At 30.7% G+C, this 57,671-nt stretch carries 61 protein-coding genes and 1 other RNA gene (1 of these 62 running past the window's edge); 20 read left to right on the top strand and 42 right to left on the bottom strand.

What is annotated here, in order from left to right:
* On the bottom strand, positions 1-621 hold the 5' portion of the coding sequence (locus tag CRN98_RS09115) for an ATP-binding protein (protein ID WP_097027118.1). 210 nt of this gene lie to the left of the window's left edge; the window shows 621 of its 831 coding nt (coding positions 1-621); the start codon lies at positions 619-621; its stop codon lies off the left edge, out of view.
* Positions 596-1,645 (bottom strand): DnaD domain-containing protein, encoded by a 1,050-nt coding sequence (locus CRN98_RS09110; protein ID WP_097027117.1) that lies wholly within the window; start codon positions 1,643-1,645, stop codon positions 596-598. Before CRN98_RS09110 ends, CRN98_RS09115 begins: the two co-directional genes overlap by 26 nt.
* A 218-nt stretch (positions 1,646-1,863) precedes the next feature.
* On the opposite strand from CRN98_RS09110, the gene CRN98_RS09105 reads away from it, so the two are divergent.
* From CRN98_RS09105 to CRN98_RS09090, 4 genes are all read left to right on the top strand, one after another.
* Positions 1,864-2,547 (top strand): hypothetical protein, encoded by a 684-nt coding sequence (locus CRN98_RS09105; protein ID WP_097027116.1) that lies wholly within the window; start codon positions 1,864-1,866, stop codon positions 2,545-2,547.
* A gap of 27 nt (positions 2,548-2,574) precedes the next feature.
* On the top strand, positions 2,575-3,132 hold the full coding sequence (locus tag CRN98_RS09100; RefSeq protein WP_179632063.1) for a sigma-70 family RNA polymerase sigma factor: 558 nt from the start codon (positions 2,575-2,577) through the stop codon (positions 3,130-3,132).
* 61 nt (positions 3,133-3,193) lie between these two features.
* Complete coding sequence (locus tag CRN98_RS09095) at positions 3,194-3,421, top strand: DUF1659 domain-containing protein (RefSeq protein ID WP_097027114.1); 228 nt, start codon at positions 3,194-3,196, stop codon at positions 3,419-3,421.
* A 34-nt stretch (positions 3,422-3,455) separates the two neighbouring features.
* Positions 3,456-3,671 (top strand): DUF2922 domain-containing protein, encoded by a 216-nt coding sequence (locus tag CRN98_RS09090; protein ID WP_097027113.1) that lies wholly within the window; start codon positions 3,456-3,458, stop codon positions 3,669-3,671.
* 2,708 nt (positions 3,672-6,379) lie between these two features.
* Here CRN98_RS09090 and cas2 read toward each other — a convergent pair.
* The 10 genes from cas2 to CRN98_RS09035 all read right to left on the bottom strand — a co-directional run bounded on the left by cas2 (position 6,380) and on the right by CRN98_RS09035 (position 16,765).
* The gene (gene cas2, locus CRN98_RS09085; protein ID WP_097027112.1) at positions 6,380-6,643 is read right to left on the bottom strand and encodes a CRISPR-associated endonuclease Cas2; all 264 of its coding nucleotides are present in this window, start codon (positions 6,641-6,643) and stop codon (positions 6,380-6,382) included.
* 27 nt (positions 6,644-6,670) lie between these two features.
* Positions 6,671-7,654 (bottom strand): type I-B CRISPR-associated endonuclease Cas1b, encoded by a 984-nt coding sequence (cas1b, locus tag CRN98_RS09080; RefSeq protein WP_097027111.1) that lies wholly within the window; start codon positions 7,652-7,654, stop codon positions 6,671-6,673.
* On the bottom strand, positions 7,655-8,173 hold the full coding sequence (cas4, locus tag CRN98_RS09075; protein ID WP_097027110.1) for a CRISPR-associated protein Cas4: 519 nt from the start codon (positions 8,171-8,173) through the stop codon (positions 7,655-7,657).
* A 9-nt stretch (positions 8,174-8,182) separates the two neighbouring features.
* A complete protein-coding gene (locus tag CRN98_RS09070) occupies positions 8,183-10,462 on the bottom strand; it encodes a CRISPR-associated helicase/endonuclease Cas3 (RefSeq protein ID WP_097027109.1) in 2,280 nt (759 codons plus the stop codon).
* A gap of 49 nt (positions 10,463-10,511) precedes the next feature.
* Positions 10,512-11,411, bottom strand: a complete 900-nt coding sequence (cas5, locus tag CRN98_RS17935; protein ID WP_242960883.1) for a CRISPR-associated protein Cas5 — start codon at positions 11,409-11,411, stop codon at positions 10,512-10,514.
* 12 nt (positions 11,412-11,423) lie between these two features.
* Positions 11,424-12,320 carry a type I-B CRISPR-associated protein Cas7/Cst2/DevR gene (cas7i, locus tag CRN98_RS09055; RefSeq protein ID WP_097027108.1) on the bottom strand — a complete coding sequence of 299 codons (897 nt, stop codon included), beginning with the start codon at positions 12,318-12,320 and terminating at the stop codon, positions 11,424-11,426.
* Positions 12,320-14,011, bottom strand: coding sequence for a type I-B CRISPR-associated protein Cas8b1/Cst1 (gene cas8a1, locus CRN98_RS09050; RefSeq protein WP_097027107.1), 1,692 nt, complete (start codon positions 14,009-14,011; stop codon positions 12,320-12,322). The genes cas7i and cas8a1 overlap by 1 nt, the downstream gene beginning before the upstream one ends.
* A gap of 3 nt (positions 14,012-14,014) precedes the next feature.
* On the bottom strand, positions 14,015-14,761 hold the full coding sequence (gene cas6 / locus CRN98_RS09045; protein WP_242960881.1) for a CRISPR-associated endoribonuclease Cas6: 747 nt from the start codon (positions 14,759-14,761) through the stop codon (positions 14,015-14,017).
* A gap of 53 nt (positions 14,762-14,814) precedes the next feature.
* Positions 14,815-15,765: a helix-turn-helix transcriptional regulator gene (locus CRN98_RS09040; RefSeq protein WP_097027106.1), complete on the bottom strand. Its 951-nt coding sequence runs from the start codon at positions 15,763-15,765 to the stop codon at positions 14,815-14,817.
* A gap of 187 nt (positions 15,766-15,952) precedes the next feature.
* Positions 15,953-16,765: an alpha/beta fold hydrolase gene (locus CRN98_RS09035; protein WP_097027105.1), complete on the bottom strand. Its 813-nt coding sequence runs from the start codon at positions 16,763-16,765 to the stop codon at positions 15,953-15,955.
* A gap of 22 nt (positions 16,766-16,787) precedes the next feature.
* Here CRN98_RS09035 and CRN98_RS17485 point away from each other — a divergent pair, with 22 nt between their 5' ends.
* Positions 16,788-16,919, top strand: a complete 132-nt coding sequence (locus CRN98_RS17485) for a hypothetical protein (protein WP_423237096.1) — start codon at positions 16,788-16,790, stop codon at positions 16,917-16,919.
* Positions 16,920-17,064: 145 nt separating this feature from the next.
* Here CRN98_RS17485 and CRN98_RS09030 read toward each other — a convergent pair whose 3' ends face one another.
* From CRN98_RS09030 to CRN98_RS09020, 3 genes are all read right to left on the bottom strand, one after another.
* A complete protein-coding gene (locus CRN98_RS09030) occupies positions 17,065-18,708 on the bottom strand; it encodes a sigma-54 interaction domain-containing protein (protein ID WP_097027104.1) in 1,644 nt (547 codons plus the stop codon).
* A 240-nt stretch (positions 18,709-18,948) separates the two neighbouring features.
* Entirely contained in the window at positions 18,949-20,520 is a 1,572-nt protein-coding gene (locus CRN98_RS09025) for an HAL/PAL/TAL family ammonia-lyase (protein WP_097027103.1), read from the bottom strand.
* 270 nt (positions 20,521-20,790) lie between these two features.
* Positions 20,791-22,230 carry a spore germination protein gene (locus tag CRN98_RS09020; protein WP_242960880.1) on the bottom strand — a complete coding sequence of 480 codons (1,440 nt, stop codon included), beginning with the start codon at positions 22,228-22,230 and terminating at the stop codon, positions 20,791-20,793.
* Positions 22,231-22,534: 304 nt separating this feature from the next.
* Between CRN98_RS09020 and CRN98_RS09015 the strand changes: the two genes are divergently transcribed.
* Complete coding sequence (locus CRN98_RS09015; RefSeq protein WP_143331290.1) at positions 22,535-22,801, top strand: hypothetical protein; 267 nt, start codon at positions 22,535-22,537, stop codon at positions 22,799-22,801.
* A gap of 107 nt (positions 22,802-22,908) precedes the next feature.
* Here CRN98_RS09015 and CRN98_RS09010 read toward each other — a convergent pair whose 3' ends face one another.
* The 5 genes from CRN98_RS09010 to CRN98_RS08990 form a co-directional block, all read right to left on the bottom strand.
* Complete coding sequence (locus tag CRN98_RS09010; protein WP_097027101.1) at positions 22,909-24,096, bottom strand: ABC transporter permease; 1,188 nt, start codon at positions 24,094-24,096, stop codon at positions 22,909-22,911.
* Entirely contained in the window at positions 24,089-24,817 is a 729-nt protein-coding gene (locus CRN98_RS09005; protein WP_097027100.1) for an ABC transporter ATP-binding protein, read from the bottom strand. The genes CRN98_RS09010 and CRN98_RS09005 overlap by 8 nt, the downstream gene beginning before the upstream one ends.
* Positions 24,818-24,991: 174 nt before the next feature.
* Positions 24,992-26,356, bottom strand: coding sequence for a SpoVR family protein (locus CRN98_RS09000; RefSeq protein WP_097027099.1), 1,365 nt, complete (start codon positions 26,354-26,356; stop codon positions 24,992-24,994).
* A 13-nt stretch (positions 26,357-26,369) separates the two neighbouring features.
* Positions 26,370-27,548 carry a sporulation protein YhbH gene (gene yhbH / locus CRN98_RS08995; RefSeq protein ID WP_097027098.1) on the bottom strand — a complete coding sequence of 393 codons (1,179 nt, stop codon included), beginning with the start codon at positions 27,546-27,548 and terminating at the stop codon, positions 26,370-26,372.
* Between the two features lie 4 nt (positions 27,549-27,552).
* Entirely contained in the window at positions 27,553-29,475 is a 1,923-nt protein-coding gene (locus tag CRN98_RS08990; protein WP_097027097.1) for a PrkA family serine protein kinase, read from the bottom strand.
* A gap of 184 nt (positions 29,476-29,659) precedes the next feature.
* Between CRN98_RS08990 and ltaE the strand changes: the two genes are divergently transcribed.
* The 3 genes from ltaE to CRN98_RS08975 all read left to right on the top strand — a co-directional run bounded on the left by ltaE (position 29,660) and on the right by CRN98_RS08975 (position 32,927).
* Complete coding sequence (gene ltaE, locus CRN98_RS08985; protein WP_097027096.1) at positions 29,660-30,691, top strand: low-specificity L-threonine aldolase; 1,032 nt, start codon at positions 29,660-29,662, stop codon at positions 30,689-30,691.
* Between the two features lie 119 nt (positions 30,692-30,810).
* Complete coding sequence (locus tag CRN98_RS08980) at positions 30,811-31,890, top strand: GerMN domain-containing protein (protein WP_242960878.1); 1,080 nt, start codon at positions 30,811-30,813, stop codon at positions 31,888-31,890.
* 431 nt (positions 31,891-32,321) lie between these two features.
* A complete protein-coding gene (locus CRN98_RS08975; protein ID WP_097027095.1) occupies positions 32,322-32,927 on the top strand; it encodes a helix-turn-helix domain-containing protein in 606 nt (201 codons plus the stop codon).
* Positions 32,928-33,050: 123 nt separating this feature from the next.
* Here CRN98_RS08975 and CRN98_RS08970 read toward each other — a convergent pair whose 3' ends face one another.
* From CRN98_RS08970 to CRN98_RS08950, 5 genes are all read right to left on the bottom strand, one after another.
* Complete coding sequence (locus CRN98_RS08970; RefSeq protein WP_097027094.1) at positions 33,051-33,419, bottom strand: hypothetical protein; 369 nt, start codon at positions 33,417-33,419, stop codon at positions 33,051-33,053.
* A 376-nt stretch (positions 33,420-33,795) separates the two neighbouring features.
* On the bottom strand, positions 33,796-34,434 hold the full coding sequence (gene ppaX / locus CRN98_RS08965) for a pyrophosphatase PpaX (RefSeq protein ID WP_097027093.1): 639 nt from the start codon (positions 34,432-34,434) through the stop codon (positions 33,796-33,798).
* Positions 34,435-34,450: 16 nt separating this feature from the next.
* Entirely contained in the window at positions 34,451-34,954 is a 504-nt protein-coding gene (locus CRN98_RS08960; RefSeq protein ID WP_341455804.1) for an NUDIX hydrolase, read from the bottom strand.
* Positions 34,955-35,039: 85 nt separating this feature from the next.
* Positions 35,040-35,723: a hypothetical protein gene (locus tag CRN98_RS08955; protein ID WP_097027091.1), complete on the bottom strand. Its 684-nt coding sequence runs from the start codon at positions 35,721-35,723 to the stop codon at positions 35,040-35,042.
* A gap of 4 nt (positions 35,724-35,727) precedes the next feature.
* A complete protein-coding gene (locus CRN98_RS08950) occupies positions 35,728-36,387 on the bottom strand; it encodes a tetratricopeptide repeat protein (protein WP_097027090.1) in 660 nt (219 codons plus the stop codon).
* A gap of 190 nt (positions 36,388-36,577) precedes the next feature.
* Here CRN98_RS08950 and CRN98_RS08945 point away from each other — a divergent pair, with 190 nt between their 5' ends.
* From CRN98_RS08945 to CRN98_RS08935, 3 genes are read left to right on the top strand one after another with little or no spacing between them, the layout of a single operon-like run.
* Positions 36,578-37,612: an FAD:protein FMN transferase gene (locus CRN98_RS08945; protein ID WP_097027089.1), complete on the top strand. Its 1,035-nt coding sequence runs from the start codon at positions 36,578-36,580 to the stop codon at positions 37,610-37,612.
* Positions 37,599-37,997, top strand: coding sequence for a NusG domain II-containing protein (locus CRN98_RS08940; RefSeq protein WP_097027088.1), 399 nt, complete (start codon positions 37,599-37,601; stop codon positions 37,995-37,997). The genes CRN98_RS08945 and CRN98_RS08940 overlap by 14 nt, the downstream gene beginning before the upstream one ends.
* A gap of 18 nt (positions 37,998-38,015) precedes the next feature.
* Positions 38,016-38,528, top strand: a complete 513-nt coding sequence (locus CRN98_RS08935; protein WP_097027087.1) for a Gx transporter family protein — start codon at positions 38,016-38,018, stop codon at positions 38,526-38,528.
* 83 nt (positions 38,529-38,611) lie between these two features.
* Here CRN98_RS08935 and rnfB read toward each other — a convergent pair whose 3' ends face one another.
* The 7 genes from rnfB to CRN98_RS08900 form a co-directional block, all read right to left on the bottom strand.
* Positions 38,612-39,436 carry an RnfABCDGE type electron transport complex subunit B gene (gene rnfB / locus CRN98_RS08930; protein WP_097027194.1) on the bottom strand — a complete coding sequence of 275 codons (825 nt, stop codon included), beginning with the start codon at positions 39,434-39,436 and terminating at the stop codon, positions 38,612-38,614.
* 21 nt (positions 39,437-39,457) lie between these two features.
* Positions 39,458-40,033 (bottom strand): electron transport complex subunit RsxA, encoded by a 576-nt coding sequence (gene rsxA / locus CRN98_RS08925; RefSeq protein WP_097027086.1) that lies wholly within the window; start codon positions 40,031-40,033, stop codon positions 39,458-39,460.
* A 53-nt stretch (positions 40,034-40,086) separates the two neighbouring features.
* Positions 40,087-40,692: an electron transport complex subunit RsxE gene (gene rsxE, locus CRN98_RS08920; RefSeq protein WP_179632061.1), complete on the bottom strand. Its 606-nt coding sequence runs from the start codon at positions 40,690-40,692 to the stop codon at positions 40,087-40,089.
* Between the two features lie 2 nt (positions 40,693-40,694).
* Positions 40,695-41,264, bottom strand: a complete 570-nt coding sequence (locus CRN98_RS08915) for an RnfABCDGE type electron transport complex subunit G (protein ID WP_097027084.1) — start codon at positions 41,262-41,264, stop codon at positions 40,695-40,697.
* 1 nt (position 41,265) lies between these two features.
* Positions 41,266-42,195 carry an RnfABCDGE type electron transport complex subunit D gene (locus CRN98_RS08910; protein WP_097027083.1) on the bottom strand — a complete coding sequence of 310 codons (930 nt, stop codon included), beginning with the start codon at positions 42,193-42,195 and terminating at the stop codon, positions 41,266-41,268.
* A 30-nt stretch (positions 42,196-42,225) separates the two neighbouring features.
* On the bottom strand, positions 42,226-43,545 hold the full coding sequence (rsxC, locus tag CRN98_RS08905; RefSeq protein ID WP_097027082.1) for an electron transport complex subunit RsxC: 1,320 nt from the start codon (positions 43,543-43,545) through the stop codon (positions 42,226-42,228).
* Positions 43,546-43,838: 293 nt separating this feature from the next.
* Positions 43,839-44,681: a PhzF family phenazine biosynthesis protein gene (locus CRN98_RS08900; protein WP_097027081.1), complete on the bottom strand. Its 843-nt coding sequence runs from the start codon at positions 44,679-44,681 to the stop codon at positions 43,839-43,841.
* Positions 44,682-44,830: 149 nt separating this feature from the next.
* Here CRN98_RS08900 and CRN98_RS08895 point away from each other — a divergent pair, with 149 nt between their 5' ends.
* Positions 44,831-45,604: a threonine/serine exporter family protein gene (locus CRN98_RS08895; protein ID WP_097027080.1), complete on the top strand. Its 774-nt coding sequence runs from the start codon at positions 44,831-44,833 to the stop codon at positions 45,602-45,604.
* A gap of 1 nt (position 45,605) precedes the next feature.
* A complete protein-coding gene (locus tag CRN98_RS08890) occupies positions 45,606-46,058 on the top strand; it encodes a threonine/serine exporter family protein (RefSeq protein WP_097027079.1) in 453 nt (150 codons plus the stop codon).
* 10 nt (positions 46,059-46,068) lie between these two features.
* Here the strand turns inward: CRN98_RS08890 and CRN98_RS08885 are convergent, their stop codons facing one another.
* The gene (locus CRN98_RS08885; protein WP_097027078.1) at positions 46,069-46,338 is read right to left on the bottom strand and encodes a metal-sensitive transcriptional regulator; all 270 of its coding nucleotides are present in this window, start codon (positions 46,336-46,338) and stop codon (positions 46,069-46,071) included.
* Between the two features lie 148 nt (positions 46,339-46,486).
* Between CRN98_RS08885 and CRN98_RS08880 the strand changes: the two genes are divergently transcribed.
* A complete protein-coding gene (locus CRN98_RS08880) occupies positions 46,487-46,960 on the top strand; it encodes a DUF4883 family protein (RefSeq protein ID WP_097027077.1) in 474 nt (157 codons plus the stop codon).
* A gap of 190 nt (positions 46,961-47,150) precedes the next feature.
* On the opposite strand, the gene CRN98_RS08875 is transcribed toward CRN98_RS08880, so the two are convergent.
* The 9 genes from CRN98_RS08875 to CRN98_RS08835 form a co-directional block, all read right to left on the bottom strand.
* Positions 47,151-48,566, bottom strand: a complete 1,416-nt coding sequence (locus CRN98_RS08875) for an aminopeptidase (RefSeq protein WP_341455803.1) — start codon at positions 48,564-48,566, stop codon at positions 47,151-47,153.
* A gap of 94 nt (positions 48,567-48,660) precedes the next feature.
* Entirely contained in the window at positions 48,661-49,602 is a 942-nt protein-coding gene (locus tag CRN98_RS08870) for a magnesium transporter CorA family protein (protein WP_097027076.1), read from the bottom strand.
* A 5-nt stretch (positions 49,603-49,607) separates the two neighbouring features.
* Complete coding sequence (locus CRN98_RS08865; protein WP_097027075.1) at positions 49,608-50,159, bottom strand: 5-formyltetrahydrofolate cyclo-ligase; 552 nt, start codon at positions 50,157-50,159, stop codon at positions 49,608-49,610.
* Complete coding sequence (gene hprK / locus CRN98_RS08860) at positions 50,149-51,078, bottom strand: HPr(Ser) kinase/phosphatase (protein WP_097027074.1); 930 nt, start codon at positions 51,076-51,078, stop codon at positions 50,149-50,151. The genes CRN98_RS08865 and hprK overlap by 11 nt, the downstream gene beginning before the upstream one ends.
* A gap of 141 nt (positions 51,079-51,219) precedes the next feature.
* On the bottom strand, positions 51,220-52,191 hold the full coding sequence (gene glpX / locus CRN98_RS08855; protein WP_097027073.1) for a class II fructose-bisphosphatase: 972 nt from the start codon (positions 52,189-52,191) through the stop codon (positions 51,220-51,222).
* A gap of 255 nt (positions 52,192-52,446) precedes the next feature.
* Positions 52,447-52,644, bottom strand: a non-coding RNA gene (gene ssrS, locus CRN98_RS08850) — 6S RNA.
* A 56-nt stretch (positions 52,645-52,700) separates the two neighbouring features.
* Complete coding sequence (locus CRN98_RS08845; RefSeq protein ID WP_097027072.1) at positions 52,701-53,258, bottom strand: flavodoxin family protein; 558 nt, start codon at positions 53,256-53,258, stop codon at positions 52,701-52,703.
* Between the two features lie 25 nt (positions 53,259-53,283).
* The gene (locus CRN98_RS08840; RefSeq protein WP_097027071.1) at positions 53,284-53,691 is read right to left on the bottom strand and encodes a hypothetical protein; all 408 of its coding nucleotides are present in this window, start codon (positions 53,689-53,691) and stop codon (positions 53,284-53,286) included.
* Between the two features lie 47 nt (positions 53,692-53,738).
* On the bottom strand, positions 53,739-54,911 hold the full coding sequence (locus CRN98_RS08835) for an FprA family A-type flavoprotein (RefSeq protein ID WP_097027070.1): 1,173 nt from the start codon (positions 54,909-54,911) through the stop codon (positions 53,739-53,741).
* A gap of 306 nt (positions 54,912-55,217) precedes the next feature.
* Between CRN98_RS08835 and CRN98_RS08830 the strand changes: the two genes are divergently transcribed.
* From CRN98_RS08830 to CRN98_RS08810, 5 genes are all read left to right on the top strand, one after another.
* Positions 55,218-56,348, top strand: a complete 1,131-nt coding sequence (locus CRN98_RS08830) for an aldo/keto reductase (RefSeq protein WP_097027069.1) — start codon at positions 55,218-55,220, stop codon at positions 56,346-56,348.
* Positions 56,349-56,457: 109 nt separating this feature from the next.
* Positions 56,458-56,751: an ABC transporter gene (locus CRN98_RS08825; RefSeq protein ID WP_097027068.1), complete on the top strand. Its 294-nt coding sequence runs from the start codon at positions 56,458-56,460 to the stop codon at positions 56,749-56,751.
* A gap of 171 nt (positions 56,752-56,922) precedes the next feature.
* Positions 56,923-57,153 (top strand): hypothetical protein, encoded by a 231-nt coding sequence (locus CRN98_RS08820; protein ID WP_097027067.1) that lies wholly within the window; start codon positions 56,923-56,925, stop codon positions 57,151-57,153.
* Positions 57,134-57,445, top strand: coding sequence for a YbjQ family protein (locus CRN98_RS08815; protein WP_097027066.1), 312 nt, complete (start codon positions 57,134-57,136; stop codon positions 57,443-57,445). The genes CRN98_RS08820 and CRN98_RS08815 overlap by 20 nt, the downstream gene beginning before the upstream one ends.
* Before the next feature lie 35 nt (positions 57,446-57,480).
* The coding region (locus CRN98_RS08810; protein WP_143331289.1) for a hypothetical protein at positions 57,481-57,671 on the top strand (191 nt) is incomplete at its 3' end.

Below are 57,671 nucleotides of genomic sequence, written 5' to 3'. Positions count from 1 at the left end.
TCCTTTAAATAAATCATCTATTATCAAAAGTTCTGAAGTCTTATACTTGCCCATACTTTTTTTATAAGCTTCGTCATCAAGCATATTTTGCTTTATCTTGGTGATTACATCCCTATAGGGCATATAGTAAGCCCTTACACCTAATTCCATTAAGTTCATGGCTATAGCAATGGATAGGTGTGTTTTACCGCTGCCTACTTGTCCTAAAAAGGCTATGCTGTTTTGTCTCCTATTTCTTATTTCCTTGAAGCTTTTTACATAAGCTAAAGCCTTATTTCTACAATATCTTGTAAGCTGATTAAAAACCTTATAGTTTTTAAAATTTAACTTTGAATTGTCAACATTTAAACCAGCTCTTTTCCACTTTGATTTAACATTATCCTTCAGGCTGCAGCTGCATGGAGTTATGATGTCCTGATATTTTTCATCTCTTTTTACTATAAATCCAACTCCTCGGCATTTAGGACAAACCTTTTCTTCATTGTATAAACCATCATAACTGGCTCCATATAAACTATTATTTTTATTATCATATAAATTACTATTAGCATCATGTAAGTTTTCATATTCCTTATCAGATTGCTCATTATCATCACTATATAAAGTCTTCCAGTTCTTCATCGGTGAAGTCTGGCACTTCTGTGCATTCTGGCTTAAAGCCTGCATATTTTCCATGCTCTTTGCTCTGAGCCTTTTTATAATTTCCTGAATGTTGTCCACTTCCCCATTTTGAATATTTGTTTTCTCCATGATTTCCATTCCCTTCTTTTGAAGCATTTACAGCACTATATCCTTTTCCACCATCATTATTTTTGTTAATGTAGTCCTCTACCTCCTGTAAAGTATGTAATTTAAGATCCACCCAGTTATATAAAACCACCTCAATGTACCTAAAGCTTCTAGCTCTATTTTCCACGGCAAGCTCCATGGCTTTTAATATTAAATCTGGATTTTTTATCTCCTCATGCAAAAGCTTTAACTTTTCACACTCATGAGGAGTTGTTAAGTGAATGTTTGAATTGAAAAAGCTTAAGATGTCATTGAAATCTTTAGGGTTGTCTTCTTCACTGTTTCCAATGATTTGACTGCTGCTATCCTCATTTTGCTCTATTTTGACTGCTTCTGCAGTTTTACCATTTTCACCCAGGGGTCTGGCCCCTATCTCTTCTTCCTCTTCTGTAGTAATCTCTGGTATTGGTTTGTTTAAATCAGTAGCATCCACTGCTAAATTTGAGCAGTTCGATTCATCAATATTTTCATCCATATGATCATTATTGCTAGAGCTGTTTTCTCCTATATCTTTCATGTTGAATTTTTCTTGAAGCTTATCTAAAGTATCATAGTTTATGCTGTACCACTTAGTCTTGTCCATTTTTGATTTATTAAAATTTCCAGATAAAACAACTTCCATACTTTCAAGCTTCTTTATAATTCTTCTTATGGTGCTTTCACAAAAGAAAGGAAGCTGCTCCTGCCAGCTGGAGTATGTATTATATATCCACCTTTTCCCCTCAATTATGTGTTTTGATTTTTCAATCCAATAGTTCATTTGCTGAAGTACAATGCTTTCGGATAATCCTAGTACCACTGCAAGTTTTGTATTAATAACCACAGGTTTGTCATTTATAAGTAGATTGCTTTGCATTTTCTTTACCCCCTATCTTTATAAAAATCTCTTTATATATATAAGAGGGGTAAAAAACTTTTTATGGACGTTTTTTATTGAAAACTTTAAAAAAATTTTATTTTTAGTATAAATTTTTAATATTTTTTCAAAAACCGTCCAAAAATGGAATTTCAACCCCTCTTATATAATATATGGGGTAAAATTTTAAGGGGCAGCGATAAAGGGGATGTATTATTATGGAGAAATATGAAGTTATAGAATTATTGAAAGAAGAGATACACTTTAGTGAAGAGCTATTAGAAAAATATATGTATTATTTCAAACATCATATTTATAATAAATGCAAAACTTTATGTGTTAATGAGCAAATATTTATAGATAGTGATGAATTAGAAGATTTAGTTTTTGATACAGAACTAGAGCTATATAAAGCCTTAAAAAAATTTAAAGGTAAGACTTTTTCAGAACTTCTTTCCTTTTCACATATTACCACTGATAGATATATAAGTGAGATATTAAAGCCCATAAAGAAAAAACTACGTATTGTATCTGTTTTTTACCATAAAGATATAGAAAATTCAGATTCAACAAAATGCATAGATAATCTTTCCTGCAAACCATATGAAATACTTGAAGATTCTATAGAAAAGCATATTATTTATGATCCTATTCCAAAGGAGGTTAAGGAAACTTTGAAACCTGAACACAAAGAAATACTAGATATAATATTGCACTTTCGTGAATTTCCATTAAAGTACTACGCACAGTTAAAACATATTAGCAAAGATGCTGCTAGAAAAAGAAAGGAGAGATTTTCTAAATCTTTAGCTAAGAAAATGATACAGTGGAAGACTCTACATCCTGAAGAAGCAAACCTTATACCTGAAGTATTTTACTATTGCAAGCAAAAAATAGGTTAAACTTATTGAAATATGGGAGGATGTGTATTGATAAATTTAGAGGAATTGGTTTTAAAAGCTCAATGCTCAGATAAAAGATCCTTAGAAACCTTAACTAATTACTTTAAACCTTATATTATAAAACAAGCCCATCTTACCTATGTAAATGGCTATGAGATGGAGGATTTAATTCAAATTGGCTATGTGAGCCTTTTAAAGGCTATAAAGATGTACAAGCCTATAAATAAGAACTTTAATTACTATGCCCTAGCTTCAATTAAAAGAAACTTTTACTATCTCATAAGGCAGCAAGCTCGACATAATGGAGAGTACAGCATGGAATTTGAAACTGGTGAAGGATTAACTCTTGGAGATAGCATAGAAGATAAATTTAACTTAGAAGAGGATTATTTAAAAGAGGAAACTCACCAAAAACTTAAAGAAAGCTTGAAGCTATTAAATAAGGAGGAAAAAGAACTAATAAGCTGGATTTACCTCCAGAATAAAAGTCTTAAAGAATACGCAGAGATAAAAGGAATTACTTATAATCAAGGAAGGTATAAGCTGCAACGAGTATTAAAAAAACTTAGAAAAGAATTTAAATAGCACTAAAATTTTTCCCACTTTCTCCTTTTCTGCATATTAAATAGTGAAAGGAGTTGATAGTATGGCTGTTACAGCTGATATGGTTAAAAAGTCTTTAATTATTGAATATGTGGTAGGAACTGATGACGAGGGCAAGGACGTTCTTGGAAGTCAAAGATTCTCCAAAATCAAGACTGCTGCAACTGATGATGCCTTAAATGCTGTTGCTAAGGCAATATCTCCAGTACTTAAAAATCCAGTTTTGTATGCTAAGAAACAAGAAGACAGCGTGTTTAACTCAACAATTTAATATTGATTTATTCATAAAAAAGGAGGAATGATTTATGGCTAAGAGTTTAGTTTTATCCTTTGTGAACGTTGGAGGAAAGAAGACCAGCATCACAGTAAACAATATAAAAGATGCAGTAACTGCAGCAGAAGCAAATACCCTTATGGACACTATAATTGCCCAAAATGTCTTTGAGACAAAAGATGGTGATTTAGCTAGCAAAAGCGGTGCTTATGTAGTAGACAGAGAAAAAACTGAAATAAAATTGTAATCACCACCCATGAAGTGAAATAGTAACCCCTTTTAACCTATGCAAGGCAGTAAGCTGTCCCCCTAAGGCTTGCTGCCATTATATAAATAATTGTTTCTAAACTGTATTTAAATTTGTAATCATACCTAAATAAAAGAAGCAGTAGATTTCTATTGCTTCTTTAATAGTATTTAAAGTTAATGAAGCCGAATTTATATATCACATAGTTAATATAAAAGCCGTCCCAAGTATCTATTAATGTGAATTTTATTGCTAATTTACATATCACATAGTTAATATAAAAGAAACACCTAACATTGTCGCCATTATACCAAGTCCTACATTTACATATCACACAGTTAATATAAAAGCTGTTACTTTAGCAACTTTTTCACCTTCAATGTACACATTTACATATCACGTAGTTAATATAAAAGCCTGTTCTTTAGTTGCTACTGTTCCCTTAACTTTAACATTTACATATCGCATAGTTAATATAAAAGTAATTTTCTACTGCTATTAATTCCATCAGCTGAACCCATTTACATATCACTTATTTAATATAAAACTTAATTAATGAGCCACGCACACCTGTGACTTTAGTCAATTTACATATCACACAGCTAATATAAAAGCAGAACAATTCGTAACTGAAACTAGATTATTTAAACAATTTACATATCACATGGTTAATATAAAAGAGGACAACAAAGCTTCCAGACCTTAAGACTTTAGGGCAATTTACATATCACTTAGTTAATATAAAACAATGGGAAAGGTTAAAGGTCTTGTTGGTACTTACTTATTTACATATTACGTAGTTAATATAAAACTAAACCTTGCACCCCGTATCTTGCAGCATCTAAACAAATTTACATATCACATAGTTAATATAAAAGACCTGCAACCCCTACACCACTATCGTTTTGTGTTGGATTTACATATCACATAGTTAATATAAAAGAACTCCTGTGGGAGACGTTTTTGTAATGCTACCTAAATTTACATATCACATAGTTAATATAAAAGTAATTTTCTACTGCTATTAATTCCATCAGCTGAACCCATTTACATATCACTTAGTTAATATAAAACAATGGGAAAGGTTAAAGGTCTTGTTGGTACTTACTTATTTACATATTACGTAGTTAATATAAAACTTGAAAACGGAAATTATATAGCCACTAATCCACCATTATTTACATATCACATAGTTAATATAAAAGATTTTGTGCTGTTGCCTTTTTATAGTCTATAATTATAATTTACACATCACATAGTTAATATAAAAGAAGATATTGACGATTACACTTTAGATGTATTTAGAAATTTACATATCACGTAGTTAATATAAAAGGCAATTTGCAGTTGAAAATAATATACCTACAGCTCCATTTACATATCATGTAGTTAATATAAAAGCTATAACATATACACCAGACTATCTTATATATCATTATTTACATATCACGTAGTTAATATAAAAGGTTTTTAACCATTCCCTTTTGTTTCCGTACATCAACAATTTACATATCACATAGTTAATATAAAAGCAATTCTTACATCAAACACTAATTTATTAGATTCATCATTTACATATCACATAGTTAATATAAAAGTATATCTTCAAACCCAATTTCTTTTGTAATTATAAAGTTTACATATCACATAGTTAATATAAAAGTTGTTTTTACACTTGTCCAGAGATTACTAAACCATGCGTTTACATATCACATAGTTAATATAAAACTATAGCCACTAATCCATCATTTGGCTATGATATACATATTTACATGTCACATAGTTAATATAAAACCTATTAGCGCCCCTATGACTATAATTACCCATCCCAAATTTACATATCACATAGTTAATATAAAGGTTTTCTTTTATTCCTAAATAGCGTTTTGTTTCTTCTAATTTACATATCACATAGTTAATATAAAAGCTTAGTGGGATGACAAGTCTTAATCTTTGATTATCCATTTACATATCACATAGTTAATATAAAAGTTGCTGCACTTTCAGCCATTTTGCCCCAGATAACCACATTTACATATCACATAGTTAATATAAAAGACTTGTGGACTTCTCCATGCTGTCATAGCATAAGAATGATTTACATATCACATAATTAATATAAAAGTATTGTCAATACCATTAAGCAAATCGGTGAATATTAATTTACATATCACATAGTTAATATAAAAGGGACTTTCATGCCCCATCAAATGTTGTAGTATTTGTAAATTTACATATCACATAGTTAATATAAAAGGAAAAGTCCACTTTATTATTAACTGTAGTTTCTCCGCATTTACATATCACATAGTTAATATAAAAGTAGGAACTATAAGTTCAATTAAGCAATCCTTTAAAGTATTTACATATCACATAGTTAATATAAAAGACTATACCTGTATTACATTCTTCACAGGCTCTGCTAGATTTACATATCACATAGTTAATATAAAAGTGGAATGCTTTCTTCGTTCTCTATAGCCACGCTAGATTTACATATCACATAGTTAATATAAAAGCCCAAATTCCATAAATGTTTAAACCATTGATATTACTTGCTTTAGCTTAGGCCTGATAACATCAACATTCTCCAATTTTGCAGTAAACCATCAGTAGTGTTTTTTAACAATTTGAAAAACGGGCCTTTAAGCAAGTTGTATCAAAGGGTTCGCACTTTATGAATATTTGTTCGCATTACTGCAAAATTTTTATATAAATAATTCATTAAAGCTCTTCTCTACTCCTATTATATCTTTTTTTATATTGTGTGTCATTTTAATTGTATAAATATATATGGAGTCAGTTCTTTTATCAATATTTTTACTAACTTCTGAAAGACATTTATGAAGTTTTCCTTCTGTTATTTCTCCTTCAAAAACTGAATTTTGAGTCCAAGTAAGATATTTCTTTAAAATCTTTCTAACTCTATTTATCTTTTTTTCTTCAATATCATAAGTAAGAATTACAAACATAAAACCATCTCCTATTTGTAAATAAGTTTACCACCAGGCTTTTAAAGGTTTATATTTTTCATCTTCAATAAAATGCTTTATTAATTTATAACATTCAAGTCTTATAAACATTTTGTAAGATACCTTTCTATTTAATTTTCTATGTTTTATAGTAGTTTCTAATTTCTTTTCATATTCTGAAACAAATTTTTTTCTTCCCTTATCATTTAAAAAACAAATTCCATCCTCTATATCAAAATCATTTTTTGCTATAATTCTATTATTAATAATACTAAATATAATAGGATCTACTATAAGTGGTTTAAATATCTCAGCCAAATCAAGACTTAAAGAAAATCTCTTTGTAGAAGGCTCATGTAAAAAGCTTATCGTTGGGTCAAGCTGAGTTTTATATATTTCTCCAAGTACAGTAGTATACATAAGACTATTTCCAAAAGATATAAGGGCATTAACTGGATCTGTAGGAGGTCTCTTTTCTCTTTTATTCATTTCAAATCCATTTCTTAAAATAATGTTAAATGTCTCATAATAAATCTTTCTCATTCTTCCTTCTGCACCCATAAGTTCTGGAACACCATTAGCCTTCATCACATTTTCACGTTCAATCTCAATTTTAGTAATAAATTCAGATACATCTTCTTTGTGCCTTTTAAGATTTCTTAAAATATGATGAGCTGCACTATCAATAAAACACTTTGCAAGATACAATCTCTTATCATTATCATTGTAGTGCATGGCTTGATTAACTAATAAAAAACCTGATACATTTTTCTTTCTTGGATAATAGCTTCCTGAATAATAACCATAGTAATTATAAATGTTTACTATTATCCCAAATTGAGTTAAGTAGTTTAAAAATTTTGTATTAAAATCCACTTCTCCATAAACATGTAGCTTATCAATTTGCTCTACGGGTAGTGCCTTTTTTGTATCTTCTGAAGTTATAAAATACAAGGTATTATCTTTCCTTTTTAAAGCTCCATTACTAAAAATATAATAATCTCTTTCCATCTATTCTTCCTCCTTTACATAACAAAAGGTAAAATATGAACACTTTCTACAATAAGGTAGATTTTCAAGTTTTGGAGGATTTTTTTGATTTTCAATAGATTTAATATTTATAAGAGTATTTTTTATCTCTTCTTCTTTTTCTTCAGTTAACTCAATTTCGTCAACCCTTTTTTCTTTGACATAATTTATAGTACCTTTTTTATCAATACCCAGATGCTTTAAATAAAACAAATAATACATAAGCTGCATTTCATCTGCCTTAGGCATTCTACTGCTTATCTTTACTTCTCTTATATATTCATCATCAACTATATCTAGCCTTAATACGTTATCTATAAGCATTTCTTTATTTTTCTTTCTCTGATATGAATCTTCATGTATTATCTTTCCACTCATAACTCTATCGCTAGTATCTTCCATAGAAATACCCTTTGAAAATAACCAAAGTTTTCTCTTGCAAATGTAGTAGTAATTAACTTTAACTCCCTGTGTCTTAAATTTTTCTAATTCAAAATCCATGATTTCACCCTATAAGCACTGCATATCTTCATTAAATTTTTGTGGTTTTTCTGGATATGTAAGTCCTTCTTCAAAATCATAATTATAGCTTACAACAGGGATTTCATTATACTCATCTACGTTAATAAATTCTTCAACATACCCATTATTTTTAGCACTTTCATACATATAACTAGGTATGCTTAAAGTTAATTCATTAATTAAATTTCTTGATATTAGTTTTTTGCTTACATTACTTTCTTCTGATGTAATTTTAATATTTTCATCTATAATTTCTTTGTTATCCTCATAAACTTTCTTTGGAATTATAGTTTTTGTATCTATATTCCTAAGATTAACTTCTTTTTTATCAATTTCAAAAGCTTTAATATCTATCACACTTTTAAGTGTTTTATCAATCTTATTATAATAATTTTTATTTTTTAAATTGTTGATAGAATAAACCTGTTCAACTAATTCCATTTTATCCTTCTCATCTATTTCTCTTGACTTAAGATCTTTCCCTACATGATTTATAAGAGCTTGCTTAGATAATTCAAATATATCTTTATCAATTATGGATTTATCCCCACTTCCTATACCTGAAGGTAACTTTTCGTTTCCTAAATATACATATATATTTGTAACCCCTTCTTGTAAATCTCTATTTCTATAAACTCTCCCCATTCTTTGAAAAAGTCCAGATGCATCTGATAGCTCAGTATATAGCACATCAAAATCAATATCCAAGCTTGCCTCGACTACCTGAGTTGTAATCCATATTCCTTTACTATTATTATCTAGTTGTCCCATTGTAAAAATATGATCTTCCTTTTCTGCCCTATCTTTTTTTATAAATCTACTATGAAACAAGTTAATTTCCACTTTATCTTTAAGCTCTTTCTTTAATTCTTCATATAATTCTTGAGCTTTTTTTACTGTATTTACTATTACTAACACCTTTTTATCCTTATAATTTTCTTTTATATGATTAATATTTATATCTTCATTCAATAGTTTCATTCTATGTCTTAGTTGTATCTTTCCATTCACTTCTTTATAAAAAGGCTCCGGTTTCTCATATCTTATATGTTGTTTGTCCATAAAATATAAAAATATTGGAGGTAATGTAGCTGTTACTATACTGAACTTTCCTCCCATATCAGTAATGTATTTTAAAGCCGCTATCAGAAAAGCTACCATTTCTGGGGCATACATTTGAATTTCATCTATAATAAGCCTTGAATAAGCTAGGGTAGCCAATTTTAATTCAAACCCCTCATACTTAAAAATAAAATCAACCAATTGATCTAAAGTACATATAGTTAAAGGCAAAGATAATTGTTTTGTCATAGCATAATATTCCAAGTCTAATTCATTGTCATTTCTCTTCAAGTACTCGGATGCAGTATCCGAATGTAAAAGTGCCACTCCATCTTTATTAAATCTTATCTTATCAATAACTCTATCATATATAGCATTTATAGATACCCTAAGTGGTAGTGTAAAGAACCCTTTATTATTACCTATCCAAAATAATGCCGCTTCTGTCTTACCTATTCCTGTGGAAGCTCTTATTACATTGTTATCTTCTTTATGCTGCAACATATATTCCTGAAGCTTATTAGGCTTATATCCACCTTTTGCTATAGATTTCATAGTTTTTTCTAATAAATCTTTATTTTGTACTTCTACATCTATTCCACCACTAGCTGCATAATCAATCTTATTTAATAACCCTTTTGTCATTATATATTTACGAACTGTTTCTTCTGTATCATCAACTGCTGGAATTCTATCTATAGTTGTATATTCAATATATGATGGATTGAGGCTTTGTACTTTATTAATTTTATCATACTGAAAATCATCCCAATACTTTGATAAATCTTCCTCTATCGTTATTTGAATTGGTTTTTCATTATCTACTTTTTCTCTATTATGATGATAATAAATGCTTTGAAATAGTATTCTTATTTCATCCTCATCATAAATTTCTTCCAAATAATCTATTGGCAAAAAAGCAGGGCTTAAATATCCATGTGGTATTTCATCTATCTCTAATAATGTATCTTCTAATTCTTTTAAGTTTGAATTCTCTTTTTTCAACTTACTTATTAACTTATTTTGAAATTTTGTATTTATCTTTCCCAAATCATGGTACAAACAAACCATCTCTAATATATCCCAATTTATATTTTTTATGTTTGGATAAATACTTTTTAACAACAAATAATTTTCATATAAATTATTTGTATGATCAATTATAGTCTCCATGTTCTTTGTTTTTGCTAAAAATAAATTTTTCAAACTATCACCACTTTTATTTTAAAATTAAAGATAGGGATTAAACCCTATCTTATGCGAAAAATACAATGTTGTCCTCTTCATCTTTTAGTATATTATTTCTTCCTGCTATCTCGTTTTTATCCATAACCCCATGAATAACTTTTACTTTCTCCCATTGACGTATTTCAGTGTCTTTCTTTATCTGAACCTTATCATATTTTTTATTTAAATTGTATATGGTAGCATTGGTTTTTAACTTTCTTTTTCCAAGCATATCTATAGGTATATATGCATCATATTTTAACGCTTCGGCCTTTATAAGCTTTTCTTCAGAAAGGTTTACTATCTTTACATCATCTATTCTTATAATATCCTCTCTTCTTCCTAATGAAAGGTATTCCTTAGGATATTTAAGACTTTCATATATAGTATTAAGTAACTGTTCATCCTCTGGCATAATATGAATTACTAGTTTCACATCTACAAGAAGCTCCGAAGTAGCTACCCCTCTTATTATTGCTATACCTTCATTTCCTTTTTTACTTTCATCTACAAATTCAACATTTGCATATAAACTTTTATTGCTCAAATCTCCTCCAATTACACCTTTACTACTAAAGAAATTCCCTCTAGCTTTATACTTATATTCGACTTCATTACTATCGCATTTATTGCATTTACTTTTTTTATTTTGTTGGACACTACTACATTTTTTGCATATTGTATATAAATCATAATTGTTTTTATTATAGCCAAACTCATATCTTGTATATAGGTCATTTACTTTTGAATAATAGCTCCCTTGTATACTAACCTTCATATCCTTATATTCCTCAAAGCCACAAGCATAATGAATCATTCCAATTACCGTTGAATATGGTGGCAGTGGATAAGTTTCCTTAAGCTGAAAACTAGTAGGCTTTTTATAGTTTACTAAATTCTGGTATAATTCTAATTTTACTGCTTTCATTTATGGCATCACCTACTTATTCTCGTTATAGTATTTAGATACTTTTTCTTTCAAATTACCAAAAAATTCACCCATTTCTTTTGCATTTAATTTTTCTATTAATTCATTGTCATTGTTAAATATACCTTTTATAAGTCCTACATAGGTATTGGACTTAATGCTATCATCAAGTTTATAAACACTTTCTAAGGAATCTACTACAACTTTATTATTTTTAACTGCAAGCTTATTTTCAAAGAAAGGATTTTTTATATCATAAACTCCTCCTATTGCAAATATAGGGGATAAATTTTCTCTTCTTCCTTTTATATCTCTATATAAAAATTTTACTGCATCAATAAATTTACTTATTCTATCGGCTTTTTCTGCATTGCTTATCTCTATATTATAATTTTCATCAATGCCAACCTTATCTAAATCAATAGCTATTGTATAAGCATAATATGATTTATGAATTTCACTTTGGGCAATATTACCTCCATCTCTTATCTCTCCACCTTGAGTATTATATCTATCTAACAATCCGTTATTAGTAAGAAAATCTAAATCTGCATTAAAGCTTTCTAGCGCTACTGCATTTGATAATCTTACTACAGCTGAGCGAGTTTTAACTTCATCTTTAGTTTTCATATATCCAAAAAGATCTATTTCTGGATAATCATTTATAGTTGAACTTTTTTCAAACTGTAGTACTTTTGAATCTCCATCTCCAACTGCATCCACAGGAGTATTGTCCACCCCCATTTGTTGTATTATATTATATCTAAGTGCCTGTCTTGAAATATAGGTATAACTTTCACCGCTTCCCCTTGAAACCTTCTTTAATGATGTAACATTACCAATACCTTCTCCATAGTTAGCACTTTCAGCTTCAAATATAAAACTTGCAGTTAATCCTTTTTTATTCATTATTTAACTTCTCCCTTCTCTTCTTCCTTATCATTATTTATTTTTTCTCCTTGAAGACCTAATACAAAAGAATATCCTATACTTTGGAATCTATCCACATCTTTTAAAGCATCCACAAATGCCATTGGTACTTGTTTTCCTAAATACATATATGAGTTTAGTAAAGTATCCATAAATCTAGCCGTATTTTTGGTTTTTAATGCATTTAATAACCTATATGATATTCCTCCTAATTTATTTTTAGCATTCTTATTTATATATTCATTTCTAAGTAACAAGCCTGCTTTTCTACACTCATCTATAGTTTTATAACTTACCATTTTGCCCTTATCGCTCCCTTCAAAAAAACTGTTATTAATTTTTAATATCATATCTATGAATTGAATTCTGTTAAATTTTTCATCTAATTTTAGATATAGCAACTTATTTATCAAGTCAAATTGATTCTTTCCATCATATAATCTAGCTAACACTTCTCTGTATAAATTTAAATATTCTTTATTACCTACTTTAGCATGAATTTTTATCATTGATTTTAATCTGTTTTTATTTTCACTTACAACCCTTAGTTTATCTTTTGAAAGTATGTTAAAGGTATATGGTCTTCTATCATTGTTAGAATCCAACTTTACTATTTGGATATTTTCAATTTCCTTTTGAAAATGCTCAACTGAACTTTGACTCATGTTTTCTACTATATTGTAATAAGTTTCTTGCTCAAGATCCTCAAAAGATGAATTATGATCAAGGGAATGTCTGTTAATTTTTATGAGAGATTCTATATTTGAATTTTCATTTATAAATAATCCCTTACCACTTATAACGGTAAATCCTGCTGGAATACACGAATATACCAGATTACAGATAGGACAAATAAATGAGTCTGCGTTGAAATTCCAAAAGTGAGATGTCTTTCTTTTCATGTCAACTCCAATTTGATTTATCCATGTTAGAGTATAAGCTTTTGTTTTTTCTAAATTAGATACTTTACCGTTACATGTAAAACAAGAATACTTAAATTTATTTTTGTCTTCATTAATATAGTTTATAGCACTATCTAAAAAGTAACTTTTATACTCCTCGTACATGTTTTTCGTACTACAATTTTTATTTAGGAAGCTTACTTCACTCCAAAACTTTTGAATTACTTCATAAATAATATTTTTAGATAATATTACTTTCTTAACCTCATCCTTTTTTAAATATTGTATTATGGCTTTAATAATTTGGAATTGTTCTTGTATGCTATTTGCGGCATCTTTGGCTTTCTGCTTTTTAGTTAACTTTATTTTTTTCAATTTTTTTTCTTCTTTTAACAAATCTAATTTGTTATCTTTAATTAACAAATATCCACTCTTATAGCTATTACTAGTTAATTTTTTCTTTATATCTTTTATATACTTATTTATTTTTTCAATATCTTTTTCTGCTATTGTATTTATATTAAATCCTTCTATATAATCCTGAAAACTTATTAGCTTATACCAAGAAGTAAACTTTTCATACTTCTTAATAAAGTACTTAAAATACTTTTCCTCAAAATCGTCTAATGCACTATCTTCAAACTCTATATAATTTAAGCCTTTTGTATACTCCACATCATTTGCATCAAAAATATTAGCTATTCCAACTATCCCTGCATTATAAAGCCAATCGGATAATTCAAGTTTTATAGTAGTAATTTTTCTCACCTCCTATCCTACAACCTCTATCATTCCAAAACCTTGTCCTCTTTTAAATCCAATCCCAAGCTTATACAAATCATTAAGATCATTAATATTACCTTGTAATGTAAATCTTCCAGTATAACTGTTTACATAGTAATATGGCTTATCGGTATTTTTTCTAAATGCTGTTATATCTTCTTTAACTACCTTTTTAATCATTGCTCTATCCGTAAAAACAATAGGAGTTACAAGTCCATATCCTCTATAAGCTTCAAGGGACTTATTGGATATATAGTTTAATTCACTTTCAAACCTTTCATCATTTAACTCAATGGAGTTATTATTCTTGTCCTTAATACATAAAGGAGATAATGTGTTAAGCTCCACAGTGTTACTACTTATAGACTTTTCTTTTACAAGATCAATCCTCACTTTGTTAATAAAATACTTGTTTTTATAATTAAACTCTTTAAGTTTTAAAATTCCATTGTATAAATTAATCATAAACTCATAGTCTGGAGAAGAAACATTAAAAATAACTTTGTCTTTAATTAAAAATTCATCGCCTTGTTTTTCAAAATCCTTCATAAAAACTGAAAAACAAAAATTTTTAGGACTCTTATTTGCTTTATCTTTATCAAATTTATATAGTTTTTCAAAGTATTCTTTGTCTGTCTTTTTTAATGATTCTTTGATAAAGCTTACAAACATCATTTGATATGCTATTGGAATTTTTTCTATCTTACATTCGCATTTTAATCTCAGTTTTCTCACCTCCTAATATAATTGTAAGTTATAACCTGGACATATATTGGTAGAAACTAAAATTAATCATATAAATTTAACCCTTTTTTTAATTCTTCTTTTATTTCTTCCCTTAAACTTTCAGGCTCTAAAACTAAAGCGTTACTGCCCATGCTTAAAATCCAGCTTTTTATTTCTGTTAACCCTTTCATTTTTGCCCGAAAAATTATCGAATTATCTTCTTTAATTTCTATAATTTCCTGATTGTCCACCCATATTTTTTCTTTAACAATCTGTGCCATTGGATATTTAACTTTTAAACTTATAAATATCTCCTCATCATTAAATATTCCAAAACAATTTTTCATATAGTCTTTAACTTTAAAGTTATTATTCATAATAAACTTGTCTTCTAATACTTCATATTGTTTTATACGAGATAATTTAAATTCTCTTATATCATTTCTATACTCACAATAACCTACAAGATACATAGCTCCCTTATACTGAAATATAGAATATGGTCTAACCATTCTACTCTTACAGTCACCTTCTAATGAACTGTAACTTATTTTTATCTTATTTCTAGTTATTATTGCTGCCTTTACATCAATCCATATTTTTCTTTCCATATCAAAATCATAGTTTGCTCTAGTTTCCTTCACAAAGTAAGTGCCTTCTATATTCAAATCCACACTTTCTTTTTTAGCAGCATTAATTTTATCTAACGCCATATTGTACTCTTTACTAAGGATAAAATTATTATTTTCCAGATGTTCCTTTGCCGTTATAAGTGCATCAAGCTCTTCTTCAGCTAAATTTAAACTTAAAAGATAATCCCTTCCTTGTAATACATATCCCCCATACTTTCCAGGAATTGAATCAATATAAATTTGAGCTTGTTCTAAATCGTCTTTATATCTTCTCACCATCCTTTCATCTACTTCCAATTCATTTGCTAATTCACTAGCTTTCATCTTTCCTCTACTTTTTAATAAAATTATCATTTTTACTGCATTAGCAACCTTACTCATTTTCATCTCCTCTCGTAAAATTAAGGTAATTATGTAATATAATATCGATTTTTCTAATTTTATTATAAACCAGCAAAATTATTAAGGCAAATATATCCATTTGCACTTATAAAATAATATAATTTTGCATAAAAAGTGCCGTAGAATTCACTTCTGAATCATACGGCACTTAAATTAATTATTAACTTTACTCTTCAATAAATTTCATCAATTCCTCATTAAATTTGTCTTTCTGATCATAGAACGTACCATGCCCACTGAATTTAAATGGTATAAGCTTTGAATTCTTGATACACTGTTCTTGTACTTTACCTAATGTAAATGGAACAACCTTGTCATGAATACCGTGAATAATTAAGGTTGGAACCTCTATTGTTCCTAAATCGTAAAATAATACTTCAGCTAACCAGGTTTTTGCAATGGCTGCAGTTGACCACCCCGCTGCTTGTAATCCCAGGTCAAAAACCCAGTCAGAAAATGCTTGAGTTATATGCTGAAAGAAAAATATGTCTCCAAAATCTCTCAGCATTTTAGGGCGATCAGCATATGTTCCCTGAATAAGTTTGATTACCTCTTCTTTTTCTAATCCATATGGAAAATTTGGACGCTTAACAAGGCTAGGAGCTGCTGCAGCAAAAAGAGCAAGTTTAGATACTCCGTGTCCTCTATGGCGAGCCATATATCGGATAGCTATTGCTCCACCAGTTGAATGTCCTGCCAGTGTGAAATCATGCAGTTTTAACGCATCAACCACACATCTAACATCGTCTGATAATCGATCATAACCGTAACCTTCATAAGGCTTATCTGAGTCTCCAAATCCTCTCATGTCTATTCCTATGCACCTATACCCATGCTTTGGAAGCTGATCAAACTGATATTCAAATAATTTATGGCTGCCAGGCCAGCCGTGTAAAAATACGATTGTCTTTTTTCCCTTTGGATTAAGATCCTCCACATAGACTTTTACATTTGGTTCTACACTAACATAGTATCCCATTTACATCCTCCAATAAATAACTATGTTAATAGGTTATTCACTTGACCATAAAATTGTGAATAAAGCTGCTTATATTTGTATGGCGTTAGACATGAAATGCTATAAAGATATATTAGGAATATGGATAGGTGAGCAAGAAGGTGCTAAGTTTTGATTGTCAGTATGTATTTCATAATTATTTATAACTTAAATGATGCAATTTTTTTTTGCACCACTAGTAATGAATTTTCTTAAAAATTGCCAATATTAAGTTCCATATAAGCAAAGCCATTTTACATAAGTGCAAAACGGCTTTGCTGTTATAGTTTATATTTTTTTATTCGATACTGAAGGCTTTGTCTCATTACACCTAATTCTTCAGCTGCTCTTGTGACATTGTTATTACAACGCTTCAGTGCATTTCTTATTATATCTTTTTCACTTTCCTCCATCAAATCCTTTAATAGTTTAGAATCTAAATTTTCTTTCTCGCTCGCATTCTCATCATCTTTTAAAAACTTCGGCAAATGATTCACCTGAATGATATCATCCGTCATCGTGTTGAAACAATGTTCAATAACATGTGTAAGTTCCCTTACATTTCCAGGCCAGTTATATTCTTTAAATATATTAATAACCTCACTTGAAACCCCTTTTACCTGCATAGAATAAATACGGGATAATCTTTCAATAAAACACTGAACCAAAATAGGAATATCTCTCCTTCGTGCTCTAAGTGGAGGTATGTTGATAGTAACTGTACTGATTCTATAATATACATCTTTCCTAATCTTATTATTTTCTATGCAATAAATAGGTTCTTCGTTAGTAGAAGATATAATTCGAACATCACATTCAATATCCTTAAGTCCTCCAACTCTCCTAAATTTATTCTCTTGCAGCACTCTAAGAAGTTTAGATTGCATATAAATATTCATTGAATTTATTTCATCTAAAAATAATGTCCCCCCCTCGGCTTGTTCAAACAAACCTATTCTATCAACACTTCCCGTAAAAGAACCTTTTTCAGTTCCGAATAGGATGCTCTCGATTAGATTTTCAGGTATAGCAGCACAATTAATAGCAATGAATTCGTTATTTTTCCTCAAACTATCAGAATGAATACTTTGAGCAAACAACTCCTTGCCAGTACCAGTCTCACCATATATTAATATTGAGCAGTCCCTTTTAGAAATATTCTGCGCTAAATGAACTGCCTCTTTAAAACCTTCATCTTCACCAATTAAATCATTAAAATGATGATATTTGAAGCCATAATAGTTTTTCTTCTTATTTTTTAATTTATCACCTTTATCCCCTGATAAAAACTTTTCAAAAATAGCCGACTTTTCTTGATATTGTTCAGAAACCAAAGTATCTTGAACTAGCCCCACAGCCCCAATCAATTTATCCTCAACAAATAATGGATAACCAGAATTCATTGTGGTTATCACTTCACCATTTTTATTTTTAAAATGGTCACATCGATTTATAACCGGCTTTTTACTTTTGATTGTATTTAAAATTGTGCTATACTCCTTTTTTAAATCGTAAATATCTAATAAATGTTTGCCTATAATATTTGTTCTATTTGTTTTTTCAATTTTTTCACTAAATCTATTACAAAACAATAGATATCCATTTTGATCAAAGACTTGTATTCCCTCAGAAATACAGTCTAATGCTTCCATAAATATTTTACTATCGTCTACGCCTTTTGTTATATAGAGAACAAATCCACTTCCCATCACATTCCTAACCTTGGTAAACCGCAATACTGTACCATTCCAGTTAGCATACCCACTATTTTTGCTCAGATTAATATTTAAAAAACTATTAATATCTTTCCCAATATATTTATTCCAAATACTAACATCATCATAATTACTATTAAAGTTACAATATTCGATATGCTCAAGAATATCGTTTTCATTTAAAAAGCATATTACATCATAGGAAATCATATAAAAGCCTCCTTTGTTTGATTATACTATTTTAGATCATAAATAGAAAATCAATTTTCTAACTAAATATATTCGACATTGGAGGCCAAAATCATTTTTTGTTTTTAAAAAAATCCACCATTTCGGGCGAATTTTCCAATGAATCTATTATTTCTTCCGTAAAATAATTCTTCCGCCAAGTATAAAATTATGGCGGAAGAATGGCAGGAGATCCATGGACTTCCTTTGAGTTTCAAAATCCTAAAACTTCAAGCTTCCTATCCTGTCTTCAACACATTTTACAAGTGTCCCGTCATGTATAAGATCCTTTATATATTCTATGTCAGGATAAAAATGCCTGTCCTGATCTACAGGGGGAACTTTTTCTCTTACCAAGTCATAGACAGCTTTTGTAACAGTTGATGGTTTCATGTCTTCGATAAAATCCAACGCCTGGATTTCAGTCATGATTTCTATAGCAAGTATATATTCAAGCTTCTTTGAAACCTGATACGCCTTCTTCGAAGCAAAGTATGCAAGTGAAACAGGGTCTTCCTGGCTTGCAGAGGTTGAAATATTATCTACACTCGAAGGATGTGAAAGCACTTTTATTTCCCCAACGAGTCCTGCCGCAGTATACTGTGGTATCATATATCCATTGTTCAATCCTGGATTTTTTACCAGGAAAGAAGGATATCCGCTCAAATGCCAATTTACCAGCCTGTCAATTTTTCGCTCTGACAGTTTTGCCAGTACTCCCATCGCTATGCACGCGGAATCAGCATGTATGCCCACATATGAGCCATCAAAATTGCCTCCTGACAAGGCTATACCGTCATCATCTTGTGGAAAGATAATCGGATTGTCACTGCTTGAATTCATTTCCTCTGCTATAGAAACCATAGCTTCACGGAGTGTTCTTTTTACAGCTCCATGCATCTGTGGTATCTGCCTGAGTGCAAGACAATCTTGAACCTTTAAATTTATACAGGCTTTGGATATTTCACTGTCCTTCAATATTGCCAGCAGATTTTCAGCAGTCCTGCTCTGTTCAATATGCTTTTTTCGATCGATTATTCTTTTATCACAAGCTTTCAGTGTTCCCTGAAGAGCCTCATAAGCCAGTGCACCAGCAATATCCCCAACTTTCGTAGCCTGGATAGCATTATATATGGCAAGGACAGCTATTGCTGTGACTGAAGTTGACCCGTTAAGTAAAGAAAGGCCTTCTTTGCATTGAATTTTTACAGGTTTGAGCCCCGCTTTGGATAAAGCCTCCCCACCTTCCAGCAGTTCTCCCTTATACCATGCCTTTCCTTCACCTATTAATACGAGAGCTATATGTCCTTCTACTCCCAGATAACCTACTGAGCCTTCACCAGGTGCAAAAGGAGTAACCTCATTGTTAAGTTGATCCCTAAGCAGTTCCAGCATTCCAAGCGACGCACCCGAATACCCAAGTCCCATATTAAGTAGCATCATAAGTTGTATCGCTCGAACAACCTCCTTTTCCAGAGGTTCTCCTACCGCACATGCATGAGAACGGATGATATTAGTCTGAAGTTTTTCTGAATCCTCCGGGGATATTACATTTCTTACATTATCTCCGAACCCAGTTGTTACACCGTAAATAAGTCTGTTTTCTTTTAAGAATTTTTCAAGCAGTCCTTTAGTCTTTTTTACCCTCTCACAGTATTCGCTTGAAAACCTGACCTTTGCACCATATCTCGCTACAGCGACAAATTCTTCAATAGTGAAATCTTCACTTCCTAGAAATACTTCAGCAATTTCCCTAGAATCCCTACATAGAATCGTATCATTGTGATTAACCATTTTTTTCACCTTCCCTTTATTTACTCTGAAATTAAGAACTATCTATCTATCTATCTATCTATTTATTAAGCAACAATCATGCCAAAAATGGATATCTGTAAATTCAGTAAATTAATGCCTGAAACAGCAAAATCTCTTTGCACTTGCGCAAAGAGATTTTGCTGTTTCAGTTTGATTTTTAATAAATATTGTGCGAAGTAAGATAAACGTGTATAAAATGTTTCTACCGGATTTTACCTCGGGAAGCTATTGTCACAATAGTTCACAATCTTATTTTTTATCTCTAATTCTTGGTATTGGCATTCTAAATAAAATATGTGATAAAGGCTTCCACTCAAAAGGAATAAGGGGCCAAGTATACTTTTTCCCATTTTCAAAGGACTTAGTTGTGTAGGTAATGACAAAAACTATGATAATTGCTATAACAAAGCCATAGATGTTAAATAGTCCTGTCATCACAACCAATAACAGCCTAAAAATACGTATTGCCAGACCAAACTCAACACTCGGCGCAGCAAAGGTCCCTATTGCCGCCAGTGCAATATATAGTATAGATTCTGGTACAAACCATCCTACCTTTACTGCAAACTCACTTAGTATCAAACCACCAATGATTCCTAAAGAAGTGCTTAATACATCTGGAGTATGAATAGACGAAATTCGCAGTAAGTCTAACCCAAATTCAAGTAAAATAAATTGAATGAATAAGGGGATATTACTAGGTTCCTTTGGACCTAAAAACTGCAGAAATTGTGGAATATATGCTTTATTATTTACTAGCAAAAGCCACAGAGGAAGTAATATAAAGGCACAAATCATTCCTAAAAACCTTACCCATCGTGTGTAAGTTCCTACAGCTATGTTTTGATAGTAATCCTCTGCATGCTGTGTAAAATGAAACAAGGTAACAGGAAGAATCATAACACTAGGAGACGTATCTACAATTATTGCAATATGTCCCTCCATCAAATGTGCTGCTACAACATCTGGTCTTTCTGTAAACTTCACCTGAGGAAGAGGGTTATACCAGTGCTTTTTTATAATTAACTCCTCCAAGGTTTTTTCTCCCATTATCAATGCTCCCACATCTATACTATCTATTTTATCTTTAATCTCCTTTAAAAGCTTCTCATCAGCCATATCCTTTAAATAGGCAATAACCACATCCGTTTGTGAGCGCTTTCCTACGCTTTTAATCTCAAATATAAGATTTGGATCCCTGAGCCTTCTTCGTATGAGAGCTGTGTTAAATATAATAGTCTCTACCAGTCCATCTCTTGATCCTCTGGTAACCTTCTCTAAATCTGGCTCCTGGGGACTTCGTACAGGATATTCTCTTGCATCAATAATAATTCCTTCTTCTTGACCATCAATTATAAGTGCAACTGCTCCAGCAAGTACTAAAGATGTCATTTGCTTTATATCTGAAAAACTTTCCACTTCAATATAACCTATTTTACTTTTCATTAAAGTAGTAATGGTATCCTTTGATATTTCTGATTCCTTCAAAGATTGAAGTACCTCTAGAATCCAAAGCATAATGTTATCCTTTGCAAATCCATCAATAAAAACTAAGTAAGCTTCCAGCTGTCCAATAAGTATTTCTCTACCAATGATATCAAAGCTTTTTTTAATAGGAATACTTTCCTTAAGGATTTCCTTATTTTTTTTAATATCTTTTGTTAATTTAATATTATTTGATGCCTCCATATTCTCACTACTTTCTAAAGTATTTTGCTATATGTATTATTTGCATAAAATACTTTAATTACACTATATAATTTTATGTAATAGTTTTTATATTAATATGTTTTACATTTTTGATTTTATAAGGGTATTTTGGAATAATATTCTAATTTATGTTATAATAATCAAAAGTGATTTGGTTTAAAAAATTGCATTACAAATTTGAAAACCCCCATAATTATTTATTTAATAAAAAAGGCATGACAAAAATATAGCCTACATTTGTGGAATAAATTATGAAAGGAAAAGTATAATGAATTTTTACTATATGTTCATTATACAAGGTGATATTATGCATGTTGTAAATAAAAGAAGGTTTGGCATTATAGGAATAGATGCAATTGTACTTCCTATATGCCTTATAGTATTTGGTATTGATATAACATTAAAAATATTCAGTGCAGGTAATTTTATATTAGCTACTCTTTTTTTGGTATCAGATAAATTTTATAATTGTCTAACTATAGAACCAGATAAAGATAAAAGAAATCTCATTATTATTTCTTTATATCTTACAAGTTTTTCATTATTTTAATCTTTTATCTTCTATATAAAATCAAATATTATAAGCTGAATACACAAATATAGGATTTGCCTTTAGAAAAGCATTAAATATTTTTCTAAAGGCAAATCCTATATTCACTATGTCCTAAATATAACCTCTTCCTTACTAAACATATATCTTGCAAAGAGTATAGCTGCCATAATGTATATTAAAATCCATCCAAAGGTAATTAAAATATGAGATGTATTAAACACTCCTGCTAAAAATTCCTTAATAAGGCACACTGTATTTGCTACAGGTATGTGGAAGTAAAAGTTATCTATATTTCTAGCATCCAGCATATAAGTTGTGTAAACTGGCACTAATGCTATTATATTAAGCGGTGCTAAATAGGTTTGTGCTTCCTTAAAGGAACGTGCGTATATGCTTATAGAAAGCTCTAATGCTCCAAAGGTCATGTTTAAAAGTATTATCATTAAAAATATTAGGGCAAAAGTTGAAACGCCAAAACTTAAACTAACTCCTCCTTCAGTTCCAAAGCTTTCTCCAAATTTAGTTAAAGATATTAAAAGCCCAATCATTGAAGCTCCCGTGGTTGTAAGTCCTACTACAGCTATGGCCAAAAACTTACCCCATAAAAGCGACATTCTTCCTGCCTGGGTAGTTAAAAGCGGCTCAAGCGTTCCTCTTTCCTTTTCTCCTGCTCCTAAATCCACCGCTGCCCCCATAGGACCTGTTATGCTATATATAACAAGGAAAAGTGGTAAAAGCATAGAAAGCATTATTTTACCCATACTGTCCTTATCTGTAGCTGAAGTTTTATATTCTACCTTTACAGGATTTAGTATGGATACATCTATATTTCTCTTTTGAAGCCTGTGGGATACCACCTGCTTATTATAGTCTTCAATGGTTTTTTCTATCATACCTTGAGCCATAGAAGACTGCTGACTTGTATTATCAAATATAATTTTAACTGAAGTTCCCTTTTCCTCTTCTAAAAGTTTGTCCACATCATCAGGAATTTCTAGTCCAACTAATATATTTCCATCTTTAACATCTTCCTCTATATTACTTGAAGGAGTGATTTTTACCTTCGGATAATTTTCTATAATCCTTCTAAATTGAGTATTTTCTCCTCCACTTATTGCTACCTCAAAGTTATTTTCTACCTTTTTTGCATTATCAGAGCCTGTTCTCCCTATGGCATAAAACATTATAGGAAATAATAGTAAAGGTATTAGCACGCTTACTAAAAGTGTCTTTTTATCTCTGAATATATCCCTTAGTTCCTTTTTAAATACTGTAAATGCTATACTACTCATTTTTATCACCTACCAAACTTATAAATATATCTTCCATATCTTCATTATTGTACTTTTTCTTTAATTCCTCTATAGTTCCTTCTTCTATTAATTTACCTTTATGAATTATTATAATTCTATCGCAAAGCTTTTCCACTTCTCTCATACTGTGACTGGAAAATATTATTGATTTATTTTCTGATTTGCAGCTTAATATAAAATCCTGCACTATTTTTGATGCAGTAACATCTAGTCCTATGGTAGGTTCATCAAATAGCATTACTGAAGGTTTATGGACTATGGATCTTGCTATTGCCACCTTTTGTTTCATCCCTCTAGAAAACTTTCCTACTCTTCTATCTATAAATTCCTCCATTTGAAGCATATGAGTTAAGTTTTCTATACTTTTTTTAGCTTCTTCATCGGTCATTCCGTTGAGCCTTGCAAAGTACATCATATTTTCCCTTGCTGTAAGTCTGTCATATAACCCAACTTCTCCTCCAAAGAGTATGCCTATTTCTCCTCTTACCTTTGAGGCTTCTTTTGTTATGCTGTATCCTTCGATTATTGCCTCTCCTGAAGTAGGCTTAAGCATTGTTGCTATCATTCTAAGTGTAGTTGTCTTCCCTGCACCGTTTTCACCAAGTAGTCCAAGTATTTCTCCTTTACTTACTTTAAAATTTACATTATCAACTGCTTTTATATTTTTAAACTGTTTTGATAAATTACTAATCTCTATCATAAAACCCTCCTAAGTATACTTTATCCTAATATAATTTTAAATTATATTTATCATTATGTAAAATTAATTTTTTGACATTTTATTACATGCTTATAAAAAAATAAGGAACATAAGTGAATTAATAACCCACTAAATGTTCCTTATTCATTATTAACTTACAATATACAATTAAATTTACACATAAGTTATGCTCTTATCTATATTACAAACTATGTCTGAATCCTTTCCTTCTATGCGAGTTTTTAAAATTACCTTGTGCCCCCATAAGTCTACTATATACTTTAAAGTTTCTACCCCATAAATTAAGTCTAATTCCCTTCCATCATAGTTATGGGTAAGTACCAATGTCTTATTATAAAGACTCATGTCTGTTACAGCAATAGATGGTATCATGCCCATGCCGCAGGAGCTGCAAATTGTATTTCTTATTTGTTTAAATCCATCCTCATCAGATACTTCCTCTATTACATAATCCTTATCCTGCTTTCCAAATTGGAATAAATTCATTTCACTACATAGTTCCTCTGTAAGGTATCTTCTTATAAAGGATTCATCTCGCTCAAGCTCTCTTACTTCAAATATTTTTTCTCTTCCATACTTCGCCTCTAAGTCCTCAAATATTTTAAATCCCATGTAATAAGGATTTATTCTGCCTTCAAGAGGAGTTATTACATCATTATGCCTTTTTATAAATTCCAAATGAAGTGATGTAGGAAGCTCAAGTTCCTTTAATATATTATAGTGCCAGAAACTTGCCCATCCCTCATTCATAATCTTTGTTTCTATTTGAGGTAGAAAATATTCTGTTTCTTGTCTTACTATATCTACTATATCCTTTTGCCAAGAACTAAGATCTCCATATCTTATTATAAATCCTAAAATATCCTCATCAGGTTCTAGTGGAATTTTTTCTATATTATCTAAACTTTTCTTTTCCCAAGGTTTTAGTACATCCGTATTATCTTCTGTTATATAGTCCTTAATGATTCTTTGCTTTATTTCTTCATTGGACATTTTTTTAATTCCTACGCTTCTTTCCCTTTGAAGCTTTACAGCATGGGCTGCATTTAACATCTTTTCTACTTCTTCATATCCAATGCTGGGATCATTTATATATTCCCTTATTCTATCTGCATGACTTTTAAACATTTCAATGGTGTAGGAAGCATCGGTGGCTGTTTTAAAAAGTCTATTGTTCTTAAAAAAATCATTATGTCCATATACATGGGCAATTGTTAGTATTTGCAAAAGAAGAGTATTATCCTTCATTAAATAAGCTAAGCATGGATTTGAATTTATAACCATTTCATAGGGAAGTCCTGTAAGATTATAGTTATACAGGGTTCTTAGCTTATCATATGCCTTTCCAAAACTCCAATGAGGATAGTGGGCAGGCATACCCACATATACCTCATAAGCTAGCATATCATTATGATCTATTATTTCAAATTCCTGAGGATAATAATTAAGTCCAAACTTTTTAACTACTTTTTCTATCTTTTCATTCCACTTTTCAAGTTCACTTATAGTATAATCCACGCTGCCACCCCCTTTATTCTGCAGATTGGCTTATTTCTGCCTTTAGCACATCCCTAATGGCATTCCATAAGTCTTCTTTCTTTTGCATAGCAACCATTGCAAAATTATCTCTATTTATCTCTTGGGAATATTTCTTTTTTATAGTACTAGAATATCCATAGGTCATTATTTCTGCATATCCAAACAAGTTACATACATCACATAATTCATTTACTGATTTTATAGCCCTTTCATTGTCTTCGCTCCAGTTATCTCCATCACTTGCATGGAAGGCATAAATATTATAGGTTGATGGATTATACTTTTCGCGTATAAGCTCCAATGCCTTTTGATATCCGCTAGATACGTAGGTTCCTCCTGACTCTACCTTATGAAAAAACTCATCTTCAGTTACAATTTTTCCTACTGTAGAGTGAGCTATAAATTCTACCTGTACTTTTTCATATTTCATCTTTATAAAACTATAAAGCATAAAGAAAAATGAACGAGCAAGATATTTTTTGGTCTGATCCATAGATGCGGAGGTATCCATTATACATATCACCACTGCATTATACTCTTTTTTCATTCTAGGCTTTACTCTGTAATATCTTATATCATCCTTCTTAAATGGGAATCTTTCTATTACTGCATTTTCATTATTTTCTCTAAGGGCCCTTTTCATGCCTTGTTTTCTTTTTAGCTTTTCCACAACTGTTCTCTTTTTAGCAAGTCTTGGTGGAATTCCATTTCTTTGATATCCGGATTTCTTTTTAGAACCTTCCATAAGGATTTCAGAAATTTTTTTCTTCTTTAAATTTGGAAGTTCTAAATCATCAAAAATATATTGGAAGATATCTTCTAGTGTGATTTCAGTTTCAAATATATCTTCCCCTTCTTCATTACCAGCGCCTTTGTTGCCCTTTCCTTTTGCATTGCCTTCTTTTTCGCTGCCAATTACATCGCCTCTTTTTTCAGATCCATCTCCGCTTCCAACCCCAGAAGTATTTTTACCATATACAAATTGATATTCCTTTATGCCCTTTATGGGAATCTTTATTTTTTTCTGGGAGTTTTGGCCTATTAAGCTCTCTTCAGAAAGGATATCTACTAAATTTTTCTTTATGGAATCTTCCACAAGCTTTTGATGTCTCCTTCTATCCTCCGCTGTTCTATCATGAGGAATAGGATTGAACTCTCTAAAGATTGCCATAATATCAATCCTTCCATAGGTTATTAGCTGCGTATTTAAGTATTACATCACAGCACTCATCACAATATCCATTTTTCTTCATTTCTTCTACCATTGTATTGTATTTTTGATTTTGTTCCTTATCTCTAACTCTAGACTTAGTTATAATTCTAGACATTTCTCTTACGGAATAGGTTAATTTCTTTTCTACAGCTTCTTTTAATGGTTCATAGGAAGTGTAATCTATCTTAGCTCCCTTTCTTACCAAATAGAACATATAAGAAGTTACATCTGATCTAAATCCCTTTGCAGAGCTATCTGAAATTCCTATTTGTTCTTCAATGGAGCGCATAAACTTTTCGTCTGGTTCTAACTGCTCCCCAGTTGCCTTATCCTTAATCTTTGTCTTGTTAACAAAAGCTTCTGCATGATCTAAATAGTTATTAAATAAGCTTTCTGCCTGTTCCCTAAAACTTTGAATAAATGCCTTAGTAATTTCCTTTTCTAAAATCTTATTATATTCTTTCCTTATTGTATCTTGTAATAATGCCAGATATTTCTTTCTTTCATCATCTGCTATATCTAAATCTTTAACGGATTTTATAATGCTTTCCATTACACTTAATGGATTTATACAACCTTCCCTAGATTCAGATAATGCATTATCTATTGCCTTTACTATGAATCTAGTTGAAATACCACTCATGCCTTCTCTAAGTCCTGACTCTTCTCTAAGCTCTGTAATGTCAACCTTTTTAGTGGTTCCCTTTTCTACAATTTCTTCTCCATTATAAATTTTAAGTTTAGTTAATAAATCAACTTTATTAGATGGCTGAAGTCTTGTGAGTATAGCAAACATAGCTGCTACATCTATGGTATGTGGTGCAATGTGAGCACCAAAGTTACTCTTTCCAAGTATCTTTTTATAAATCTTTTTCTCTTCATTTAGTTCCATACAATATGGCACTTCTATTTTTACTATTCTGTCTAGGATTGCTTCGTTAGTATGATCTGATTTAAACTTAGTCCATTCTGCTTCATTTGAATGGGCGAGAATTACTCCATCAAAATATATCATAGAGCCCTTTCCAGGTGATGGTATAGATTTTTCTTGAGTAGCTGTTATTATAGTATGAAGATATTCTACATCATTTTTGAATACCTCTATAAACTCTACAAGTCCTCTATTACCTACGTTAAAAGCTCCATTTAATGCAAATATTCTAGGGTCATCTTCAGAATAAAGATCCATTTTTGAGATATCTACAGAACCTATAAGTACAGATGTGTCTTGATTATTTGGATCAACTGGTGGCACAACTCCAATGCCCTTTCTGGATCTAATTGAAAAGTCTACTTTTTCTATAGGAAATTTTTCATATTCTCCATTATATTCATGAAGTAATTTATATCTACATACTGGGCAGAGATCTCCCTCTATTTTCATTCCTAACTCTTTTTCAAATTCTTTTCTTAAATGTTTAGGGATTAAATGAAGTGGTTCTTCTCTCATAGGACATCCCTTTAAACCATATACTGCTTCTGAAGTTTCTAGTGCTTTTTTAAGAGATTCAACTAGGGAGGATTTTCCGGAGCCTACAGGACCTACAAGATATAACACCTGTCTTGACTCTTCACCTTTCATAGATGCAGAGTAAAAATAATTAACAAGTTTCATTAAAGTTTTATCTATTCCAAAAAAGTCATTTTTGAAGAAATTATAGCTCTTAATAACCTGATTTCCATATACCTTTCTTATTCTTATGTTTTCTTCTGGATCTAATACCTCTACTCCTTCACGTGTTACTATTTCATACATTCTTTCATGAGCTAATTTATATACTTCAGGATTATTTTTCAATATTTCCAAATAGTCAAGGAAAGTTCCTTCAAATTTATCATTCTTTCTTCTCTCTCTATCCTTCTCTATTAACTCTTTAAAATTCATATTCCCTCCATACTAAATTGATTAAGTATTACACTTCTATTGTTGTATTTATATTATAAAAAATTAATTTTTAGAACTTTAATAGCCCTGCAGTCCATTGGCAAATATTATCAATATTTAAGTTTATTTTAAATTAATTTTAAGTTATAATAAAAATAAGATATTTTGTATTGGGGGTATTTAAATGAATTATATTGATTTAAGAAGCGACACAGTAACAAGGCCAACAGAAGAAATGAGAAAAGCCATGTATAACTCTGAAGTGGGCGATGATGTATATGAAGATGATACCACTGTTAAATTATTAGAAGAGTATACAGCAACCTTAGTAAATAAAGAAGCTGCTTTATTTGTTCCTACTGGAACCTTTGGAAATCAACTTGCACTATTTACACACTGCATTCGTGGAACTGAAGTTATACTCGAAGAAAACTGTCACATATTACAGCATGAAGTAGGCGCACCTGCAATCATTGCTGGGGTTCAATTAAGACCTTTAAAGAGTAATAAAGGAGAAATGAATCCTAGTGAAGTTGAAAAAACTATAAGAGGTGAAGATATACATTTCCCTGAAACTAGCTTAATATGTGTAGAAAATGCTCATTCTAATGGAAGAGTTTTATCTATTCAAAATATGAAGGAAATATATGAAGTGGCTAAAAATCACAATTTGCCTGTTCACTTAGATGGTGCAAGACTTTTTAATGCTGCTGCATCCTTAGGGGTAGATGCTAAGGAAATAACTAAGTACTGTGATTCTGTTATGTTTTGTCTTTCAAAGGGCTTATGTGCCCCTATAGGCTCAATGCTTGCAGGTTCTAAGGAGTTTATTTCAAAGGCACGTAAAAAGAGAAAAATCATGGGTGGCGGCATGAGACAAACTGGAATACTTGCTGCTGCAGGAATGGTTGCTCTTAAAGATATGAGACAGCATTTAAAAGTTGATCATGAAAATGCTGAATTTTTAGGAGAAGAGTTATCTAAAATTCCAGGCATCAATGTAAAACTTGACCAAATTCATATTAATATGGTATTCTTTAGCATAGAAGATTTATCTATTGATGGTAAACTTATAGTAGATGAATTTTATAAGAAAGGTATTAAAATAAATCCACCTGAAAATGGCGAGTTTAGATTTGTAACTAATTATTGGGTTAATAAAGAACATATTAATATGTGTGTAGATATTTTAAAGCAATTACTAAATGTAAAATAATTAGGACAAGCATTGCTTGTCCCTTATTCTTCGTACTTATTTTGTTACTTATATACATAAGCTGTTATATTTTTTGTATAATTAAAGTAATAATTAAATTAACTTAAGGAGGTATATTTATGAAGAACTTGAAAAAGATTTGTATATTATTATGTTTGTCCTTTGTATTCCTCGTTTCTTGCGGCAAAAATAACAATGCAAATAATAATCCAATTGGAGATAAAACACCAACAGACAATCCTACTAAACAATCAGAGAATTACACTATAAAAGATTATTATCCTTTTAAAGAAAATGTATCACTAAAATATAAGGGAACTGGGAATGAATATGCTGAGAAAACCGTATATACAGATTTCATAAATGGAGATAAAATTCAGCTTAGAATAATAAATGCTGGTACTACCTCAGCACAGGTATTACAGTATACAAATGGAGAACTAAGGAGCTTAGCTTCTGAAGGAGAATTTTACTATAGAGATAACTTAACTAATAATGAGTATAGTAAATATGAAGTTCTTTTAAAGGAACCTTTACAAAAAGGAACTTCTTGGACTTTATCTGATGGTAAAAAAAGATACATTTCTGCTGTAGATAAAGAAATAGAGACTCCTTCTGGAAATTACAAAGCTTTAGAAGTAACCACAGAAAGTGGAGATTCTACAACTTATGATTACTATGCTTTAAACCAAGGCTTAGTAAAAAGCATATTTAAATCAAATGGTATGGAAGTTACAACTTCATTAGAAAAAATAACTAAAGATGCTCCTGTGGTTCAAACAACTAAATTTTACTATCCTGATGATGTAAATGACAGAATGGTTTTCTCTAAGAAAGCATTAAATTTCAAAACAAATGATGATACTAAAGAAGTCTTTGAAAAATACTTTAAAGAAAGTCCAAATAAAAATCTAAACCCACTAATTGGAGAAAAGGTAAAAATAAATAAACTTTATTTAAATCAAAAATCAAATACTGTAATGGTGGATTTCACAGAAAACTTAGTAACTGAAATGAATGCAGGAAGTGGCTTAGAACTTGCTATTTTAAAAGGAATAACAAATACTTTAGGAGATTATTATAATACACCTAACGTAATAATAACCATGAATGGCAAACCTTATAGTTCAGGTCATATTGTCCTTGAAAAAGGAGAAGTTCTAAAAACAGATTATAAAAACATAATCGAATATAAATAAACAAAAGAGTAGAGTGTTGGAGCACTCTACTGATATACAATTCTAGTTGCTTAGGCAACTGGTATCACTATATTTTATAGGAATAAAAATAGTAGCATCCAATTGCGAGTCGGGGCTACTATTTTTTTGATATTTTATCTATAAGCAACGGAGGTTTTTAACCTTAGGCATTGATATAACTTGCCTAAGGCTATTTTAAAAACTGAAAATACCGTATCATAAGTAATATTATATTTACAAAATATGCTATAATTAAATGGGAAAAATAATTTTTAAGTGTAAGACAAATAGGAATTTGTTTAATACACACTTATAGTACAATATAATGGCATGTAAAATTCATTTTACATATTAAAAAGTAGTGATGTAAAATAGGTTTGATAGCATGAACACGCTCCGAACGATAGAATGTAAGCAGGAGGAATATCAAAGTGGACATTAGCAAACAAATAAAAAAATATAGACTCGATTCAAAATTATCGCAGGAGGATTTGGCTGAAAAAGTATTTGTAACACGGCAGACAATTTCAAACTGGGAAAACGGTAAGAACTATCCTGATATAAATAGCCTGGTACTATTAAGCACTCTCTTTGGTGTTTCTCTTGATATTCTAGTTAAAGGAGATTTGGAGAAAATGAAAGAAGAAATTAAAACAGAGGATATCAAAAGGTTTAACCGTGACGGCACGGTTTTTACTGTACTACTTATGACAACAGTAGTATTGGCCGTTCCACTATTTCTTTACTTAAATTTTATTGGAATTGCAATCTGGTTAGTGCTATTTGGCATTACAATGTATTATGCAATATGCCTTGAAAAGCAAAAGAAAACTCATGACATTCAATCATACAGAGAAATCATAGCTTTTACCGAGGGAAAAAAACTTGATCAAATTGAAAAGAGTTGTGAGGTTGGAAAACGCCCATATCAAAAAGCGTTCTTAGTAATTTGTTCAGGATTGATTACACTAGTTGTCACTATAGGAATGTATTTTTTATTTAGATTAATTCAGTATATCAAATTGTTACTGGTTTAGAAATTCCAATTTGTAGAGCAGCAGATTAACTTTACGGGAACAATTTTAAAATTAGTCGAACTAAATAGTAAAGTGGACAACTTGATTTGTCCACTTTTATTATGCTCATATATCAACATTGATTTAAATAGAGCCAAGTTTTTTATATTGCCTAATCATGTCCGTAATAGATAATGCAAAAAACGTAAAATAAAAAATTCCCTTTCCAGTTCCTGTATCTCTAGCATAAAGGGCAAAAATCTGTAGAACTATTACACTGCAAACTTGAATAAATTTATCATTAGAATCATTATGTCGTATATATATATTAGCCAATATACCCTTTTTACCTAGGACATTGAAAACTACTGATACAGCAACAAATAAGATCAAAAAAATAATAGTTATGAAATTATTGTGTTCCATGAGCCCATAATATGTAAGTAAAGCTAACAACCAAATAGTTAGATTTTCCCCTATCAACTGTTTCCTAACTTTTTTATTATTAATCATTTATTCCCCCATAAGTTTTCATAAAAATAAATCCTATAATTTATATATTCCATATAAATCATAGGATTCCTTCTGGGTATTATAATAGTCTTTATAACTTTCTGAATTTTGTATAATTCCACATATACATAAAGTAGGTTTCAGTAATATTTTTAATGTTGAACAAATAGTATGGGATTTGCATTGTAGAAATCATTGAATGAGCTTTAAAACGGCTTTATTTATAAATTTAAAATACCGTTAAGAGCCTTCTACTGTCTGAGCACAGCGAGTTTAGAAGGCTTAGGTATTTTAAATTTATAAATATTAGCCGTTTTTAGCGAAATGAACGATTTCCTAAATGCAAATCCCATACTATCGTTTCAACATTAACCCCTTAAATATTAACCAATTCTACTATTTCCTCAATGGAATCTATCACATAATCAGGGTTATGAGCTAGTATTTCATCTACAGAAAGAGCTGTATATTTCACAAGACATGTTAAGGCTCCAGCATTCTTACCACAAAGAATATCATTGTGGCTATCCCCTACCATTAAGGCTTCTTTAGGAGACACATCTAGCATTTCACAAGCCTTTAAAACTGGCTCTCCTTCTGGCTTATGTTTTATTGTGTCCTCTGGAGTTATAACCACATCCATAAACCTATCCAAATTAAATAACTTAAGTCCTCTTAAAGCTATAGCTCTTCTTTTGGAAGTGACTATTGCAAGCTTAAATCCCTTTTCTTTTAAAGAGCTTAAACCTTCTTGTACTCCCTTTATTTCCTTTGTTAGCTCATCATGAATTGCTTCATTATATTCTATGTATGTATCAAATAATAATTTAGCTCTATCTTTGTCATATCTTTCCATTACTCCCATCAAAGGCTCTCCAAAGGTTTTAACTATTTCTTCATCTTCTATATTTAGATGCCCTAAATAAGTATCAAAAACATGTCTAAAAGACTTTAATATTAAATCATTGGTATCTATAAGAGTTCCATCCAAGTCAAAAAGTATTGCTTTTGTCATTTCTTCCTCCTATTATCTAGTTAAGCGACTTTAAATAAAAATACGCCATTATGGTTTTATCATCTATTATTTCTTCGTTTACAACCATACTCTCAAATTTTTTAAGACTTACCCATGTACCTTCTAGTACATCTTCATCTTGTATTTTATTTGTATCAAAATCACTTTTATTTATATTAACTAAAAACATATTCATAGTACTTGCGCTAAATCCTAGTATAGGTTTATAGGAAACTATTTTCTTAATGTCAGCCTTTTCTACATTTAGCGCCGTTTCTTCTTGAAGCTCTCTTATAAGGCAATCCTCTACCTCTTCCCCTTCTATATCTAGAACCCCCGCTGGAATTTCATAGGTTTCTTTCATTACTGCAGGTCTAAATTGTCTTACTAAAAGTATTTCATTTTCTTCGTTCAATACTATAGCTGAAACTGCATCATGATTTTTAACTATTTCATATTCCCTATCTTTAACTTCCCTTTTATAAAGTTTTAACCATCCATCATATATTAATTTATCCATGATTAATCCACTCCTTACATGATTTATAGAAATTTATAATTTCGTTATAAATCAGTACATCTCAATTTATTGAGATGTTTCATTTTTAAAAGTCGTGCTCTATTCCCATTTCATTTAAAAGCTTAACTTTTGCATTATATATTTCCTGTCTTTCCTTTATAATAGAATTCATTGGAGTATCCTCACATATGTCATTATAAGATAACTGCCATACTCTTAAAAATTCTATGGCTCTTATAACAGCTGCTCCTTGAGTATGAAAGGTTTCTTTTCCTACTGCTTCTGTAAGCTTTTTACCAAAGTCAAATAAAAGCTCTTTTTCAATCTTTCCTCCACCTGCCCATACAAGCTTTGGAGTAAGCGCACTATAAAGCTCTGAAGGAGTATCTCCCCACTTAGCTATAGCTTCCTTTCTATTGCCTTCTTTATTTGTTAAGTTCTTTAAGTCATTATCCATGGATTCTTTTGTTTCTCCATAAAATAAATTAAGTACTCCTCCTGTTTTCTTGTAAACAGATTGATATATAAATTCTGTCTTATGTAATGGAAGCATTTTTTTATATTCATCATATATTGGTGATTTTTCAAGCTCAGGTAATACTTTTAATATTCCTGATGCATCTTTATTTATAATGGTATATTCATATAATGTTTTTCCATCTAAAGCTTCAAATTTTTCATTTAATGAACATTCTATTTGTGTTAAAAATAGTTTTACTGCTGTTAATTGATCTGGCAACCATATATCATGAGCATTGTTATTTTCCATAATATTATTCTCCTTTCAAGCTATCTAGCATATATCTTGCATTATTATAATATGGATTGATTTCTAGCACTTCATTTAATACAATCTCTGCCTTTTCATCATCATTTTTCACTATAAGATAATGCTTAGCCATATTGTAAAGAGCTTTTACTTTTAACTCTTCTCCATTAGGTGCGTCATCACTAAAGAAACTTGATTTTTGATAATTTTCTAAGGACTTATCAAACATCCCTAAAAGATTATATATGTATCCTAAGTTATAATGCGTCATTGGGTCATTTTCTTTTAATGCAAGTGCCTTTAGAAACTTTTCTTTACTTTCAAACAAGTTTCCATAGTATCTTAAGCTCATATCTGCTAATACATATTCTATATAATAGTTATCAGCATATATTTTTAATCTCTTACTGTAATTTTCTACTTCTTCTACGTCCTTCTTTTCAGAGGCTCTTATAAATAAAAGCATTTCTAGCGCCCATAAAACATTAAGATTATCCTTATTGTTATCTATGTACTGTTTAAAATAATTATATAATGAAGTGTTTTTTTCTACTTCCTTTAAAATTACTTCAATATAATTTTCTTCATTTATATTTGTGTTATATTCTTCTTGGACAATTTGTTGAAACTTTTTTATGGTATGATAATTGCTTTGACTTTTCATAAAATCCACTCCTTCTTAAAAGATTAACATTTTTATTATATATCTTACCCTATATAAAAATCTACCCTTTTAATATAAATGAGTTAACTAATCCCCATAATATACTATAATTCATACAAATATAAGTATATTTATGTTATAATTAATATGTTTTTATTTTTGACAATAAACGTAACAAAGGTGGGATAGCATGAAGAAAAAAATACTAGCAAGTATAATTGCAGCTTTTTCTTTAACTTTTATACTTAGTTCTTGTAGCAATGAATCAAATAAGGAAGTAGTTAAGCAGAATTATCTTCTAGGAACAGTTGTAGAAATTAAAGCCTATGGTAAAAATGCAGAAAAGGCAACAGAGGAAGCTATGAAAAAGATATCCGAAGTTGATGATAAAATGTCTGTAACTAAACCTACAAGCGAAGTTTCTCTTATAAATAAAAATGCAGGTAAAGCTTATGTAAAAGTTAGTGATGATACCTTTAATGTAATACAAAAGTCCCTTGAATACAGTAAACTTTCTAATGGTGCCTTTGATATAACAATAGGTCCTTTAAGCAGCCTTTGGGGAATTGGCACAGATAGAGCTAACCTTCCGAGTGATAGCGATATAAAGGAAAAACTAAAGCTTGTAAATTATAAAGACGTGTTAATTAAAGAAGATACTAAGGAAGTTAAGCTTAAATATCCTAATCAAGCTATAGATTTAGGTGGAATTGCTAAAGGATATACTGCTGATTTAGTAAAAGATATTTTAGAAAAAAACAACGTAAAAACAGCTTTTATTAATTTAGGTGGTAATGTATTAACTGTTGGTTCAAAATTGGATGGATCTCTTTGGAATATTGGTGTGCAAGATCCTTTAAAGGAAAGAGGAGAATACTTTGCTATAGCTAAAGTTGGCAGTAAATCTGTAGTGAGTTCAGGGAATTATGAAAGATTTTTCATTAAGGATGGTAAGAGATATCATCATATTTTAGACACTAAAACAGGTTATCCATCTGAAAGTGGAATAATAGCCACTACTATTATTTCTGATAAATCCGTTGATGGGGATGCTCTATCCACTAGCACCTTTGTACTTGGCGTAGATAAAGGAATGAAGCTTATAGAATCTTTAGATGGTGTAGAGGCAGTATTTGTAACAGCTGATAAAAAAGTATATTATACCTCTGGATTAAAGGATCATTTTAAAATAACAAATGAGGAGTATAAGTATGAAGAAAGGTGATAAGATATTATTCGTTATAGTAATAGCAGTTTTACTAATTGCAAGTATTGGAACCTATGCGTATAAATTAGCCTTTAAAGACAAAGATAAAATAGCTGTGATTAAAGAGAACGGAAAAGTTGTTAAAACTATAAACCTATCAAAGTTAAAAGGCACTGAAAAATTTGACATTAAAAGTGGGGATCATTTTAATACTATAGTTGTAGAAAACAATAAAATTAGTATAATAGATGCAGACTGTCCTGATAAAGTTTGCATAAAAACAGGATGGATTTCTGATGCTGGGCAGTCAATTGTCTGCCTTCCAAACAAGGTTATAGTAAGTATTGAAGGCGAAAAAACTATGAGTAAAACTCCAAGTGATATAGATGGAGCTTCATATTAAGAGTCTTGAGGTGATTGAATGAAAAAGACAAAAAGAATGGTTCTTTTAAGTCTTCTTACAAGCATTGCTCTTGTAATATATGTGATAGAAGCACAAATTCCGGTAATACTTCCAGGTATAAAACTTGGACTTGCCAATGCAATTTCACTTTTAGCCTTAATTATAATGGGTCCTAAAGAAGCACTGATTATAATGTTCTTAAGAACCTTACTTGGAACTTTTTTAGGAGGAAATATGTCCTCCTTTTTATATAGTATTTCTGGTGGAATACTTAGCAACGTTATAATGATAATACTTTATACAAAATTTAAAGAAAGTTTTAGTCTTTGGAGTATAAGTATAGTTGGAGCAATATTTCATAACATAGGGCAGCTTTTTGTGGCATCGCTTGTTGTGCAGGACTTTAAAGTATACTTCTATCTCCCTATACTTATGATTTCAGCTATAGCAGCTGGATATTTTATAGGACTTGTTACTAATTTTTTATCAAAGCATTTAGAAAAGATACCATTCTTAAAAGAAATATCTTAATGAATTTAAGATATTTCTTTTATAATAAAATTATACAGAGTATATAAAAAAGCATGTAGTTTATAAACTACATGCTTTTTGTATTAAGCATTTGCTGCTTTTGTTTCTAACTTTTCATTTAAGTTTGCAATAGCTTTTGTTGGGCATTTTGCCACACATACTGCACACTGAGTACACTTGTCATAATCTATAACTGGTAAGTTATTAACCATTGTTATAGCCTCACTTGGGCAGTTTCTTACACATAGTCCACAAGAAATACATCCAGTAGAACATACATTTTTAACTTCTAATCCCTTGTCGTGAGAGTTACATGCAATACGTACTTTTTTGGACATAGGTGCTAATTCTATAACACTCTTTGGGCAAATATTTATACAAGCACCACAAGCAGTACATGCTTCTTCATCTACTACAGCTATTCCATCTACTACATGGATAGCATCAAACATACAAACTCCTACACAGCTTCCAAGTCCAAGACATCCGTATGTGCAAGACTTTGAACCGCCACCTGGAGTATTAGCTGCATCTATACAACTAGTTGCACCATAGTATTCATATTTTTCCTTTGCTTTTCCACAAGTACCTTGGCATTTTACATATGCCTTCTTTGGTTCTGAAGAGTCAACTGTTACTCCCATTATTTCAGCAATTTTAGCTGAACATGCTGCTCCACCAACTGGACACTTGTTTGGTGCTGCTCCTTCATTAACAACTGCATCTGCATAAGCATCGCAGCCTGCAAATCCACAACCACCACAGTTAGCTCCTGGTAAAGCTTCTCTAACTAGTGGTACTCTTTCGTCAACTTCTACAGCAAACTTCTTTGAAGCATATCCTAAAAGAAGTCCAAATACTATACCTAATCCCCCTAAGCTTATAACAGGGAATAATAAGCTATTCATTTCCATGCTAACACCTCCTAATTAGATTAAGCCCTGGAATCCTAAGAAAGCTATTGCCATTATACCTGCTGTTATTAAAGTTATTGGTAAGCCTCTTAATGGTTCAGGAATATATTCATTTGTTTCGAATTTTTCTCTTATACCTGCAAGTAATACAAGTGCTAATGTAAATCCAAGCGCTGCTCCTACAGAGTTTACAACTGATTGAATAAGATTGTATTTTTCATTACTATTTATAACTGCAACCCCAAGAACTGCACAGTTTGTAGTTATAAGTGGTAAGTATATTCCAAGTGCCTTATAAAGGTCTGGACTCATCTTCTTTATAACCATTTCAACAAACTGAACTAAGGATGCTATAACTAGTATAAATGCTAATGTTGATAAATAACCTATATTTAATGGTTGTAATATAAATGTTTCAACTAAATAAGTCATCATTGAAGCTAATGCCATAACGAAAGTAACGGCAGCTCCCATACCTGTTGCTGTTTCAACTTTTTTAGAAACTCCAAGGAATGGACATATTCCAAGGAATCTGGATAAAACGAAGTTATTAACTAATAGTGCACTTATAAATATAGTAAATATACTCATTTTTCTTCTGACACCTTCCTTTTTATAAGTTAAGGACTGAAGGCAAAGCTAAATTAGTTAGCTTTAGCCTTCTTTAACTTTCTGTTATTTAATATAGCCATAAGTATTCCAAGTGTTATAAATGCACCTGGAGCAAGTATCATTATTAATGCTGGCTGGTAAACTTCTGGCATAACTTGAAAATTAAATACCTTTCCTGTTCCTAATAATTCTCTTATTATTCCAAGTACAGTTAAAGATAAAGTAAATCCAAGTCCCTGGCCAAGTCCATCAAAAGCTGAAGCTATTACTCCATTTTTAGAAGCATATGCCTCTGCTCTACCAAGTATGATACAGTTAACAACTATAAGTGGTATAAATATACCTAGGGATTTATTTAATGCTGGTAAATATGCTTGAAGTAAAAATTGTAACACTGTAACTAGTGTTGCAATTACAGTTATATAGCATGGTATACGTATTTTATCTGGAATTACTTTTCTAAGTGCAGATATAAATACATTGGAAGCTATAAGTACTACTGTAGCTGAAAGTCCCATACCTAAACCATTCATGGCACTTGATGTAACTGCAAGTGTTGGACACATACCAAGCACTTGAACGAAAGTAGCATTTTCTTTTATTATACCATTAGATAATCTATCGCCTATCATGCTCATTATTATTTGCCTCCTTTCAAGTTAGCATCAAAGAATTTAATAGCTTCATTAACTCCTGTTGTAACTGCTTTTGAAGTTATTGTAGCACCAGTTATTGCTTCAATTTGATTGTCAGCTGAAGGTGGTGCCTTTACAACTGTTAATTCTTTTGCTGGTTTTCCTGTAAATTGTCCAGAAAACTTTGGTTCTGGAGCAAGTGCACCAAGACCTGGAGTTTCTGCATGTTCTATTATTTTAATTCCAGATATTTTTCCATCTGTAGTTAATCCAACCATCATTTTTACAGGACCTGCATATCCTTTAGGTGCTACTGTTATAGTATAACCCTTTAAATCTGCTCCTGCTTTTCCTTCAGTTACAGCTGAAACTGTTCCTGTAAATGTAACTCCAGCTTTATCAGCAAAATCTGTTGCTTCTGGAAGTATTGCTTTATTTGCTTCATCAACAGTTTTCTTTGCTTGAACAGCTATTGGAGCTTTTGTTACTTCACTTACACCGCCTAGTATAAGTCCACATATTGCAGCTATAACTAATAATATTATACCTAATCTTAAACTGCTATCCTTATTCATACTATTTCACCTTCCCAAAAGTTCTTGGAACTGTCCATCTCTCAATAAGTGGAACGAACAAGTTCATTACTAGTATTGAGTAAGATACACCTTCTGGATATCCACCAAATATACGGACAAGACCAGTAATTACTCCACAACCAATACCAAATATTATTCTACCACGTGGTGTAATTGGAGAAGTTGCATAATCTGTTGCCATGAAGAATGCTCCAAGCATTAATCCACCTGCAAATAATTCATAAAATGGATTTGCAGATCTTCCTGCTATTGCAGTCATAATAAAAGTAGTAGCTATAAATGTAACTGGAGCTCTCCAATCAATAATTCTCTTAGCAAATAAGTATGCTGCACCAAGAATTATTGCAAGTGCTGAAGTTTCACCAATACATCCACCAACATTTCCTATAAATACATTCATTAAGCTAGGTGCCTGACCAGTTGCTTCAACTCCTTTTAAGAAAGCAAGTGGTGTAGCTGTTGTTGTTCCATCTAATGTCCATGTAGTCATAGCTACTGGCCAAGATGCAAGTAAGAACGCTCTTGCAAGTAAAGCTGGGTTTACGATATTTTGACCTATTCCACCGAAAAATTGTTTAGCTATTATAATTGCAACGAATCCGCCTATTACTGGCAACCAAAGTGGAACAGATGCTGGTAAGTTAAAAGCTAATAATAATCCTGTTACAACGGCACTTAAATCGCTTATAGTTACTTTTCTATGAGTAGCTTTTTGCCATATATACTCTGCTGCTACACAGGAAAGTACTGAAGCAAGTATTACTAAAAGTCCCTGAAGTTTAAAGAAGTATATTCCTGCAGCAGTTGCTGGAAGTAAAGCTATAACAACATCTCTCATTATGCTTTGAGTTGTATCTTTCGCACGTATGTGTGGAGATGAAGATACGGTATACATTGTTGTTTCGGACATTTATATTCACCTCTTATTTAAATTTTAATTTTATTTTTTCTTTGGAGTTTTACAAACGACCTTTTTACCAGAACGTATTCTTTGTAATAAATGACGTCTTGCTGGACAAGTAAATGAACAGCATCCACATTCTATACAATCTCTTCCATCATATTGATCGAACATTTCATAGTTCTGCATTGAAGCTGATGCCGCAAGTGTTGTTGGCATTAAGTTCATCGGACAAACTTGTACACATTTTCCGCAATTTATACAGTTAGATTCTTCTTCTACAGTTGCTACCTTTTTAGTTAAGCAAAGTATTCCTGAAGTTCCTTTTGTTGCTGGAGCATCTAAAGTATACATTGCAATTCCCATCATAGGACCACCAGATATTATCTTTATTGGATCTTCTACAAATCCACCAGCAAATTCTACTAGTTCCTTCATTGAAGTTCCAATTTTAAATCTGATATTTTTTGGTTCTTTTACTGCATCACCAGTTACAGTTACAACTCTTGAAGTAAGTGGTTTACCATTTACTACAGCATTGTATATTTCATAGATTGTGTCTACGTTTTGAACAACGCATCCTGCATCTGCTGGAAGTGCACCTGATGGTACTTCTCTCTTTGTTAAAGAATAGATTAACTGTTTTTCAGCTCCTTGAGGATACTTAGTTTTAACAGCTTTTACTTCTATTCCAGTTCCTTGTGCTGCTTCTGCCATAGCTTTTATAGCATTTGGCTTATTGTCTTCTATTCCTATATATCCTTTTGCACCTGGGAATAACTTCAGAACTATTTTTAATCCTTCAATTATTTCCTTAGTGTACTCAAGCATCATTCTGTGGTCACAAGTTAAATATGGCTCACATTCTGCAGCATTTACTACTATGAACTCTATTTTCTTGTCAGCTGGTGGCATAAGTTTTACATGAGTTGGGAATGTAGCTCCACCCATACCTACTATACCTGCTTCTTTTATGATTTCTATTATTTCTTCCTTTGATAACTTTGCATAGTCAGCATTTGGCTTTATTGTATCTACTTCTTCATAAAGTCCATCGTTTTCAATAACTACTGCTGAAACCTTAGCTCCGTTAAAATTTGATACTGCTACAATATTTTTAACAGTTCCAGATACACTGCTATGAATATTTGCAGATACAAACCCCTTAGCTTCTCCTATCTTTTGTCCTACTAAAACCCTATCACCTTTTTTTACTAGTGGTTCAGCAGGGGCACCAATGTGTTGTGCCATTGGTATAATAACGTCTCCCTTTGGTAAATACTCTTCTATTTGCTTGTTTTCTGTATAATGTTTACCATGAGGGGGATGTACTCCGTTTTTAAAAGTTAATAATTCCATAAAGACCCTCCATTCTTTAAATTTCTATATGAAATACAATATAAACATTAAATTTTTGAGTATACAAATACTCATTTATATACTAATTTGTTACGCGAAATATGTCAATAGTTTTTGAACAACTTTTAAATTGGTTCATTGGTAACACAAGGAGTATTTCTCCGACATAATAATATTCTACAATAACATGCAAATTCCTCTATTAATAACTAAAATGAATAATTTTTTGTATTCTTTCAAATGTATGAATAGTAATTAATTTAAAATTATTTCGACAATTATGCAATGTCCATTTACAGCTCAATATGTCTTTCATCATATAGTACAGCTGATCCACCTATATAGGAAATGCCTTCTTCTATTTTTACACCTACTATACCTGGCTTATTTAATATGTATCCCTGTTCTACACTGAAGACTTCCATTTCTTTATCATAAAATTTATTTAAATAAATTCCTAACGCACCTGCTGCCACCCCTGTAATAGGATCTTCAGGTATACCAAACAACGGATTGAATTGTCTTGCATGTATAAGGTTATTTTTATCTAGTACATCAAAAGTAAATGGATAAAAGCCTTTAGAACTGGTCATACGTGAAATTTCCTTAAGTTTTTCAAAATCAGGTTTTATAGAAAAAAGCATATCTCGATTTTTAAGAGGTATAATTATTTTAGGCGTTCCCACAGATACTATTTTAATAGGTAGGTTTTCCTTCTTATCTTCGTAAGGTATATTTAACGCTTCAAATATTAACCTTTCTTCAATACATATGTCACTTATAATAGGCTTTGATTGCTCCATATAAATTTTAGAGTCATTTATAAATATTTTTAATTTACCAGCCTTAGTATGCATATATATTTCTGCTTCTTCTACTTCATTTAATACTTTCATGCAGTAAAAGGCTGCTATAGTTCCATGTCCACATAAGTTAGTTTCAACTTCTGGAGTAAAATACCTAAGTTCAAAATTCTTGCAATCCATTTTTCTTATGAAGGTGGTTTCTGAAAAACCTACTTCTTTTGCTATACTTTGCATTTCTTCATCCTTCAGTCCATTGTTTATAACTACTCCTGCAGGATTTCCTCCATTTTCAGATGATGTAAAAGACTTTACAAGAAAAACTTTTATCATTTCCCTCTACTCCCTTTTCTATAATTTTACATACTATTTTATTAATTCATAATTTTATTAATTAGTCAATATTTTTTATAATTTTTTATATTCTTTTTAAAAAATTATGCTATAATTGGATTGGATTTTATTATTAGGATGGAGATAAAATGGATGTAAATAAATTAGTACATTTAACTTCCTTTGCTGGTGAGATTATGCTAGAAAACGGAGCTGAAACTTATAGAGTAGAAGAAACTATAGAACGTATGTGTAGTGCTTATGGAGTACAAAAGGTTGATAGCTTTGTAACCCCTACAGGAATAATGATATCTATAACAGATATAGATGGAAAAGTCTATTCTAAAGTAACTAGAGTCAGACACCGTAAAGTCGATTTAGATAAAATATCTAAAATAAATGATTTATCTAGACAAATATGTAGTAAAAATCTTCCCCTAGATGTAGTTGAAGATTATTTAATAACTATAAAAAACGGACAGGAATATGAACGAAACTTAGTTATATTTTGTTCTTCTATATCTGCAGGTTTTTTTACCTTATTATTCGGAGGAGATTTTAACGATTTTTGTGTTTCTATGCTCATCGGCTTTACTATACAAATACTTTCTAGGACTTTAAACAAAATTGGAACTAATTCCTTTTTTATAAATGCTATAGGAGGTGCTGCAGCTTCCTTTATTGCACTGGCAAGTACTTCATTACATATAGGAAATAATACCGACAAAATTGTAATAGGTTCTCTTATGCTGTTAGTTCCAGGTCTTACAATAACCAATGCCATAAGAGATACTATAGCCGGGGATTTAGTTGCAGGAACTTCTAGAATTATAGAATCATTTCTTATAGCCATTGCAATTGCTGTTGGAAGTGGTTTGGTATTTTCATTTTGGATATCTCATTTTGGAGGAGGTTCTATATAAAATGGAGTTATTTTTGCCTTCTTTTTATTCTTTCATTGCAATACTGGCATTTTCAGTTATATTTAATATAAAAGGAAAAAACACTTGGATAGCTGCCCTAGGCGGAGGGCTAAGTTGGTTTTTTTATATGCTTTCATTAAAATATACTATTTCTCAACCTCTAGCCTTCTTTTACGCTTCTGTAGCTGTAGCTATATATTCTGAAGTAATGGCAAGAGTACGAAAATGCCCCGTTACTATATTTATAATATGCGGCATACTTCCACTAGTTCCTGGAGGAGGCATGTATTACACTATGCTTGCTTCAGTAGAAGGAAATGTAACCAAATCCTTAAATACAGGACTTTCAACCCTTACAATAGCAGGTGCTATTGCCGTTGGAGTGATTTTAGTTTCATCATTAACTAGACTTATAACATTTTATCATAAAAAAAATAATTGTGCTAAAGTGTAATTTAGCACAATTACTTCATAAACATTGTTAAGGTACCTATTAAATCATCTACTGCCTTTTCATCTTTACTTAATGCTTCACAATTTCCTAGGCAGTTTTTGGCATAGTTTTGTAAAACCATGGCTCCTGCCTTATTTATTGCAGATCTTACCGCTGCAATTTGTATTAAAATTTCCTTACAACTTGCATCATTATCTATCATTTTTTCTATGCCCTTTACTTGGCCTTCTATCCTTTTAAGTCTATTTTGAATATCCTTTTTAACACTATCATTTGCCATTGTTATCACCTCATTAAAATACCCCTCTGGGTATTCATATTATATCATTTCTTATATGCACCTTCAACTAAATTTTCTATTTTTAAAGTAATAAAACTTATTTTCATCTCATATGATGTTTAATGAAAACAAGGTAAAGGTGGCTTAAATGAAAAGAAAACTTTGTTATGTAATTTTACTTATGATGCTTATGCTTTTTACTAGTTCATGCTCTAGGTACCATTATTATAAAGGTAAAGAAACTAAATATTATTATACAAACCTTTTATCTAACGAAATTAATTTAAATAACTCTTACAGATGTTCAATAACGGATACTTCTTATTATAAGGAAAAGGAGCTATCTTCAGAAGATTTAAAAGTAATACCTAATTTTTTTTCAAGCCTTGATGAAAAATCCTTTATGGATAGACCTAAAGATCTTCCTAAAAAACCTTTGTATAAGATATTCATTACCATTTCTAACGAAAAATATGTAATAAACGTATATAGTAAAGATTTAGCTTCTATATACCCCTGGGATGGATTTTATGAAATGGATTTTATAAATATGAGTAAAGTACCTTACTCCTATAATCTGTACAACATATGTAATTATATGATTCCTAGAGATAAAAATTAATGATGTGCTGATTTGTGATGTAATCAAAGTTTTTTGTAAATAATGCGAGGAAACATCTCAATGAATTGAGATGTGCTGATTTATAACGAAATCAGAGATTTCTATAAATCATGCATAAATCATATAAAGCAAGAGGGTAAATTCACTTTATCCTCTTGCTTTAATATTAGTGATAAAATATATTAAACTCTTATGCTTCTACAAGGAAAGCATAGTACCCTCTCATAGCTTCATATATATCAGCTTTACTTGCAACTTCCCAAGGTGCATGCATATTATGAAGTGCTACTCCACAATCTATTACCTCCATATTATACTCTGCAAGTATATATGCTATGGTTCCACCACCGCCTTGGTCTACCTTACCAAGTTCTGAAGTTTGCCAAGATACGTTATGTTTATCCATTATTTTTCTAATTTCTGCTACATATTCTGCATTAGCATCGTTAGAACCTGATTTTCCTCTAGCACCAGTGTATTTATTAAACACTAATCCCTTTCCAAAATAAGCTGAATTCTTCCTTTCCATTACAGATGGGAAATTTGGATCAAATGCCGCACTTACATCTGAAGATAACATTTTAGAATTATTAAGTGCACGTCTAAGCTTTAATTCATTATAATCTCCCACTAGATTCATTATTTCTGCTACAGTATTTTCATAGAACTTAGATTTCATTCCTGTAGCTCCAACACTTCCTATTTCTTCTTTATCTACTAAAAGAGTAACACATGTTTTTTTAGGATTTTCCATATCCATCATAGCTTCAAAGGATGTGTATGAGCATACTCTATCATCATGTCCATAAGCCATAACCATACTTCTATCTAATCCATAGTCTCTTGCCTTACCTGCAGGAACTACTTCTAATTCTGCGGATACAAAATCTTCTTCTTCCACATCATATTTTTCATTTAAAAGTCTTAATATATTTCTCTTTACTCTATCTTTCACATCTTTATCAGGAATTGGAATACTTCCTACAAGTATGTTTAAATCTTCCCCATCTATAGCCTTTCCAAGCTTTTTCTCTAACTGATCTCCAGCTAAATGAATTAAAAGATCAGAAACTCCTATTACAGGATCATTATCATCTTCTCCTATAACCACATTTACTGCTGTTCCATCCTTTTTAACTATAACCCCATGAATAGCAAGCGGAAGAGTTACCCACTGATATTTCTTTATTCCACCATAATAATGGGTTTCAAACATTGCTAAATCAGTATCTTCATAAAGTGGATTTTGCTTTAAATCCAGTCTTGGAGAATCCACATGAGCTCCTAATATATTCATACCCTTTTCTATAGGTTCACTTCCTATAATAAATAATGCTAAAGTTTTATCTTTATTATTAGCATATACTTTGTCTCCTGCTTTAAGACTTCCATTGTTTTTTATAATATCTTCTAAATTTTTATAGCCCTTTTTTTCTGCAAATCTTGCAAGCTCTATTACACATTCTCTTTCAGTTTTACACTTAGACATAAATTCCTTATATCTTTCACTTAATGCAAATACCTTTTCTAAATCTTCTTTACTATATTTATCCCAAGCATATTCATATTTTTTCACTAAATCTTTTTCCATTGTTTTTCTGCCCATAGGTAATTAAGAGCAGATCCACCTCCCTTTTCCTGTAATATTTACTTTTTCCATTATATCATAATACATAGACATTTTAAATTTTTGTGATGCATCAAAGCCATTTTTTTCTTTTAAACAAATATATAAGTAAAAGTGAAACTATAATCATAATTACAAACAAGTAATAAAAACCATAATCTGTAAATACAAACGGTATATGCCTTACATTCATCCCATATATACTTGTAATCAAGTTTAAAGGTAAAAATATTGTAGCTATTAAGGTAAATATTTTCATAAGTTCATTGGTTTTATTAGACATTTCAGCCTCAAACGCTTCCCTTCCTAAAGCTAGATCTTGAACTAAACTTTCCAGGGACATCATAAGTTTATCTATTTTTGTATTTAAACTTTCAAAGTATTTCATGTTCGTATCTTTAATTATGGAATTATCATTACTTAGCAAGGAATCGCCTATATATCTTAGCGGATTTAAATATTTTCTAACTTTATATACTTGCCTTCTCAAATCTATAAGATCATCTAATTGCTTATGCTCTGGATTTTTAAGTATTCTTATTTCTATTTTGTCACTTTGCTCTTCTAATTTAGATATAACATTATAGTTTTTTAATATTATTCTATCTAAAATATAATAAAGTATAAGTTGAGGATCAGCATTTTCCTTAAGCAATAAACAATTTTTTTCCTTTCTTATATCTTCCATAAGAAGTTCTAAAAGTTCTAGCTTTTCCTTAAAAGTAGTTATTATATAATTATCACTTAAAAAAATATATAATTCTCTAGAATGTACACCCTCATCATAATAATCAAATATATTGAGAACTATAAATATGTAATTTTTAAAAAACTCTATTTTTGTTCCTTTATTAAAATCTTTGCATTCATTTATAGCCTCTTCATCTAGCACAAATCTTTGTTTAATATCTAGTAATTCATCTACATAGCAATTTACCCATAAATTAAAATTTACATTGTCTGATAGTTTATTTTCTACTATTTTAAACTTATCCTCTATGTTAAAAGCTATCATATTATTCACCCATTAGCTATTATTCCATCAACTTTAACATCCCATTCATTCATTGGTATATAATCTACTATTTGCATTCCATAAGCAAGGGCAATTTTAGGAGTATCCCTTTTTAATTTTACCAAAAATCTATCGTAAAATGCTGCCCCATATCCCATTCTGCCTCCGTTCTTGTCAAAAGCTACTCCAGGAATTAACGCTAAATCTATTTCCTCTTCATTTATTTTATTTTCAAAGTTTTCTGGTTCTAGTATTCCATACTTTCCTGATTTTAAATCATCAATTTTTTTTATTTCTACTGCATACATACCTTCGCTTTTAGATAAAACTTTAGGCACACATACTCTCTTCCGTTGAGATAATGCATACTTTATTATTTCATGGGTATTTACCTCAGTTTTATAACTAACAAAAATAAATATACATTTTGATTTATTGTATAAAGAGCTATTTACTACAGCTTTAAATATATCATTATCATATTTAATTCTTTCATCTAAAACTATATTATCTCTTTTTTCTAATATAATTTTTCTTAATTCTTTTTTATCTATCATTTTTATTTCTCCTCATTACTTCTTCATCCATCCTCATGCTTATGGTATCTACAGGAGTTATAGTACTGCTTAAACTATACCTATGACTAACTGCCGCCGCTTCTATAATAACTGCAATATTTCTTCCAGGTCTTATAGGCAGTGTTATTTTCTTTACATCAGTATTTAATATTTTTACGCTTTCCCTATCTATTCCAAGCCTATCATAATTTTGCTCCGGCTTCCATTGCTCCAAGTGTATTATAAGTCCAATGGTTTTTACCTCCAAGACTGAACTTAATCCATATAATGCAGGTATATCTATTATGCCTACTCCCCTCACTTCTATCATCCCGGATGTTATATATGGAGAAGTACCTATAAGCTTACCTTCTATTTCCTTTATATCTACTGCATCATCTGCTACTAATCTATGACCTCTTTTTATTAATTCTAGTGCTGTTTCACTTTTACCAATTCCACTTTCTCCAGTGATTAATATTCCTATACCATATACGTCCACAAGTACTCCATGAAGTCTTGTTTCCGGTGCCAATTTACCATCTAAATACCCCATAATTTTACTTATGAATTTAGTAGAAATATTATTGGTTCTCAGTGCCCATCTATTATATTCCTTTGCACTTTGAATAAACTCATTATGTGGTTCTAATTCTCTAGTAAATATGGTGCATGGAGTTTCAAACTGAAAAAATTTTCTAAGTCTTTTAGTTCTAAGCTCCGTGTTCATAACATCTAAAAAGCTCCATTCTGCCTTACCTATAATTTGCACTCTATCATTTGCAAAATAACTATAGAACCCCGAAAATTGAAGTCCCGGTCTATTTATATCGCTAATATTTATTTCAATATTCTCTCTACCTTCATTTATAACTTCCAATTGCAAGTCCTTTATTAACTCCTCTACAGTAACTGGCATAACAATTCCTCCCTGGTATTCAATTTTAAATTAAATTATACCATAATAGGTTTATTTTGAATGCAATTTAAAGCAAAATTTAAGGAAACTTTGCAATCTGCAAAGTTTCCTTAAATTGAAGTTATCTTTTTAATTATTATATTAAATATATAAATTGCTTTTAGAAAGTTGGTGATGTGCTTCTATAAATCTTATAGTACCTGTTTTAGCTCTCATTACTACAGAATCAGTAGCAGCAAAGCTTTTTTTAGAATAAACTACTCCCTTTAATAAGTCACAATCTGTTATTCCTGTGGCTGCAAAATATACATCGTCACTTTTAACTAAATCATCTATAAAAAGCACTTTGTCTAGGTCAGAGATTCCCATTTCCTTGCATCTTTTTATTTCTTCTTCATTGTAAGGTACAAGCTTAGCCTGCATATCTCCTCCCATGCACTTTATAGCAGCTGCAGAAATAACTCCTTCAGGAGCTCCTCCTGTACCCATCATTAAATCTATTCCTGTATTTTCAAATCCACAGGCAAGTACTGCTGCTATATCTCCATCTGAAAAGAGTTTAACTCTTGCGCCTAGTTCTCTTGCATCTTTTATTATATCTGAATGTCTTTCTCTTTCTTGTACCATTACTGTAAGCTCTGTTACATCTTTATTAAGGGCCATTGCCACATTAATAATATTTTCTTTATTAGATTTATCTATATCAATAACTCCCTTTGCTCCAGCTCCTACTGCAATCTTTTTCATATACATATCTGGAGCATGTAATAAACTTCCCTTAGGTCCCATAGCTACTACTGCAATAGAATTAGGAAGTCCTTTAGCTATAAGTGATGTCCCATCTAACGGATCAACAGCTATATCCATCTCTGGCATAGTTTCATGTCCTATTCCAACTTCTTGTCCTATATATAGCATAGGTGCGTTATCTAATTCGCCTTCTCCTATAACTACAGTACCTCTTATAGGCATAAGTCCAAAAGCCTTTTCCATACCATCTACCGCTGCTTGATCAGCTGCAATCTTATCTCCTCTACCCATATATTTTGCTGATGCTAGTGCTGCAGCTTCAGTTACTCTTATAAGTCCCATTGCTATATCTTGATTTTTCACGTTACTTCCTCCCATTTATATAATATTAATTTATTACAATATAGTATAGTATAATCTTTATTTAAATACACTTTATTTTACTTAAACGCTTAACTAAAAGTATTTAAGCTATACTTTATGTAAATATTATAACACATATCATAATTTACTCAACACTTATTTAAAATTTTGTGGTTATATTTAAATTACTTTAAACATAACCACAAAAAAATAAAAAGCCAGAAGTCATATAACTTCTGGCTTATGAAAACTAAATTTTATCCCAATGTGCCGTTAAACTTACTCTTCACACCCGCCCTATCGCAGGTGGGTCCCTTTCATCAACCTTCTGCCTACTGCAGTTTAGCTAATCTATATATCAGCATCAGCAGCTTGACATAGCTTTGAGTATTAAAGGTCCCTTTCAAATAATGTCGGTTGAACAACTAAGTCTCACGCACACCTCAGGGTTACAATATTATTATAGCATTATTTAGAAAATTTTCAAGAGCATTTTGAAAACGTTTTTCTTATTTTTTACCATTAAATCTAACAGCTTTTTCATAAACTTCCTTTAATAATTTTTCATTATCCTTTATAGGAAGCTTATCAGTACTTTCTACGTATATTTTTTCTTCTACCTTAGCATCCATAGCTGCCATAGCAAATACAAGAGTTTCTTCTACAGGCTTAAACATATCCGGCCATGAGCTTCCTCCTGTTGCAAGAATTACTCCTCTTTTAGGCTTTATATTAGTTCTATCTTTTCTTATATACTTCTTACTCCAATATACTTGAAGCCTATCTATAAGAGCCTTTAAAGGTGCAGGCACCCCAGAAAAATACATAGGAGTTGCTATTACAATCACATCACTTTTCTTTATCTTGTCGTAAACTTCAATCATATCATCCTTTATAGCACAGCTTTCCACCTTATAACAATACTTACAATCTATACAAGGACCTATTTTTTCATCGTAAACCTCAATTATTTCTTTATTACCCTCTAACCCCTCTAAAAACTTTTCCATAAGATTATGGGTATTCCCTTTTTTATTTGGAGAAGCTGAAAAAACTAGTATGTTCATATATTATTCCTTTCCTTAGCACACTCTATAGATTTAACTCCTCTAATACTTTTTCTATATCTACATCTTTATCCTCTGTAATCACTGCTATAAACTCTGTATATGGCTCTTCTTCATCAGTTTCATCAATTTCTACTTCATAGGATATAAACTGTGCCTTTACACCTTCTTCTTCCATGAGTCCCTCTACTATATCAGATACATTATCTACAGATATCTCATTTAAATAAGGCACATAATAATCATAAAATTTTTCTTCATTTTCATCTTCTTTACATTCTTCTTTTGCATAAGCTTGTGCTGCAGATAATTCATCTTCATCAAAATCATAAAAAAATCTTAAAACAAGTGTTTCCTTGTCCTTATACTCTATTTCTTCAACTTCACTTAATCCACTAACTAAAAGAAATTTAACTATATCATCTCTATCCATTTGTAATACATCTCCTTTTATTTAAATATATAATTATATACATTGTACTAAAATTTACTTATAAATCTATCTACAAATTCATCTGCCATTTTGTATTCAGCTTCACTTGGTACAAACTTGAATCTAAATCCATCCACTACATTGAGTTTTAAGCCTCTCATTCTATCCATCATAAGCTGAACACCTTCTCCACTCCATCCATAGGAACCAAAGGCTGATGCTATCTTTCCCCTATTAGTTATTGCAGATAATTCAGACATCACATCCCAAACAGGTTTTACAGCATCTTGATTTATAGTAGGTGAGCCAAATATAACTCCTTTTACACCTTCTATAGCAGAAATTGATTCATCAATGCCAAAGGTTGTTATTTCATGTAATTCAGATTTAATTCCCTTTTCATTTAATTTATCATTTATATACCTTGCCATAATTTCTGTATTTCCATAGGCTGAAATGTAAAGCACTACTGCAGTTTTATCCTTTGGTGCATCGGTAGACGCAAGTCTCCTATAGGTTTCTATACTTTTAGAAATATCTTCACCAGTATGTATAGGACCATGACTTGTGCATACCATGTCTAATTCTAAATCTTTAATTTTGTCCAATCCTGATAACACAAATTTTTTAAAAGGAGCCATTATAACTTTAAAGTAGTGTTCTACTTCTCCCTCATACTCTTCTTCATATCCTTGCACAACATCGTGTTTTGGGCAATAATGACATCCTAAAAAATCACAGCTAAATAACATCTTCTGCTCTTTGGCATAGGTAAAGATTGTATCTGGCCAATGAAGATTAGGAGCTGATATAAACTTTAATGTTGTTTTACCAAGATTTAATTCTTCTGGAATTACCATTATATCCAAATCTTTATTTATTATATCCTTTAAGTATACGGAACCTGCTTTAGATGCTATTATCTTAGCATCTGGATAAACCTCGTGGAGTTTTGCTATAGTGCCACTGTGATCTAATTCTGTATGCTGAGATATTATATAATCAACCTTTTTGTCCCCTATAATTTCCTTAACATTTGTCATAAATTCTTCAAAAAATCCTTCTTTTACAGCATCAATTATAGCAACTTTTTCATCATTTATTAAATAAGAATTATATGTAGTGCCATATTCTGTTCTCATTATTATGTCAAATACTCTTAAATTTGGATCCTTTACGCCTATCCAGTATATATTTTCTTTTAAATTTATATGGTTCATTTTATCACATCCTCCTTGACCCCTTATGTTTTATACCAATGTATCATTTCAAGCAAATTTTCACTTAGCTATATATGCACAGTTATAACTTCACTTGAATTTCTTTCCTTAAAATTATTGTACCATATTTCCTCAAAAAATAAATAATCCTGAAAATTATTAATTAATATATAATGTTATTTTGTGTATTTAAAAAAGTTTTATTCCATTGTAATCTTTACTTGTTTAATATTCATAGTTAATTAAACATATTATATAATAACAATTAATGTATTTTTTGAAAATTATAGAAAGAAGGATTGATTTATGCTTTATAGAAAATTTGGAAGAGAAGATTTTATAGTATCTTCATTAGGCTTTGGATGTATGAGATTTCCAGTAATAAATAATAATGACGAGCTTATAGATGAAGAAAAAGCCATAAAGATGTTAAGGTATGCAATAGATAATGGAGTTAACTATGTGGATACTGCCTATCCCTATCATAATGGACAAAGTGAAGTATTTGTTGGTAAGGCCCTAAAAGATGGTTATAGAGAAAAAGTAAACCTCGCTACCAAATCCCCTGTTTGGCTTATAAAAAGCTATGAAGATTTTTATAAATACTTAAACAATCAGCTTCAAAAGCTTCAAACAAATTATATAGATATGTATTTATTACATGCTCTTAATAAAGAAAGCTGGGAACAGATTATTAAGCTAGATGTATTGAAATTTTTAGATGAAGCTAAAGAAAAAGGCCTTATAAAATACCCTGGATTTTCTTTTCATGGTGATATAGATACATTTAAAGAAATTGTAGATTCATATGATTGGAGCTTTTGTCAAATACAATATAATATACTGGATATAGATTATCAAGCCGGACTAGAAGGATTAAAATATGCCGCATCTAAAGGACTGGCAGTTATTATAATGGAACCTTTAAAAGGTGGCAAACTTGCCATAACTCCTCCAGAGAAAATTCAAAGCTTATGGGATAAGTCTGAAATCAAAAGAAGTCCTGTCCACTCTGCACTTAAATGGCTGTGGAACCAACCAGAAGTTACCCTTATATTAAGTGGTATGAGTTCTATAGAGCAAGTAATGGATAACATAAAATATGCTGATGATTCTCAAATACACTCACTTACAGATGAAGAGCTTAAAATAGTAGATGAAGTTCATCATACTTATAATAACTTAATTAAAATAAATTGCACCACATGTGGGTATTGTATGCCTTGTCCGCAAGGTGTTGATATTCCCCTAAACTTTTCAATTTATAATGATAGATATATATACAATGATTTAAAAAATTCTCTTAAAAAATATAAAGACTTACATGAAAGCAAAAAAGCTTCCTCCTGCATAGAGTGTGGCAAGTGTCAAACCCTATGTCCTCAAAACTTACCAATAATTGATGCACTTAAAAAACTGCATGAAGAACTAGCTTAAAATTAACAAATTATTAATGAATTCTTCATAGTGCTTATAACTATGTTTCTACAAAATATGATATATTATATGTAAGGTTTTAAATTATACCTAAAAGAAGGTGATATGAATGGAGTATTTTAATAAAGGTTATGGAATGGATAAAGGGTTATTTAAGATATTAAAAATTCTAGGATTTTTATTTTTAACTTATTTCATAATCCAAGGCTTATTTATATTAATTCCAGTTGGTATATTAATATATGCAGGCTATAGAGGAATAAAGTTCATACAATCAAAATTTAAAAGATTTAAAAAGGCAGAAAACATAAATGAAGAAGCATTTGAGATATATAAAGACAGCAATCAATATGTATATAATTCTGAAGTAATTGATGTGGAATACGAAGAAGTTACTAAATAATAAGAATGGCAGGTATCCTGTCATTCTTATTATTTTATATAACTTTATTTTATATAAAATGAAGTTATATAAGCGGAAATAATTATATCGTACTATCTTTGAAATACTATGTATAAAAAGCATAAATATATGCTATTATTACTGTATATAGCTAAGTTAGGGGAGGATAATTTGAAGAAAGGACTAATACCTGTAATTATAATTACTATAATAGTAGCAGCCTTCTTAATATTATATGCTCTAGGCATCACTATGGGGCTTTTAGTTAGTAATGTGCCCTTTATAGCAATAATATTAGTTGTAGTTGTATTTATAATACTTTTAACAATGCTAGTAATGACTCTAATCGAAAGAATAAAGGAAATTAAAGGAGAAGATAAAGATGATATTAGTAAATACTGATTTTATAACTGGAAAAGACATAGAAACTTTATCTATAGTAAAAGGATCTACAATACAGTCTAAGCATTTAGGTAAAGACATTATGAGCGGCTTTAAAACCTTGGTTGGTGGAGAGTTAAAGGCTTACAGTGAAATGATGGATGAGGCAAGAGCTATTGCAACAAAGAGGATGGTTGAAGAGGCAGAAGATCTAGGAGCAGATGGAGTAATAAATATAAGATATGCCTCCAGTGCAGTAATGCAAGGAGCGGCAGAAGTTATAGTTTATGGAACAGCAGTAAAATTTAAATAAAAATTTCCCGACATTTTTAATGTTGAACGGGTCGTATGGAATTTGCATTTAGGAAAGCTTCGCTTCGCAAAAAAGCTCTAATATTTCTTCCTTTTAAGGTGCCTAAGCCTTCTAAACTCGCTATGGCTCAAACAGTAGAAGGCTCTATACGGCACCTTAAAATCAGAAATAAAGAGCTTTTAATTGCTTGCTCAATGCTTTCTACAATGCAAATTCCATACTTGTG

The organism is Clostridium peptidivorans (assembly GCF_900205925.1).
In the GTDB taxonomy this organism is placed as follows: domain Bacteria; phylum Bacillota; class Clostridia; order Clostridiales; family Clostridiaceae; genus Clostridium_AK; species Clostridium_AK peptidivorans.
This window is presented reverse-complemented; position numbering and strand designations above follow the sequence as displayed.

Coding starts and splice junctions, on each gene's coding strand:
- CRN98_RS08840 (WP_097027071.1), bottom strand. CDS start 53,691: ATGGATAGAGATGATATAGTTAAATTTCTTTTAGTTAGTGGATTAAGT.
- CRN98_RS08870 (WP_097027076.1), bottom strand. CDS start 49,602: ATGATAGCTTTTAACATAGAGGATAAGTTTAAAATAGTAGAAAATAAA.
- CRN98_RS08830 (WP_097027069.1), top strand. CDS start 55,218: ATGCTTTATAGAAAATTTGGAAGAGAAGATTTTATAGTATCTTCATTA.
- CRN98_RS08885 (WP_097027078.1), bottom strand. CDS start 46,338: ATGGCAAATGATAGTGTTAAAAAGGATATTCAAAATAGACTTAAAAGG.
- CRN98_RS09090 (WP_097027113.1), top strand. CDS start 3,456: ATGGCTAAGAGTTTAGTTTTATCCTTTGTGAACGTTGGAGGAAAGAAG.
- cas1b (WP_097027111.1), bottom strand. CDS start 7,654: ATGGAAAGAGATTATTATATTTTTAGTAATGGAGCTTTAAAAAGGAAA.
- CRN98_RS09020 (WP_242960880.1), bottom strand. CDS start 22,230: ATGGAGGCATCAAATAATATTAAATTAACAAAAGATATTAAAAAAAAT.
- CRN98_RS09110 (WP_097027117.1), bottom strand. CDS start 1,645: ATGCAAAGCAATCTACTTATAAATGACAAACCTGTGGTTATTAATACA.
- CRN98_RS08945 (WP_097027089.1), top strand. CDS start 36,578: ATGAAGAAAAAAATACTAGCAAGTATAATTGCAGCTTTTTCTTTAACT.
- CRN98_RS08900 (WP_097027081.1), bottom strand. CDS start 44,681: ATGATAAAAGTTTTTCTTGTAAAGTCTTTTACATCATCTGAAAATGGA.
- hprK (WP_097027074.1), bottom strand. CDS start 51,078: ATGCCAGTTACTGTAGAGGAGTTAATAAAGGACTTGCAATTGGAAGTT.
- CRN98_RS08990 (WP_097027097.1), bottom strand. CDS start 29,475: ATGAATTTTAAAGAGTTAATAGAGAAGGATAGAGAGAGAAGAAAGAAT.
- CRN98_RS08940 (WP_097027088.1), top strand. CDS start 37,599: ATGAAGAAAGGTGATAAGATATTATTCGTTATAGTAATAGCAGTTTTA.
- CRN98_RS09005 (WP_097027100.1), bottom strand. CDS start 24,817: ATGATAGAGATTAGTAATTTATCAAAACAGTTTAAAAATATAAAAGCA.
- cas2 (WP_097027112.1), bottom strand. CDS start 6,643: ATGTTTGTAATTCTTACTTATGATATTGAAGAAAAAAAGATAAATAGA.
- CRN98_RS08950 (WP_097027090.1), bottom strand. CDS start 36,387: ATGAAAAGTCAAAGCAATTATCATACCATAAAAAAGTTTCAACAAATT.
- CRN98_RS08980 (WP_242960878.1), top strand. CDS start 30,811: ATGAAGAACTTGAAAAAGATTTGTATATTATTATGTTTGTCCTTTGTA.
- rsxC (WP_097027082.1), bottom strand. CDS start 43,545: ATGGAATTATTAACTTTTAAAAACGGAGTACATCCCCCTCATGGTAAA.
- CRN98_RS09035 (WP_097027105.1), bottom strand. CDS start 16,765: ATGGGATACTATGTTAGTGTAGAACCAAATGTAAAAGTCTATGTGGAG.
- CRN98_RS09030 (WP_097027104.1), bottom strand. CDS start 18,708: ATGATTTCCTATGATGTAATATGCTTTTTAAATGAAAACGATATTCTT.
- CRN98_RS09095 (WP_097027114.1), top strand. CDS start 3,194: ATGGCTGTTACAGCTGATATGGTTAAAAAGTCTTTAATTATTGAATAT.
- CRN98_RS08890 (WP_097027079.1), top strand. CDS start 45,606: ATGGAGTTATTTTTGCCTTCTTTTTATTCTTTCATTGCAATACTGGCA.
- CRN98_RS17485 (WP_423237096.1), top strand. CDS start 16,788: ATGTTAATAGGTTATTCACTTGACCATAAAATTGTGAATAAAGCTGCT.
- CRN98_RS08880 (WP_097027077.1), top strand. CDS start 46,487: ATGAAAAGAAAACTTTGTTATGTAATTTTACTTATGATGCTTATGCTT.
- CRN98_RS08970 (WP_097027094.1), bottom strand. CDS start 33,419: ATGATTAATAATAAAAAAGTTAGGAAACAGTTGATAGGGGAAAATCTA.
- CRN98_RS08865 (WP_097027075.1), bottom strand. CDS start 50,159: ATGATAGATAAAAAAGAATTAAGAAAAATTATATTAGAAAAAAGAGAT.
- CRN98_RS09040 (WP_097027106.1), bottom strand. CDS start 15,765: ATGAGTAAGGTTGCTAATGCAGTAAAAATGATAATTTTATTAAAAAGT.
- CRN98_RS08875 (WP_341455803.1), bottom strand. CDS start 48,566: ATGGGCAGAAAAACAATGGAAAAAGATTTAGTGAAAAAATATGAATAT.
- CRN98_RS09025 (WP_097027103.1), bottom strand. CDS start 20,520: ATGGTTAATCACAATGATACGATTCTATGTAGGGATTCTAGGGAAATT.
- CRN98_RS08845 (WP_097027072.1), bottom strand. CDS start 53,258: ATGAACATACTAGTTTTTTCAGCTTCTCCAAATAAAAAAGGGAATACC.
- rnfB (WP_097027194.1), bottom strand. CDS start 39,436: ATGAATAGCTTATTATTCCCTGTTATAAGCTTAGGGGGATTAGGTATA.
- CRN98_RS08825 (WP_097027068.1), top strand. CDS start 56,458: ATGGAGTATTTTAATAAAGGTTATGGAATGGATAAAGGGTTATTTAAG.
- ltaE (WP_097027096.1), top strand. CDS start 29,660: ATGAATTATATTGATTTAAGAAGCGACACAGTAACAAGGCCAACAGAA.
- CRN98_RS09105 (WP_097027116.1), top strand. CDS start 1,864: ATGGAGAAATATGAAGTTATAGAATTATTGAAAGAAGAGATACACTTT.
- ppaX (WP_097027093.1), bottom strand. CDS start 34,434: ATGACAAAAGCAATACTTTTTGACTTGGATGGAACTCTTATAGATACC.
- CRN98_RS08915 (WP_097027084.1), bottom strand. CDS start 41,264: ATGAATAAGGATAGCAGTTTAAGATTAGGTATAATATTATTAGTTATA.
- yhbH (WP_097027098.1), bottom strand. CDS start 27,548: ATGGCAATCTTTAGAGAGTTCAATCCTATTCCTCATGATAGAACAGCG.
- rsxE (WP_179632061.1), bottom strand. CDS start 40,692: ATGAGCATGATAGGCGATAGATTATCTAATGGTATAATAAAAGAAAAT.
- CRN98_RS09015 (WP_143331290.1), top strand. CDS start 22,535: ATGTTCATTATACAAGGTGATATTATGCATGTTGTAAATAAAAGAAGG.
- CRN98_RS08910 (WP_097027083.1), bottom strand. CDS start 42,195: ATGTCCGAAACAACAATGTATACCGTATCTTCATCTCCACACATACGT.
- CRN98_RS08960 (WP_341455804.1), bottom strand. CDS start 34,954: ATGGATAAATTAATATATGATGGATGGTTAAAACTTTATAAAAGGGAA.
- CRN98_RS08815 (WP_097027066.1), top strand. CDS start 57,134: ATGATATTAGTAAATACTGATTTTATAACTGGAAAAGACATAGAAACT.
- CRN98_RS09010 (WP_097027101.1), bottom strand. CDS start 24,096: ATGAGTAGTATAGCATTTACAGTATTTAAAAAGGAACTAAGGGATATA.
- CRN98_RS08935 (WP_097027087.1), top strand. CDS start 38,016: ATGAAAAAGACAAAAAGAATGGTTCTTTTAAGTCTTCTTACAAGCATT.
- rsxA (WP_097027086.1), bottom strand. CDS start 40,033: ATGAGTATATTTACTATATTTATAAGTGCACTATTAGTTAATAACTTC.
- cas5 (WP_242960883.1), bottom strand. CDS start 11,411: ATGAAAGCAGTAAAATTAGAATTATACCAGAATTTAGTAAACTATAAA.
- CRN98_RS08955 (WP_097027091.1), bottom strand. CDS start 35,723: ATGGAAAATAACAATGCTCATGATATATGGTTGCCAGATCAATTAACA.
- CRN98_RS08895 (WP_097027080.1), top strand. CDS start 44,831: ATGGATGTAAATAAATTAGTACATTTAACTTCCTTTGCTGGTGAGATT.
- cas7i (WP_097027108.1), bottom strand. CDS start 12,320: ATGAATAAAAAAGGATTAACTGCAAGTTTTATATTTGAAGCTGAAAGT.
- CRN98_RS08835 (WP_097027070.1), bottom strand. CDS start 54,911: ATGAACCATATAAATTTAAAAGAAAATATATACTGGATAGGCGTAAAG.
- cas4 (WP_097027110.1), bottom strand. CDS start 8,173: ATGGATTTTGAATTAGAAAAATTTAAGACACAGGGAGTTAAAGTTAAT.